Origin of the sequence: Blautia difficilis, assembly GCF_014297245.1 — a bacterium.
GTDB classification, from domain to species: domain Bacteria; phylum Bacillota; class Clostridia; order Lachnospirales; family Lachnospiraceae; genus Blautia_A; species Blautia_A difficilis.
In genome coordinates this window covers 1-57671 of record NZ_JACOQG010000006.1, presented here as the reverse complement: position 1 = coordinate 57671, position 57671 = coordinate 1, and the positions used below count along the sequence as shown (strand labels likewise).

Sequence of the window (57671 nt, the reverse complement as noted above, 5' to 3'; positions counted from 1 at the left end):
TTTCTTAACAAGTTCTTCTGCGTATTTTGTCGGATGCAGTTCAAGGAATGCCTGTCCGAAGCAAGCAGAGAATGTAGGTGTAGGCTCTGTGATTCCACGCTCTGTACCAGCAAGTTTAGCTGTGAATCCAGACAGGAAATAGTACTGAGTCTGAGCTTCTGTCAGGATAGATACTGGAGGAAGTACTCCGAAAGCATCTGCGGACAGGAAGATTACGTTCTTAGCTGCCGGTGCAGAAGAAATCGGGCGAACGATGTTTTTAATGTGGTTGATCGGATAAGATACACGAGTATTCTCTGTTACACTCTTATCTGCGAAATCAATCTTGCCTTCAGCATCAAGTGTTACGTTCTCAAGAAGAGCGTTACGTTTGATTGCATTGTAGATGTCCGGCTCAGATTCTTTGTCAAGGTTGATAACTTTAGCGTAGCATCCGCCTTCGAAGTTGAATACGCCGTTGTCATCCCAGCCATGCTCGTCATCACCGATCAGGAGACGTTTCGGGTCTGTGGAAAGAGTTGTTTTACCTGTTCCGGAAAGACCGAAGAAGATAGCTGTGTTTTCGCCATTCATATCTGTGTTTGCAGAGCAGTGCATGGAAGCCATGCCTTTCAGTGGAAGGAAGTAGTTCATCATAGAGAACATACCTTTCTTCATTTCTCCGCCGTACCATGTGTTTACGATAACCTGCTCTTTAGTTGTGATGTTGAACATTACAGCTGTTTCAGAGTTAAGGCCTAATTCTTTATAGTTTTCAACTTTAGCTTTGGAAGCGTTGTATACAACGAAATCTGGCTCGAAGTTTTCAAGTTCTTCAGCTGTTGGCTGGATGAACATATTTGTTACGAAATGTGCCTGCCAAGCAACTTCAACGATGAAACGGATAGCCATACGAGTATCTTTGTTAGCACCGCAGAATGCATCTACTACGAAAAGTCTCTTGTTGGAGAGCTCTTTTTTAGCGATTTCTTTTACTGCATTCCATGCTTCCTGAGTTGCAGGATGGTTATCGTTTTTGTATTCGTCAGTTGTCCACCATACTGTATCTTTGGAGTTCTCATCCATAACGATATATTTATCTTTAGGAGAACGTCCTGTGTAGATACCTGTCATAACGTTAACTGCACCAAGTTCGCTGACCTGACCTTTTTCAAAGCCTTCCAGTTCCGGTTTGGTTTCTTCTTCAAATAATACTTCATAAGAAGGGTTGTAGACAATTTCTGTAGTTCCGGTAATACCATACTTGCTTAAATCGATTTTTGCCATCTTACGTTTAACCTCTTTTCTTCGTTAATGAAAGCGCCTGTTTAAACAGGCTTAAGATACCTTACCATAAAAGCGAATGGGTATCGCTTCTCTTTTACTATTATACATATTTAACGCTTAAAATCAACAGGATTTTTGCGTTTTTTTGAAATTTGTTAAAGATTTATCAACTCAAATTTGATGAAAAAACCGTCATTTTTCACAAAAGGTATGTAAATTTATTATGGTGGCAATATGGGAATACTATTCGTAGATATGATAATATTCTGTCTGACTGGAACAGGCAGGAAAGACAACCAGGAAATACTAATCAGGAGAGCTGCCACTATGTGGTTGTGCTGATAAAAGATGCATGTTAAAATAAGAAAGAATTATTTGTCTGAAAAATGACAGAGCATTGTGCAGCAGAGAAAAATAAGGAAAGGGTGAAGATTATCAAAACTTATTATTTAATTGATTATGAAAATGTAGGAAGTGAAGGCTTTAAAGGATGTGGTAAATTAAGGGAAACAGATATTATCCATCTTTTTTATACAGATAACAGCAGAAAAATAGATCTTGATATTATCAATGATCACGGAGAAGCAAAGCTGGTCACACATAAAGTACCGACAGGAAATCAGTCAGCAGATATGCATCTGGGATCTTATCTGGGATATCTGATAGGAAAAGAATGCACAGGTCAGGATGAAGAATGCAAAATTGTTGTAATCAGCAAAGATACAGGCTTTGACCATATTATAGAGTTCTGGAAAACAGAAAAAGATGTGAAAGTCTCCAGAAACGAGAAGATTTCCGGAAAACAGGTGCATACAAGGAAACAGGTAAAAAAACAGACCGTCAAAGAAAAAGACGGACAGATGATCGAACAATCCGGTCAAAAAACAGAAAAACAGTTGAATGAACAACCTGAAAAGCAGTCTGCCAAACAATCAGAGAATCAGAATACAAAAAAGCCAAAACAAAAGATAATTGACATGAATGCCGGAACAAAGAAATTACAGCAGGAACTGGTATTGGTTCTCGACAAGGCAGGCATGCCAAAGGAAGTGGTAAATTATGTTTCAACAACTGTGGAAAAAAACGCAGAAGACAAAAACAGAAAACAGCAGATTTACAGATCTATCATTTCCAAATACGGACAGACAAAAGGACTGAATATCTATAACCATATCAAAAAGAAAATTTAATGGGATAAAAAATAGCGGAATAAAAGAAGGAGGCCGGGAATCTTATGGATTCCCGGCAAAAGTATGAAAAAGAAAAAGTTTTATTTGCAATTACTCTTTGCTCTGTACAAGTAATAATATAACCAGGAAATGTGAGAAATATGTGGTGAGAATTTGAAAAAACTGTGAAATAGATGGAAATTTAAAATGAACAGGAACAACAATTCTCTGGAAAGCAGGCGACAGTGGGATATCAGCCGGAGATATGGAAGAACTGGAAATAAAAAATGTGAATGTATTTATTATAAGAGATAAAAGGAAAAATAAAAAATGGTAAAGATCAGAATCATAAAGAAAAATAATGACTGTAGCATGGAATACGAAGTAGGTGATATTTGCGAGGTCACAGGCACCTGGTATGGCGGCGTCCACATCAATGGTCGCTCCGGAATCCCGGTTTCCCTTGATAAAGAAGAATATATGGAACTCAACACAGAACCAGAAGAACCTGACAGCGCAGAAAATGAAAACACATCGGAACCACCGGAACACGATATCCATGCAGGCGACATTGTGCAGCATTTCAAAAGAGAATGGGTATCTCCGGATACTTCCGAATATCTCTATAAAGTCCTGGCAGTAGCCCATCACACAGAAAATGGTGAAAAACTGATGATTTACCAGGCGCTCTACGCACCTTTCAAAATCTGCGCCAGACCCTATGATATGTTCATGAGTGAAGTAGACAGAGACAAATATCCGGACATTAAACAGAAGTACAGATTTGAAAAATATACTGAAAAATAGAGGATTGATATTTTATGGAATTGCTATAGTAAAAGGGCACTTTTGCCTGTACAAAAACACTTTGTCGTTGTATAGTAATAACAAATAATAACAGCACACGTTTCCAGAGATTTTATGGGATTATCTGAAAAAATGTGCAGAAAGAACGAAAGGGAAGGAAATATGCAGAAAGTATTAGTAGTCGTAGACATGCAGAATGATTTCATCGACGGAGCTCTTGGAACAAAAGAGGCAGTTGCCATTGTACCTGGTGTAAAAGAGAAAATCGAAAACTTTGATGGAGTTGTTCTTTTTACCAGAGACACTCATGAAACTTACTATCTCGACACCCAGGAAGGAAAGAAGCTTCCTGTACCGCACTGTATCCGTGACACCGAAGGATGGCAGATCAGAAGCGAATTAGATGCACTCAGAAAAACAGAACCCATTGACAAAGAAACCTTTGGTTCCACAGATCTTGCAGGAGAACTGGTGGCAATGAATGAGGATAATGAAATCGAAAGTATCACATTCGTAGGTTTATGCACAGACATCTGTGTTATTTCCAATGCACTTCTGGTTAAAGCATCACTCCCGGAAGTTCCGATTATTGTAGACGCTAAATGCTGCGCAGGCGTAACACCGGAAAGTCATGAGAATGCATTGAAAGCAATGGAAGTATGCCAGATTCAGATTGACAGATAAACTGCAGAGCAGTTATTCAGTTATAAACAAGCAGTAAAGCAGATGATTTTATCCGCCTGACAATTCAGATATGACGAACTTACAGGACTTATCTGGGCAGCAGCACTTATGAGACCATCCAAAAGCACAAAAGACATGGAACTCAAATCCCTCAAGAAGAAATATAAGAGCAAAGGCTTCGCAGCAGGATGCTCCAGAGAAGTTATTGAACGCGGCGCTGACCAGCTCGGCTGGGAATTACAGAAGCTGCTGACTATGACATTACAGGCAATGGCAGACTGCGAGGATGAGATTAAGGCGGAGATGGATGCGGAAGAGTAATTGAATGTCTGCTTTATTGACTTATTACCAGAAATGAATGATGGAATCAGAGAACCAGACTGTATGTAGGGGAAGAAACCTATGTGCAGTCTGGCTTTCTTTTTTATATGGAAGTTGTTGAAAGAGAAAAGATGTCAAAAAAGAAATATGCAACAGTTTTTGCGCATTATAGATAAGTGAATATAACAAAAAATGTCTGACGAAAATTGTTGCTGTTTATGTCGAAAAATTGTATAATATGTCACAAAGAAGTTAGATTTATCAGAAAAATTAAGGCATAAGAAACAAAACAGGTATTTTGCAGATAAAACAGGAGTGAAATCAGTGCCGGATGGCATTTGGTGAGTGAATATATGGCAGATATAGATAAAACATTAAAATATTACAACGAAAATGCGCAGTCTTTTGCCTCTGGGACTGTTTCGGTAAAGTTTACAGAAGTGCAAGATAAATTTCTGGAGAAACTTAACCCAGATGCGTATATTCTCGACTTTGGCTGCGGTGCAGGTAGAGATACAAAGTATTTTCTGAGTCGTGGATATCAAATAGATGCAATTGACGGTTCAGAACAATTATGCCGGATTGCAAGTGAATATACAGGAATCAAAGTTAGGCAGATACTGTTTCAAGAATTGGATGAAAAAGAAAAATATGATGGCATATGGGCTTGTGCATCTATTCTCCATTTGCCCAAAAAACAACTGCGTGAAGTTTTGAAAAATATGTATGCAGCATTGAAATTGGAAGGATGGATTTATACCTCTTTCAAATACGGAGAATTTGAAGGTGAACGAAACGGAAGATATTTTACCGATTTTACAACAGATACATTTAAAGATTTCATACATGACATGCATGGCCTTAAAATAGAAGAACATTGGATTACAGGAGATGTCCGACCGGGAAGAGGTGAGGAAAAATGGCTGAATTTACTTCTGCAGAAAAAGTAAACATCGGGTATGAAAACGAATATTCCACAGATGCAATGACCGGCGGACCGGATAAAAGAAGACAGCTATATTATCAGCTGATCCGGAGTATGAAAAAAGCGGAAAGCGTTGATATCATTGTTTCTTTTCTTATGGAATCCGGAGTGAGAATGCTGCTGAAAGAACTGGAACATACTTTGAAACGTGGAGCCAAAATCCGAATCCTGACAGGAAACTACCTTGGAATTACACAGCCATCAGCACTATATCTGATCAAAAGAAAACTTGGTGATAGAGTTGATCTTAGATTTTATTGTGAAAAAGGACGTTCTTTTCATCCAAAGTCTTACATTTTCCATTATACAGATTACAGTGAACTTTACATCGGCTCTTCCAATATTTCCAGAAGTGCGCTGACCTCAGGAATAGAATGGAATTATCGGTTCAGCAGTCAGAAAGACCCGGAAAACTACAAAGAGTTCTTTCGTACATTTGAAGATTTATTTGTGAATCATTCCATTATCATTGATGACAAAGAATTAAAACGTTACTCCCAGAACTGGCATCGTCCGGCGGTGGCAAAAGACCTTGACAGATATGACTTTACAGAGTCGGAAACAAATGATACGAAAATAAAATCTTTATATGAACCAAGAGGAGCACAGATCGAGGCATTGTGCGCGTTGGAGGATACAAGAGCAGAAGGAGCACAGAAAGCACTCATTCAGGCTGCAACGGGCATCGGGAAAACATTTTTGGCTGCCTTTGATTCAAAAAAATATGAGAAAGTGTTGTTTGTTGCACATAGGGAAGAGATTCTGAAACAGGCAGCAGTTTCTTTTCAGAACGTAAGAAATTCCAAAGACTATGGATTTTTTATGGGAGAAGAGAAATGTACAGATAAACCGCTTATATTTGCCTCGGTAGCAAGCCTTGGGAAACCGGAATATTTAAATGAAAAATATTTCGTTCCGGATTACTTCGATTACGTGGTGATTGATGAATTTCATCATGCAGTCAATGACCAATATCGAAGAATTGTAGAATATTTCAGACCGCAGTTTCTCCTTGGACTGACGGCAACGCCTGAGAGAATGGACGGCAAAAATATATATGAAATCTGCGATTATAATGTGCCGTATGAGATTTCACTGAAAGACGGAATCAATAAGGGAATGCTGGTTCCGTTTCATTACTATGGAATTTATGATGAGACTGACTACACAAAGCTACATATAGTTAAGGGAAAATATGCGGAAGAAGAACTGAACAGAACTTATATCGGGAATGCTTACAGGCATGAGTTGATTTACAAATATTACTGCAAATATGGTTCCAGTCAGGCATTAGGATTCTGCTGTTCCAGAAAACATGCAGAAGAAATGGCAAAAGAATTCGGTAAAAGAGGAATTCCGTCGGCAGCAGTTTATAGCAACGCAGATGGCGAGTTTTCTATGGACAGAGCAGAAGCGATTGCGAAACTGAAAAGCGGAGAAATTAAAGTTATCTTTTCAGTGGATATGTTCAACGAAGGCGTAGATATTCCATCAGTCGATATGGTAATGTTCCTGCGTCCGACAGAATCCCCGGTTGTATTTCTACAGCAGCTTGGAAGAGGATTGCGCAGAAATAAGGGAAAAGAATATCTCAATGTTCTGGACTTTATCGGCAATTATGAAAAAGCGGGAAGAGTCAGGTATTTGCTGACAGGGAAAAATAAAACAGGAAAAGAAACATATTATCCGGCAGACAAAACGGACTATCCAGATGAATGCATCGTTGATTTTGATATGAGATTGATTGATCTGTTTGCGGAAATGGATAAGAAACAGCTGACAATCAAAGAACAGATCAGAAACGAGTATTTCCGGATCAAAGAATTGCTTGGCAAACAACCAACCAGAATGGATTTGTTTACTTATATGGATGATGATGTTTATCAGATGGCGGTCACACATTCGAATGAGAATCCGTTTAAAAAGTATCTGAATTACCTGGAAGAATTGGATGAACTCACAGATGAGCAGAAAAGATTCAGCCAGGGAATCGGAAAAGACTTTATAAATCTGCTGGAAAACACCAACATGAGCAAGGTGTATAAAATGCCGGTACTGATGGCTTTTTATAACCATGGGAATGTGAGAATGGAGGTGTCAGAGGCGGAACTTCTGGCAAGCTGGAAAGACTTCTTCTCTACAGGAATAAACTGGAAGGATTTGGAGAAAGAGATTACATATGAAGAATATCGCAAGATTTCGGATAAGAACCATATCCAAAAGATAATGAAAATGCCGGTACACTTTCTGTTAAAATCTGGGGAAGAATTCTTTGTGAAAAAGGATGGCGCGGCGTTGGCATTGAGGAATGAAATGGAAGAGATTGTGAAGGAGCCAGTGCTGGCAGAGCAGATGAAGGATGTTATTGAGTATAGGGCGATGGACTATTATCGGAGACGGTATGAAGAGAAGATAAAAGCACTTTTATAGTGATGGAGAAGATGTGTATGGAATCAGAAAATTATGTGTTATGTACTGAGGGTCTGACCATCTAACTATTGCTATCATCTCATCCGAAAAGATGGATGCAAAGGATGCGATAAACCTTTACAAGAGCAGGGATGTATCGGAAAAAGTATTCTGGGCAGATAAATTTTATCTTGGAAACCATTGTCTGAGAGTGGCATCAGAAGAGGCGGCATCAAATAAGATATTCATTGGTTTTCTTGCACTGATCATCCGGTGCAGGATATATACAGCTTTAAAGGAGAAGGCAAAAGAACTGGCAAAAAAACCGAATTATCTTACAGTTCCGGCAGCAATCAGGGAACTGGAAAAGATCGAGATGACACGCCAACTGGATAAGGTGTACCGGCTTGATCATGCAGTAACCAAAACACAGAAAGTGATCTTAAGTGCTTTTGGCATGGATTGGAATCATGTGAAATACCGTGCAGAAAATATCAGCAAAATCTTGAAGGGAGTACAGTGATGGCAAGAAACATGAACAGGGAAACACTTGAACAGAAAATAGCAAAAACAGAGAAGGCAATCAGCCGGAACCGTGAACAGTATGACCGCCTGACAGCGGAACTGGAAGACCTGCATAAAAAGAAAAAAGCGATTTTGAATGAAGAAATTTTAAAAGCTATTGCAGGAAGCGAAAAAAGTTATGAGGAGATCCTCAGTTTTATACAAGGAAAAACGGATACCGACAGTAGAGAGGAAGAATGACATGGAAAAACAGGAGCAGGAAGAAAGGAAACATATAGAAGCTCTGGACAGAAAAATAGAAAGACTTCAGGAAAAAGTAATTAAAAAGCATAAGGAATACAGTGTTCTTGCTGAGGAGCTTTCCACACTGCTGGATGAACGACATCCGGAACGGAAAATCGAGAGGGCAAAACAGGCGTTGTATGATGCATACGTGGAAAGCGAGCGTTCATTGGATGAAATCATTGACTTGATTCGGAATGCCGATGAATGGATATAGGCTGGATTTAGTTGTAAAATTTCTGGAAGTTCACAAAGAGAGATGTTGACGATTACGATACCAAAAATGAAACGATTAAGAATGTTCATGTTGAAATGATAGAATAGATTGTTCTTTACGATGACAGGGTAACCCAAAATCCTATAAACTTTCTTAAAAAAGTATAAAGTTAAAAATGATTTATTCACCGCACAAGCTGTGCGGTAGTCATCCAAGTCAACAGCCTTGACATAAAAGGAGTCAGACTTCGATAAAATAAGTTCTGTACATAAATATTGTGAGAAGGGAGGTCGCGAGGTATTACTGCGCATTGCATATGTGTGCAAACGAAACTCGCAGAATAGTTTATGAAAATATCGGATTATCCCAAATTTGAAAGTGCTCTTTCTCAAGGGAGACCTATTACATTCCTTTGTGGTGCAGGTTTGTCTGTTTCACTTGGTGATCATGCAAAAGGGTGGGTTGGTTGGCTTAAGGAAGGCAAAGCTTATCTTTCTGATGTCGAAGCGGAGGAATTGGATAGAAGATTCGGTTCTTATAGTGCATCCGAACTGATTGACGCAGCAAGCTTTTTGATAGAAGCATTGAGAAAAAATGGAAACTATACGGCTTATATGGACTCTACAATTGGCAGTCTCAGAGTACAGAATAAAAAGTTGGCGAATGCCCTTGCTTTATTTGTGCGCTGCGGGGATTATTTTGCGACAACGAACTATGATAAGCTTCTGGAGGAAGTTACCGGTCTGGGTTATTATACATATAATATGCCGGGAAAAATAGTTCAGATGTTGAGCGGGCAGGCAGAAATGAGTGTAATTCACCTTCATGGTATTTATGATGCTGCCACAAATATGGACGATATAGTTGCTGATCAAAAACAGTACGAAGATGTCTTGGCGAATCAGGGCGCACAGTTTATCCAGAACCTTATCAGTACGTGCACATTGGTTATACTTGGCTGTGGAACAACCGTGGATGATCCAAATCTGAAGGAGTTTATGTCATTTGCTTCGAAGCAGCTTCACTTAAATATTCCATATTTTTATCTGCATAAAGCAGGAGATGATTTGTCAGATTTAGGACCTAATGTGATACCGGTTTGCTATGGAATGGAATACAGTGATTTATCTAATGCCGTTGAAGACATGGCAAATTATCGGATTCGCACACGGTATAGAGATTCAGGAATTATTAGAGTAAACCCATATGTAAAAACCAGAAAGTCATTTACAGCATCATATCGTCTGCATTATTTAAATGAGTTCTGCAAATTTGTAGGAAGAGAAAAAGAACTGGTTGAGTTAAATAATTTTTGTTCAGCAGATAAAGAAGTGCTGTGGTGGTCGCTAGTAGGAAAGGGAGGCATTGGGAAGAGTCGGTTAGTATATCAATGGCTCAAGCAGCTTTCCAATAATTGGTTTGGCTTTTTTGCCAAGACGGATGTTGACGTTGAAAGATACAGAGAATTTAAACCATTTTCTGATACGGTCATTGTAATTGATTATGTGTTAGGCAATGAAGATAAGTGTGCTACTATTGTGACTACGTTGTTCGAGCGCTTTGAATACAGTAGATTTAAACTCCGTCTTCTTTTTGTTGACAGAAGATATCAGAATAATGAAAACAACTGGTATGACCGAATTGTTGGAAAAATGGATATGCAAACGAGGCTTTGGTTTCAGGAGTGTTCGTATAACAATAAAACTACCCTTTCGCCTTTAGTCATTTCTGAACTTTCAGAAGAGGAAGAATTAGAATTTATAAATGTGTATCTTGAGGCATATTTAAATAATGTGGCAGATGATGACACAAAAGTAAAATACTCCTCTGTACTGCCGGATACTGCGGATCAAATATATAGCAATTTTAAGACTGCGTTGAAAGAAGAGTGTGATAGACCACTGTTTGTAGCTGTATACACTGAACTGTGGATTTATAAGGATGGATGCATCAGTGTCACCAGCCTTGATGAGATGTTGGCGGCTTTCTTAAAGAGAGAAGAGGACAGGTGGCTGTTGTGCCTCGATAATCATTCAAACTTGCTGATGGATTATGTTAAATTGCTTGCATTAGCTTCAGCATCGGTTTTAGTATGCCTGGATGATGACCAAGGAATTTATCAACAGGCGGCACAAAATCTTCAGCAGTATATCAATGCAAGTCAACGTCCCGGAAAGAAGCAGACGGATTTTTCGGATTTGTTTGTTTATCAGGAATATGCGCATGATTATGAAATGGATGAGGTTTCTACACTGGAGGAGATTCAGGAAGAAATACTAAGACGTGCTAATGATCCAAAATATTTAAGACTTGATGAAAAAGGATGCCCAAAGCTTCTTACTATAATCGACCCAGAGTACCCTGACATTATAAAAGAATTTCTTGTGGATTATTATATTCCGAAGTATGAGTGGATTGGATTTTCTCAAGCCGCAAGATTGGGAACAGTCACAGAGTTTGATATGTTCTTGCTGCACGCAATAGAAGATTTTCCAGACAAAAAATCATATATGGAAATGGAGTTCGCTCCGTTAGAGGATGAGCGTGACAGATTCGGACAATGGATTTTTGTTATTCTTGCAGCAAAGAACTTGAATAATTTTGAGCAAATTGCAGACAACCTGTGTGTATCTCAAGCGCCAGAGATTATTTGTGCCTATGAAATGGAGGTCTGGAAGGATATAGGCATCGTATTGACCGACAGAGGTGAACTGGATCGATTGTATACACTCGGATTGAGAAGTGCTGATTATATTACAGATAGACTGGACAATGATGTGGTATGTGAATGTATAGAAGAGGTGTGGGATGCATTTTTTATCGGTGTTCATAATGCAGAATTAACACAACAGACTGCCAATTTAATGGATAAGTATAATCAAATTGCTGATAAAATTGCAGAAAATGGTTATATTGCAACTTGGTGTACAGAAAATTATGCTAGGTTAATGCTGCTTTGGCTGCGTAGAAATGATTATCGTTCCGCAGCTAATTGTTGGAAACAGATGATGAAGTTTCAGCAGAGGTTTGCTAATGATGAAGATATTCTGAAAGCTATAGCAGGGGCAGCGGATGCCTTGTATGATATTTATAGAGAGAACCAAGTTCCGGGAAGAAGACGCAAATTACTGAAAGATATGGAGCGAATTTTTGACGAAACACATAATGCTGATGTGGCGAATGCACTTGCAATTCTTGAGGCAAATGAACACACTATTTATGATCCTCCTGCCGTATTTGATTCTAACAAATCAGAGATTCTTCTTTCGACGGAAAACAAACTGAAAGAGATTTATGAAGCTTTTCCGAACGAGGGGAAAGTTGTGCTTGGTTATTCGTATCTGGTTTCGTGGAATTATGTTACTTGGCTTGATTTTCCGAGACCGATCGATGAAGAATTAATCCCTTTGTTCAAAAAGTGGATAAGAAAGTTCCCGGAAAATAAACTTGAATTGATGGAGTATTACTCTTTCATATTGTTTGAGAAATGGCTTTATATGGACAGCCTTGATAATATAAGCGAGGCAAACAAAATATATTATGAGATAAAAGCAATTGCCGATGAATTGTCAAAAGATTATGCGGATAATCAGGTGACTCAAATGTTGTCCATGGGGATTGTGAGAAAATTGTAGTTTGAAGATCACAATGCCTGTGGAAATAAAGAAGATATAAAATTTATAAAAAAGTACAAACTATCGGGGTCTGACCACCTAATCAACGGATATGGGGCAGCATTAAATGCTTTTATTGCACAGAACTATGGTGCAGGCAAAAATGACCGTGTCAGAAAAGGCTATAAGGCATCATTATGGACTGTGGGAATATGGGGAGTATTGATTTCTGTTATATTTATATGTTTTCCAAAACCAATTGTGGAAATCTTTTTCCACGAACCGAAAGCAATTGCAACTGCAATGGGATATCTGGTTATCATTGGTTTCAGTGAAGCATTTATGTGTGTAGAGCTGACGACAGTAGGTGCTTTATCCGGACTTGGCAGGACCAGACTCTGCAGTATTATCAGTATTGCGTTTACCAGTGCAAGAATTCCACTGGCAATCCTTCTGGGAGGTATTATGGGGCTGAACGGAATCTGGTGGGCACTTTCTTCAACATCAATTGTGAAGGGGATTATTTTTACCAGCACATTTTTATGGATCACAAGAAAAAGAAAGTAAATAGCAATACGAATATTAAAAAAAACACAAGGAGCCCTGGCAGGTGTTCTTCTGATGAAAAGTTATTTATGTTATGATCAATTAATTGAAAGGAAGCAGGAATTTTATTTTTTGCATTTTCAAAAGGAAACATTGACAGAACAACAAAAAGGTTGTAATATACGGAGGACATTAGTCCTCATTACAAGGACAGGAGATAAATATATGAAAAATGGCGAAAAAAAGATACTGTCGGAGAAGGTTGCAGATATGCTGCGGACAAAAATCATAAACGGCGAGCTACAGGCAGACAGCAGGATTATTGAGAGTGATGTTGCAAAATGTATGGAGGTCAGCAGGGGACCGGTGCGGGAGGCATTGAAAATTCTGGAATTTGAGGGTCTGGTGACCTACGAATCCAATAAGGGTTGCCGCGTGACGAATCTGTCTATGGAGGATGCCTATGAGATATTCTTTCTGCGGGGCAATCTGGAAATCATGGCTCTTCGCCAGGCGGGGGGAAGGTTGCCGGATACCAGCCTTTTAACCATGAGAAGCTATCTGGAGGGGATGGAGCGCGCCCAGAAGGATAAGAATCTTCTGTATATGGTGCAGATGGATGAGCTGTTTCACAGAGAAATCGTCAGCGCGGGGAATATGAAGCGTCTGGTACGGATGTGGGAGAGCTTAAGCCCGTTAAATGGCGCCATGTTTTTGAAGGTCAATGATACCTTTGAGCTGCGTGAGGGAGAGACGGCGGAGGAAATCTTCGGCAATTACCGGCGCAGGGATAATTATGAGTCTCATAAGTTTCTGCTGGAGAAGCTCTGCGGCATTGATTTGGAGGGCGCGGTACTGTGCCTGAGAAATCACTATGTACAGACCGGAGAGCGGATATATAAAATCGAATCGAGAAGGAGACTTCTGAAGGAGACACTTTAAAAAAAGGACACGGCCACTTAAAAAAAGCGGCGGTGTCCTTTTTGAGTTAAATGCGGAAGATCAATATCCTGCGGTGTTAAAAGTCCTTAAGCACCCGGCAGATATATGCCATGTCCTCGGCGGTATATCTCTGGTCGCAGGGGATGGAGATCACATGGTCATAAATATAGGCACAGTCCGTATGTCCTTCCAGATTGATATAGGGACCCACCGGCCAGTAGGAGGTGGCGTGGATGCCGTTTTGGCTCAGGTATTCCTTAAATTTTCCGCGGTCTGCGGCGTAGAGGGTGAAGTGGCTTGGTACGGTGGCATCGTCCAGGTAAGGGAATACAATGGTGTAGGCATCGGATTTCGGACAGTGCTCCAGCATATAGCGATAGTTCTCCCGGCGCTGCCTTTTGAGAGCGTCAAAATCATAATATTCGATAATGTCCACTGATTCGGAATCGGAGCCGTAGATATCGTAAACCTTACGCAGAAGCAGCTCGGCATCCCAGAGAAGTCTGGAGGCGTCCTCGGATACGGAGGCAGCCACGGTGTCCGGATGACGGAAGGCATCGGTCTTTACCGCCAGGCCCTGACGGCGCATGTTCAGATGGACCTCGTGGGGAGGAAGAATCAACGGAGTGAAGCTGCCGGTTTTCTTGATGGCAAAGCCGCCGCAGGAAACGCCCAGCCACTTGCGCATGCTTCCCACAACGTAGGTGCATCCCTCGTAAATACCGTCCGCGGAGAAAATGGAGTGGGTAGTGTCCTCGAGGATACAGATGCCGCGCTCCTCACATTTCTTCAGAAATTCCCGGTCATAGCCGGAGAAGCCGTAATAACCGCAGATGGATATCAGATGAATCTTATCCAGCACCGATTCATCGAAAATCGGTATCATATCTTTGGTGAAATCATAGAAAATAAGCTCATAGCCTGCCTTGACGAAGGGGTCAATGACAGTTTCGCAGGTATAAAGGGGGACATACGCTACCGGATGGGGCTGTTGTTTTTTGAAATCCTCCAGTGCCAGATAGTTGGCACAGCGTCCGGACATCAGGAAACGCAGATCGCCTTCCGGCGGACAGAGCCCATCAAGATAGTGATTTTTGTTGTCTGGTTCTTCAATGTAAGGAAAATATCCGCCAATTTCTCTCATAAATGCCTCCTATGCAATTTGTTCAAAATGTGTATTTCTAGTAACCGCATTATAGCACAAATATGCCAAGGTGTAAACGGGATTGTTGACAATACAATTAAAATGAAAATAATTACATAAAAAGATTGACAAAATCCGGATATGTTACTATAATGATTTAAAGCAATGGCGCAGATAGGGTGAATGTGCCATTTTTTTTTAGAAAAATGTTTTCCAGGGCAGGACATATGTGTTTTGCCATTGGAACATTTTCACAAGAATTTACAAAATTTACAAGAGGAGGAACAAAAGATGTACAAATATATCTTGAAGAGACTACTGATGATGATCCCAGTGCTCCTGGGTGTTACATTCATCGTATTTTTCATCCTGAATTTGTCACCGGGTGATCCGGCTGCAATGATTCTCGGAGATCAGGCATCTGCGGAAGCCCTGGAGATGAAGAGAGAAGAGCTGGGACTCAATGACCCGCTGGTTGTCCGTTACGGCAGATACGTTGTCAACATGGTACAGGGAGACCTGGGAACATCCTATAAGAATGACTTAAGTGTATGGGATCAGGTTATGGAGCGTTTCCCAAATACGGCAGTACTGGCGGTGGCCGGTATTCTGGTGGCCCTGATAATCGGTATCCCCGCAGGCATCATTTCGGCGAAGAAGCAGTATTCCGCTGTGGATAATGTGTCGATGGTGCTCTCGCTGATCGGTGTTTCCATGCCGAACTTCTGGTTTGGTCTTCTGGTGGTTATTGTTTTTGCTCTGAATCTTGGCTGGCTGCCTTCTCAGGGTATGGGAGAGGGTGGAGTCGAACTGCTTAAGAGCCTGGTGCTTCCGGCACTGACCCTTGGAACCGGCTGTGCGGCAACCATTACCCGTATGACCCGTTCGTCCATGCTGGAGGTTATTCATCAGGATTACATAGATACGGCGAAAGCAAAGGGTGTATCCGAGCGTACCATCACCTTCCGTCATATGCTGAAAAACGCTCTGATTCCCATCGTTACGGCAGTCGGTCTGCAGTTTGGTACACTGCTTGGCGGCGCCATGCTGACAGAGACCGTATTCTCCTGGCCGGGACTGGGACGACTGATGGTCGATTCCATTAAGTCAAAGGATATTCCGATGGTTCTCGGCTCGGTTATCTTCATGGCGGTCATGTTCTCCATCGTCAACCTGGCGGTAGATATCATATACGCCTTCGTAGACCCGAGAATCAAATCACTGTATAAGAAGAAATAAGGAGGAGTATCCAGATGAGTAAAGCAAAAAAAGTCCAGTCATCCTCCCAACAGCGTACTTTATGGCAGGAGACCTGGAGACGTTTTAAGAAAAACAAGCTGGCGGTTGCGGGAATGATTTTCTTGATAGCACTGGTTGTCATTGCCATTGCCACCATTATCATTGATGCGGTGAATCCGTCTATTTATGAGACTTATGTTATTAAGCAGAACCTAAGAGAGCGTCTTGCACCGCCAAGTGCGGCGCATATTTTCGGACAGGATGAGTTCGGAAGAGATATGCTGATGCGTATTCTCTGGGCAATTCGCTCCTCTTTGTTTATGGGAGCTCTATCCATTGCACTCTCCTGTATCGTCGGAGGTCTGTTCGGAGCCATTGCCGGCTATTACGGCGGCAAATTAGATAACGTTATCATGCGTATCATGGACGTTTTTCTGGCAATTCCTTCCATGCTGCTGGCTATCGCCATCGTAGCGGCTTTCGGAACCAGTCTGGTGAACGTGCTGCTGGCCATCGGTATTTCCTATGTGCCGACCTTTGCCAGAACCGTCCGCGCGCCGATTCTCACCGTTAAGGGACAGGATTATATTGAAGCGGCAAAGGCTGTGGGTGCCAGTGATTTCCGTATTATTTTCAAATACATCCTTCCGAACTCCATGGCGCCGATTATAGTACAGGTAACCCTTGGCGTGGCAGGTGCGATTCTTTCCATCGCCGGTCTGTCATTCCTGGGACTTGGTATTCAGCCGCCGACACCGGAGTGGGGCGCGATGCTTTCCGGAGCAAGAAGCTATATCCGAAGCTCCTGGCACATCACCGTTATTCCGGGACTTGCAATTATGCTGACCATCCTTGCACTGAATGTCATGGGTGACGGTCTGCGTGATGCATTAGACCCGAGACTGAAGAATTAATCGGAAAGGTGGAAGAAGACATGTCAGATATTTTATTAGATGTAAAAGACCTGGTCATTCACTATGAGACCGATGACGGTCTGGTACAGGCATTAAACGGTGTCAGCCTGCAGATTCATACAGGCAAGACACTGGGACTGGTGGGAGAGACCGGCGCAGGCAAGACCACCCTTGCAAAGGGTATTATGCAGCTGGTGCCCAATCCTCCGGGAAAAATCAAGGGCGGAGAGGTTTTCTATGACGGAGAGGATCTGCTGAAAAAAAGTGTTCAGGAGATGCGCAAGGTCAGAGGAAAACAGATTTCCATGATTTTCCAGGATCCAATGACATCCCTGAATCCGGTTATGACCGTTCGAGACCAGATTATGGAGGTTATTTTGCAGCATAATAAGCTTTCCAAGGAAGAGGCTGTCAAAAAAGCGGATGAGATGCTGGAGCTGGTCGGTATCCCCGCAGCCCGCGGCAGAGAATATCCCCATCAGTTTTCCGGCGGTATGAAGCAGCGTGTAATCATCGCCATTGCTCTTGCATGCCAGCCGAAGCTTCTGATTGCCGATGAGCCGACCACAGCGCTGGATGTTACCATTCAGGCACAAGTGCTGGATCTGATTCAGAATCTGAAAAAGAGAGATAATACCTCTATGTTGCTGATTACCCATGACCTGGGTGTTGTGGCACAGACCTGTGATTATGTGGCGATTATGTATGCCGGGGAAATCGTGGAATACGGTACACTCCGCGAGGTTTACAAGGATATCCGCCATCCCTACACCAAGGGACTGATGGCATCCATCCCGAACCTGGTAGAGCAGGTAGAGCGTCTCCAGGCTATCGACGGACTGATGCCGGACCCGACCAATCTGGCCAAGGGCTGTAAGTTTGCAGACCGCTGTAAATATGCAACCGCTGCCTGTATGGAGAAGGTGCCTGAGATGAAGTCTGTGGGCGGAGAGCACATGGTACGCTGCATTTTGCCGGAAGCCACGGAAGTAAAGGAGCATTGATATGGAAAATCAGAACAAAGAACTGCTGAAGGTGGAACACCTGAAGAAATATTTTAATACTCCCGGAGGTGTCCTTCACGCGGTGGACGATGTATCCTTCAGTATCCGCGCGGGAGAGACATTAGGCGTGGTTGGAGAGTCCGGCTGCGGAAAATCCACCATGGGAAGAGCCATATTAAGACTGCATGAGCCGACCTCCGGTAAAGTATATTTTGATGGAAATGACATTCTTTCCTATGATAAGAATAAGATGAAGGAATTAAGAAGGGAAATGCAGATTATCTTTCAGGATCCCTTCGCATCCCTGAACCCGAGAATGACTGTCAGCGAGGCGATTATGGAGCCCCTGCTGATTCAGAAGATTTACGACAAGAAGGATAAGGAAGGACTTCAGAAAAGAGTCCATGAGCTGATGAATCTGGTGGGTCTGGCAGAGCGTCTGACCAACTCCTACCCCCATGAGCTGGACGGCGGAAGAAGACAGCGTATCGGAATTGCCCGTGCACTGGCATTGAAGCCCAAATTCATCGTATGCGATGAGCCGGTTTCCGCTCTGGACGTGTCCATTCAGGCACAGATTCTGAACCTGATGCAGGATTTGCAGGATGAGCTGGATCTGACCTATATGTTCATTACCCATGACCTATCGGTTGTAAAGCATTTTTCTAACCAGATTATGGTTATGTACCTGGGACAGATGGTGGAGATGGCACCCACAGAGATGCTCTTTAAGAATCCGGTACATCCCTACACAAAAGCACTTTTGTCAGCGATTCCCATTCCGGACCCGGATTATCCGATGGAACGAATTATGATGAAGGGTGAGATTACTTCCCCCATTGACCCGGAGCCGGGATGCCGTTTTGCAAAGCGCTGTCCTTATGCGACGGAGGTGTGCGGCAGTCCGGATATCCATCTGACAGAGGTGGAGCCGGGACATTTCGTATCCTGTATGCGAATCGGGGAGTTTGATAAATAAGTACACGAAAGTCAGAAAAATGGCTTTTATGTAAATAAAGAATGAAAAGGAGAGAGCTATGAAAAATCATGTGAGAAAAGCACTGGCGCTGTTACTGGCTGCTACTATGGCAGTTTCTATGACAGCATGCGGCGGCGGAAAAAAGGATGATGGCGCTGCAAAACCAAAGGAAGACGCTGTGGCAACAACGGAAGAAAGCACACAGGAGAGCGCAGGCGGCTACAAAGACACGATTGTCTGGGGACAGGGCGCTGACGTAACCTCCATGGACCCGCATCAGGGAAAAGAAACACCGGCAGTTCAGGTAACAAACAATATTTTTGATACTCTGACCATCGTTAACCCTGAGACCAATGAGGTTGAGCCGCAGATTGCAGAATCCTGGGAGCAGACCGATGATAAGACCTACGTATTCAAGATCAGACAGGGAATCAAGTTCCATGACGGTTCTGACCTGACAGCAGAGGACGTTAAATTCTCTCTGGAAAGAGCCATCAACTCTGCCGCAGTTTCTTACGTAGTCGACTTTATTGATACGGTAGAAGTAAATGATGACTACACTGTAACCGTAACAACCGATGCTCCATACGCACCGACTCTTAGAAACCTGGCAGTACCGTTTGCCGCCATCGTTCCGAAGGCAGTTGTGGAAGCTGACGAAGAAGGCTTCAAGACCCATCCGGTTGGTTCCGGCCCATACAAATTTGTTGAGTGGAAACAGGGTGACTCTGTGAAGCTGGAAGCATTTGACGATTACTATGCAGGCGCTCCGGCAACAAAGTACCTGCAGATGAAGGTTATCCCGGAAGCAGCTCAGAGAACCATCGCTCTGGAAACAGGCGAAATCGACCTGGCTTATGATATCATTGCAAATGACAAAGACAAAGTTGCAGACAATGCAGACTTACAGCTTCTGGAAGCTCCGTCACTGTCCTGCTATTATGTTACCATGAACATGAAACAGAAACCTTTTGATGATATCCGTGTTCGTGAAGCAATCAACCTGGCAATCGACCGTCAGTTACTGGTAGATACCATCATCAACGGTGCAGGTCAGGCGGCAGATGCTATCATCGCACCGGCAGTATTCGGCTACAGCAGCCCGGGAGCATACGAATATGATCCTGAAAAAGCAAAAGAGCTTCTTGCAGAGGCCGGCTATGCAGACGGATTTGACACAAGCATCTGTGTAAACGACAACCAGGAACGTACAGAGGCATGTCAGGCAATCCAGGCTATGCTTGCAGAGGTTGGAATTAACTGTGAAGTAGAGGTTATGGAATTCGGAAGCTTCATCGACAAGACATCTGCCGGAGACTTTGACATGGGATTCATGGGATGGGTAACATCTACCATCGATGCTGACTATACCTATTACTCTCTGGAGCACTCCTCTCAGCAGGGAGCTGCAGGAAACCGTTCCTTCCTTGCAGATCCGGATGTTGACAAATTAGTTGAGGAAGGACGTTCCAATACAGATTCTGCAGCCAGAGAAAAGATCTACGCAGATCTGGCAGTAAAATTAAAAGAAATCAACAACAACGCTCCTCTTTACTACAGCAGTATCTTAGTAGGCGCAAGCAACAAGGTAGAGAACTTCGTGGTCGACCCAATCGGATACCACAAGCTGGATCAGGTTAAAGTTGCCGAATAATTGAATTAAGAAATGAGTGGGGGTGTCTTATTTTAGGACATCCTCATTTAAAAAGTAAATAATTGCTTGGCAGAGTGCCAAACGATTATGAAATAAAAAAGCAAAGACAAAGGAGAACAAAGACATGAGATTAGCGAATATTACATGGCCAAAAGCACAGAAATATTTTGAAGAAAACGATATGGTGATCGTATCCATCGGAAGTATTGAATGCCACGGAAGACATATGCCGCTGGGAACCGATACCCTGATTCCGGATCGTCTTCTTGAATTAATTGAAGAGAAAAGTGACGTTCTGATTGCTCCGACAATTCCATACGGCGCCTGCGAGTGCCTGGAGCCATATCCGGGAACCATTAACCTGGGAACCGAGCTGTTATATAACCTGCTGTACAAGGTTGTTGAGAATCTTTACAACCATGGCGCACGTAAAATCCTGGTATTAAACGGCCACGGCGGAAACATTAAGACCATCGAGCGTGTGGGCCTGGATTTTGAGAAAAAGGGAGCATTGGTGGTTATGCTGAACTGGTGGCTGATGACCTGGGATATGAAACCGGAATGGAAGGGCGGCCATGGCGGCGCAGAAGAGACAGCCGGCATCATGGGCGTGAATCCTGACCTGATCGATTACAGCGAGCTCACAGAGGAGCCTCTGAAATTAAAGGACTTAAATGAAAATCTGGTGGCTACGGGCTTCCGTACCGTGAAATTCAAAGGTGTTGAAGTGGAAGTGCTTCGCAGCACACCAAACGTAACCGACAATGGCTGGATCGGACCGGACCATCCGAAGAAAGCAACCGTTGAATGGGGACAGGAAATGCTGCAGACCTGTGCGGATTATATTGTGGATTTTGCAGAAGAATTCAAGAAAGTGGATTTAGAAAAGGTAATTCATAATAACGTATTAAGAAAATAAGAGAGGCTCGATGAAAATGGATAAGAGACAGAATCTGGAATTGATTGCGGATATTTCCAATGCCAACGGCGCACCGGGATTTGAGGATGATGTGGTGGCGCAGATCCGCAGGCATGCAGAAGGACTGGGAGAACTCAGAGAAGACAGTCTTCGCAATTTTTATATTTACCGCAAAGAAAACAAAGGAAACCGTCCGGTGGTACAGCTGGACGGACACAGTGATGAGGTTGCTTTCATGGTACAGGCAATCCGTCCTGACGGAAACCTCCGCATTATCCCCCTGGGCGGCTGGGTGACCAGCAATGTACCTGCCCATAAGGTATGGGTAAGAAATGCGCTGGGCGAGTACATTCCCGGCATCGTTGCCAGCAAGCCTCCTCACTATATGACGGAGGCAGAGCGCAAGGCTCCGCTGGTATTCGAAAACATTACGGTAGATGTGGGCGCAGTGTCTAAGGAAGAAGCGGAAAATGAGTTCCATATCCGTATCGGCGAGCCGGTTGTGCCGGATGTAACCTTTACCTACGATGAAAAGCATGATTTGATGGTGGGAAAAAGCTTCGACTGCCGTCTCGGCTGTGCCTCCATTGTCAGCACTCTGCGTGAGCTGCAGGGAGAAGAGCTGGCTGTGGATGTGGTCGGTGCATGCTGTTCTCAGGAAGAGGTCGGCACCCGCGGTTCTCAAGTAACCTGTCGTACCGTGCATCCGGACATCGCCATTGTGTTTGAGGGTTGTCCTGCAGACGATACCTGTGTGGAAGCCTACATGGTTCAGACGGCCATCAAAAAAGGACCGATGCTTCGCCACGTGGATGCCCGCATGATCACCAATCCGCGGTATCAGCGCTATGCACTGGCGCTTGCCGGGGAACTTGGCATTCCGGTACAGGATGCGGTTCGCTCTGGCGGAAGCACCAACGGCGCCAACATTCACCTGTCAGGCCAGGGCGTTCCCACCATCGTTATCGGTGTTCCGGTTCGTTATGCACACACCCACTACGGAATCTCTGCCTACGCAGATTACGAAAACGGTGTGAAGCTGGCTGTGGAAATTATTAAGAGATTAAATGCCGATGTGATTGGAAGCTTCTAAGTGAAGTAATCAGATTGTGTAAGAGGAAAAGCTCTGCTGCTTTGGAATATCCGGGGCGGCAGTGCTTTTTTTACTGCTTATGGGATTCGGGAACCGATGGTGTGAAAAAGCAGCAAAGCATTGTAAGGATTTGTTAGATAGTTTTTTATTATGAGGTATCAAGAAAGTAAGTCATTGCCTGAAAGCTATATAAAACCTTCGGAATGTTGCTTTACGCTAAAATGGTTTCATGCTATCATTATTTTAGTTAAAAATTTTGATGGCATGAAGCTATTTTTGATTGGAGGCATGGAAGATTTGAACTTTAACTATTGTTATAAAATTACTTATGAATCAGGGGAAACTTATGACAGACGAAGAAATGAGCTGTCAGTAGAAATTTCAAAAGAAGACTATAAGAAAATTATAACAGGAGTATTACAGGAAAGACCGATTGATCAGATTGAAGGGATTTCGGATGTAATTGATAAGATGACGGAAAATGTTGAATTTGCGGATCGTTTTATGAATAAAAATGGTTCATTAAGAAAAACACCATTAAAGAAAAAAAGAGCTATTTCAAAACTTGAATTTTTTATTCCGGAATATGAGTATCGGCGATTAAAAAAGATGAAGGATCCAATAGAGACATTGGAACGCCCAGTGGAACATATGACTGTTTATCGGAATGATGATTCCAGTGTGACTTTGACAGCGGAGAATGGACGTGTGAGTATTGTTGACTCCAGGGAGAAGAATGTAAGGCATATTATTGAGGCAGATCATTTTATTTCGAAAATTTTGTAATGATTTATTACAAATATCATTGATAGTGTCCGTATGCATGCCAACAGATATTTAAAGATATTTGATGCGTTGGTACAGTATTTGCGTGGAGGAAGGTAGACGATATGTTAAAGATTTTCTTTGGTGATATGTCAGATGCTGTGTATAATACAGCTTCTTATTTTAAATATGATTATGAAGATGAATGGATTATAGATCCATTTGTAAAGGAAATGATTCAGGATGTAGATAAATCAACTGTACTGGATAGCGGTGTAATAGACAGCCCGGTGTTGGGAAAAATACCACCAACTGGGTTATCAGGCGGTGTAAAAACATTGATTCTAGTTAAATTTGATAAAGATAAAATTTTTAATGCGTCAACTTGTGGCGATAATTGTGCAAAGTGGCTGCTGAAAATTGCAGAATCAGAGGATAGAACAATTAATCTTTTGCATTTAATGGATTTTGGACCAGAATCCTTTAGTATTCATATTTTGAATACAGATCAAATTGTTCATTCTATGGAAGAACTTGTGTCGATAGCAGGAGAATTTGTTTAGGAGAGAGTGCGATGAAGGGAAAGCATAGAGTTGTTGTTTCAACTAAACGTTTAAAATATGATTTTGAATTGAGACGTAATTTGACAATTATTCGTGGCGACAGCGCGACAGGAAAAACCACTCTTATTGATATGATTCAGGATTATGTAAATAATCCATCAGGTACTCCGGTAGAATTGATTTGTGACAAGAAATGTTTTGTATTGGAAGGTGCTCTGTGGAAAGAGCAGTTGAGTGGAATATCTGACAGCATTATTTTTATTGATGAGGGAAATGAATTTATAAAAACAGAAGAATTTGCTGGCAAGATTCAGAAAACGGATAATTACTATGTGATTGCATCCAGAGAGTCATTGCCTTCTTTGCCATATAGTGTGGAAGAAATTTATGGAATAAAAACTTCTGGAAAATATGGAACTTTAAAGCAAAGTTACCATGAATTTTATAGAATATATGGCGCAGATACTTATAAGGGCAGTGTAAATCCTGAAATTGTTATTACTGAGGACAGTAATTCAGGATATCAGTTTTTTGAACACGTTTGCAAAGATAATGGATTAAAATGTGAAACATTAAATGGAAAATCTAACGTATTTCATTATTTAAATGTACATAAGAATGAAAAAATGCTTGTAATAGCAGATGGCGCGGCATTTGGTTCGGAAATCGATAAAGTATTGCGGCTGATAGAAAAAAGAGAAAACATTGCTTTATATTTGCCAGAGTCTTTTGAATGGTTGATTTTATCGGCTGGAATACTTAAAAATAGTTTTGTAGATAAAATTTTGGATGATCCATCTGAGTATGTGGAATGTAAAGAATATTTCAGCTGGGAAAGATTTTTTACAGCAGTTTTGATTGAGAGACCTATCGGGGTCTGACCATCTAATCATGTGCAGAGATCGCATATAAAAATATGAATACAGATTATACCGCAACCAGAATGCTGGGTTATTTGTATCGGTATACAAATCCTAAAATAGAAGATCTGGTAGATGAGATGCTGGCGATTTTAAGTGACAGGGCACAGATAATAGAGAAAAAAGAATCTGAACATGCGCAGGCAGTGATCAGTGAAATGTACCGGAAGGGATTATAAGTGACGAAGAACTTGGAGATAAGATAACAATGGAGCAATATTATTACAACCATATGAATAAGGCGCAACAGGCTGTATATCACAGCATTCTTAGCGGTGTGAAAAACCTGGAGGATGAATTTCAGATTCCGGTATTAGAGGGAGAAGAACTTTATAATGTATTTTTTCAGATGCGTCTGGATCATCCGGAGATATTTTGGGTGAGCAGTTATAAATACCGGTATTATAAAGACTCTCCGAATCTGATTTTTATTCCGGAGTATCTTTTTGATAAAAAGAAGATTTGCGAACATCAAAAGGCTATGACTGCCAGAGTTGAGAAGCTGATTCGCCCGGTTCAGAAGCTGTCTGAGTGGGAGAAAGAGAAGTATGTACATGATTTTATCTGTAAAAATATCCGCTATGACAAACTGAAAAAATCATATTCCCATGAAATTATCGGACCGTTGGGGCAAGGCGTTGGTGTATGTGAGGGAATTGCAAAAGCAGTAAAGGTTCTTTTGGATGCGCTGGGAGTATGGTGCGTGATTGCAATCTGTGGAAATAATCCTGAGAAGGGGATTAAGTATCGCCACACATGGAATATCGTAAAAATAGGAGGTACATATTATCATCTGGATGCGACCTTTGATAATACCCTGGGAAAAGATCGTGAGACTTCTGAAATCCGCTATGATTATTTCAATCTGGATGATTCACAGATTTTCAGGGATCATGAGCCTCTTATTGCGTCGGCGCCTCACTGCGGTGATCATGAACACTTTTATTATAAAGAGAAGAAGCTTTCTTTTACTAAGAAAGAGGATGTGTATAAACGTTCTTTGCAGGCGGCGAAGAAAGGCAGGGTACTTATTTTTCACTGGAGAGGCGGTTATCTGACAAAGGAAGTACTGAAGGAATTGTTGGAGCTTATTCGGAAAGCAGGAGATGAGAAAAACAAAACAGCAATGGTCAGCATAAACTGGCCGCAGGCAGTTATTCGTGTTCAGTATACGGATATGCAGGTACAGGAGAGTGTGACAATAGAGGAAGCGAATGAAGGGGAAAAATAGATGTAATAAACAGCCTCCAAGAGATTATGAAGATGCCAGAAATAATTTCAGGGAATAAGGGTGAAATAAATGAATCAAAATTGCATGATTACACGAGAAGCAGCGTTGGAATTCGGTTTATCATTTCAGAATACATATACGGAAAGACCTTTCCGTGACCAGAACTGGCAGGTGGTAAGAGCGAGGGAAAACAAAAAAATTTTTTTATGGATCTATGAACGAAACGGTTATGTTAATCTGAATGTAAAGGCAAACCCGGAGTGGCGTGATTTTTGGCGAAGTGCCTATGAATCTGTACAGGCTGGTTATCATCAGAATAAGGAACATTGGAATACCATTATTCTAAATGGGACGGTACCGGATAAAGATATTAAAAGAATGATATCCGAAAGCTATGATCTCGTAACATACAGCCCAACAAAGAAGATTTATGAGGCAGTGAAGCAAATTCCGAAAGGATGCGTTGCAACTTATGGTCAGGTTGCCGAAATGGCAGGGAATCCGAGAATGTCGAGAGCGGTAGGGAATGCCCTCCATAAGAATCCGGATCCGGAGCAGATTCCCTGTTATCGGGTAGTGAATTCCAGAGGAGAACTGTCAGGGGCCTTTGCCTTCGGCGGTAAAGATGCACAGAAAAAGCTACTGGAAGCAGATGGAATTGAGGTTGTCAATGGAACAGTGGATTAAAAAAAAAATGGATTAAAAATATTTCGGTAATCCGCACTTATTTCTTCACTGCGTTCCCGGATTCTTATTTATGGAAAACATTGTGTAAGGCCTGATTTTACAGCTGCAAAATCAGATAGTGATCCTAAACCAGTCTTTCTCCTCAAAATCTACTACAGTGCAGTCATTTGCATAGGTGCATTCCGGGAGAATGATCATGGCATGGAGTACTTCATTGTTTAAAGGAAGTGGACATAAATGCCAGATGGCGGCATTGATTTTTACCATAGTTCCCTTTGGAACTATAAATGCTCTGGTAAGTTCCGGAACAGGTGTGCCTGCAGAAGCCGGTGCTACATGTATAATCATGTCATCATCCAGTGCAACAATACCCTCCCAGGTAGTTGTGTGATATTCAGCTGCTTTAATGATGCGTTCATCCTTATGTACTGCAATTGGTGAAAATCCCATGGATCCTATACAGTTACCTGAAATACGGTCTGGATAAAACTTATGTATTTCGCCCTGTAAAGGATAGCCCTCCGGCTTTGTCATGCTGCAAAATGTACCGAAGGGTGCAAAATCAGCAGTGTTGATTTTGGTTGCTTTTAATTCTCTCATTGTATAATACCCCCTTGTATAGTATTTTATAAAAAAATTGAGAGCTTTGTTTGATATATTATGTATTATAGAGTAATTAGTATACAAAATCAATAAAATATGGTGTCTGTTTATGAAAAGAATATCAAAATAATATATAAATCCAATCAGCAAAATGATATAATTGAGATGTGTATAAAATATAGTCCAGTAGAGAGGCAAAATTTATGCAACAGAAAAATATGAAAAAGAATTCAAGAATGACAGAAGGAAGTATCTCCGGAAAAATCATCCTTTTTGCCATTCCGCTATTTCTCGGAAATCTGTTTCAGCAGTTGTATAATACAGCAGATTCCCTGATTGTAGGTAATTTCCTCGGAAGTAATGCGTTGGCAGCAGTTAGTTCTTCCGGAAATCTGATTTTTTTGATGGTGGGGTTTATCAATGGTATTGCCATAGGAGCAGGAGTTGTTATTGCCAAATATTACGGGGCAAAAATAAAGGACTGCCTGCAGAAAGCAATCCACACAACCGTAGCATTTGGACTTGTGGCCGGTGTAGTGCTGACGGTTATGGGAATGTTTCTGGCACCCAGGATCCTGGTATTGATGGGAACACCCGGCGATGTGCTGCCAGAATCAATCATGTATTTTAGAACATATTTTGCAGGATCCATAGGGGTTGTTATGTACAACATTTTTGTTGGAATTCTGCAATCTGTCGGAGATAGTCGTCATCCGCTGTTTTATCTGATCATCTCATCCTGTATCAATGTTGTGTTGGATATCTTTTTTATTGCAGGCCTTGGTATGGGGGTTGGGTCAGCAGCACTGGCTACGGCGATTTCTCAGTTTATCAGCGCCATTCTTTGTATGATCCATTTGATGCGTGTGGAAGAAGAATATCGTTTAGAGTTGAGAATGATCCGTTTTGACAGACATATGCTAAAACAGATCATTCAGAATGGCGTGCCGTCCGGGTTCCAGAATTCAGTGACCGCTATTGCAAATGTTTTTGTACAGTCAAATATCAATGCATTTGGGAAAATGGCAATGGCAGGCTGTGGTTCCTATTCAAAGGTAGAGGGATTTGCTTTTTTACCGGTAACATGTTTTACAATGGCTCTGACAACTTTTGTCAGCCAGAATCTTGGTGCCAGACAGTATGAACGTGCGAAAAAAGGTGCCAGATTTGGAGTCATTTGTTCGGTGACTATTGCAGAATTGATCGGCATTATCATATATGCGGCGGCACCGGTACTGATCGTCGCTTTTAACAGAGATCCCGGTGTAATACACTATGGTGTGATGCAGGCGAGGATTGTTGCGTTGTTTTATTGCCTTCTAGCCTTCTCGCATTGTATTGTGGCAGTGCTCCGCGGATCCGGGCATGCGGCAGTTCCCATGATCGTTATGCTTTGTGACTGGTGTCTGTTTCGTGTGAGCTATATTACGGTAGCAGTTCGCCTTGTCTCAGATATCCGGGTGATACTCTGGGCATATCCCCTGACCTGGAGCATCAGCTCTGTGATTTTTCTGTATCTGTTTTTGCGTGGAAAATGGGTATACGGATTTGAAAAACAGAAATAATAAGCAACGTTAAATGAGGAGAAAGCAATATGGATAGTAGAGCGTTTCTGGATTTTCTTAAAGTAGCGGAGAAATTAAAATGTAACACCAGACATTCTTACACCTCCTCCGGGAGACATGAGAGTGTTGCAGAGCATAGCTGGAGACTTGCTGTAATGGCTTATTTTGTGCGGGATGAATTTCCGGAAGCGGATATTGATAAGGTAATACAGATGTGCATATTCCATGATATGGGGGAGGCAATTACAGGAGATATTCCGGCATTTGATAAAACATCTGCTGATTCAGATCATGAAGCTTATGTGATGGATAAACTATTGGATGCTTTGCCGGAACCATACCGCAGGGATTTGAAAAAGCTATTTGCTGAAATGGAAGCTCTGGAGACATTGGAAGCAAAAATATATAAGGCACTGGACAAACTGGAAGCGCTTATTCAGCATAATGAGGCTGACCTTTCTACCTGGATTCCACTGGAATATGATCTCCAGATGACATACGGAAATAAAGAATGCAGCTTTTCGGAATATATGAAAGAACTGAGGGATACAGTAAGGGAAGATTCAAAAAAGAAAGTCCGGCAGGAAAAAATAAGTAATACAATGGATGGAGAATAATTCAAATGATAGTTAACAGGTGTTCGGAAAATTTACTTACAAAATCAAAAAAATTATATGAGAATTACAGAGATAACTGTACAGTGGTCCAGAGAATGCTGGAAAAATATAAAAAGATATATCCCAATATTTCTGATTATTCTATTATGCATTTTATAGATATTGCAGAATTTTGCGATTTAATCATGGATAGACAGAAACTGGAAGATTTGAATGAAGATGAGTGTTACTGCCTTTTGATGGCGGCTCTGTTTGCTCATACCGGATTTGGTTTAAATCAGAAAATTATGAATAAATATATAAGTAAACTGGGAATTCAAAAGCAGACTCAATCGCTTACATTCCTGCAGATCATGAGTAAATATCATGTTTTGTTCAGTGCGTGTCTGATAGAAGAATATGGAGATATATTTGAATTTCCGTCAGAGATACATAAGCATGCCATAATCAGTATGCTGCGTTTTATTGGAGATAATAGTGATGATATAAATCAACTGGAAGAAATTTTGACATTAGACAATAAAAAAACTGTCAGATTGAAGGGTCTGGCAGCAGTTCTTGTGGTTGGAAATCAGCTTGCAGAATTGAAAAACATAAATCCTGACCTGGATTATGAGGCTTTTGATAAATATAATTCGGAAGAGATTGTTGGATTTGTTGAAAGAAATGTGGTAAGAAGCATCACTGTTAAAGATGGTAAACTTGTGATAGAAGCAGGCGGCTCGGATTCCGCCTATGCATTGATTGAAAGAAAAGTAAATTTAATTACCAATAATTTTGAAAAGATTCTCAGAAGTCTGACTCATGGGTCGGGTGATAAAGCCAGTCTTTTTGGCATTGATTCCATAGAACTCAAATGTGTTCTGTCTGCTGAAAATTCAGAGAAAATCTATCTTAATAAAGAAATTGAAGAATCATGGACAGAAGAAGATATAGAACTTTTTCATAAACTCTCTTTTGAAGAAAGAGTGTTTTATGCGGATTATCTGTCTACAGAGTTTGAAATCACCAAGTTTCTTGTGGACTTTGCAAAGACAAATAACGCAATACTTGCGGGATTAGAGTATAGAGTAAAATCACCGAAATCCTTATATAATAAGCTCTATCAGAGAGTAGAGAAATCTTTTTTCGATTCAATAGCGGATGTTATTCGTTATACAGTGATACTGGAGCCGAAAAATTATGTTGAACAGATACGCTCTGTGACAGATGCTCTGTATGAGAAAAACTGGAAAATCTATTCATTGAAAAATTATTGGGTCAATGACAGCTTTCCATATAATGGTGTAAATGCCAAGTTTAAAAATTCACGTAACTATCGTATTGAAATCCAGTTCCATACTCAGGAAAGCTTTAATGTGAAGATGAGTGAAGAAGATCACAAATTGTATGAGCAAAGAAGGGTTTTGGAACCTGGCTGCGAGGAGTATAACAGAATATTACAGTTACAGCTGAAATTGTATTCAGACATGGAATATCCTGAAAACATTGCGGATTTAGAAAAAATTTAATGAGTCAATTTTGTGGGATTGTGTTGTGTTTTGTGAATTCTTGTGAGATTTCGGTGGAAAAAAGCTTGTAATTATAATGAAAACAAGGTATACTGGTATAAAAGAAAACAATCGGGAAAACCATGTTCCCGTCTTGTAAGGAGGATAAAATGGCAAAAAACTATGATGGTATGGCGGTTGGGGTGTTTGAACTGGATAACCTGGTAGCTTGCTTTGTCGCTCTTGATGCAGCATCTAAGGCTGCAAACGTAACAATTCAGAGTGTGGAACGAAACCGACTGAAAAGTGGGGCATGTGTCAAAATGCGTGGTAGTGTTTCCGATGTAAATGCTGCAATGGAAGTAGCTTTGGAGACAGCTAAACCACTGGGTAAGATTGTTTCCCACACTGTGATCGCAGCACCTACGGCAGATACTGAAGTGGCAATTAAGATGACCATTAACAAATAGAACATGTCAGGAGGATGTAGAAGATGTCATATGGAGCATTAGGATTAGTGGAGGTTCTGGGAAGCTGTAATGCAGTAGTTGTCCTTGACCAGATGCTGAAAACATCAGAAGTGGAATTCCGTACCTGGCATACCAAGTGCGGGGGCCATGCAACCGTATTCTTAAGCGGTGACGTAGCCGCAGTAAAAGCTGCAATAGATGCTGTAAAGGGAAATCCGCCCTGCGAAATTGTAGCAGCAGCTGTAATCTCAGCTCCGTCAGAAGAAACATCAAGGTTGGTGGAAGAAGAGGAAGCGAAACATCACAAATAACCATGAAAAGGACTTTCTGCAGATCAGTGAATAAAGTGCAGAGAGTCCTTTTGTATATATATCAAAATCCAGTAACATTGTTATTCGGTGTAGAGCTACGTAGCGAAGCGGATTGCGAATATCCGCTTGACCTGTAAGGAGTTTGAACTTTACGCTAAGATAGTTTCATGTTATCATTAGCGTAGCTAAAAAACATTTTACATTATCAGTATCTGAGTGAGATTGTGGAAGAAATGGGAGAGGAAGAAGAATTGCTTTCAGAAAGAAATCTGAATGATATAGTTTCCTTGCAAAAGCATACGGATCTTGAAAGAGTAAATGGTTTGTAAATATCAATAATAATTTGTGATGGGGAGTGATGGATCAATGAAAGATACACATACAATATTAAACGAAATCATTGTCGCTGCAAAAGAGTGTGGACAGGTTATGCTTCAGGCAGACAGAAATAATTTTGGGATTAAAGATAAAGCAGGAAAAGCAAATTTTGTTACAGCATATGACTGCAAAATCCAGGAAATGCTGCAAATCAAATTGGCGCAGATTCTTCCGGAAGCAGAATTTCTGGGTGAGGAAGAGGACTGTAGGATTAACAGGGAAGCAGAATATATTTTTGTAGTGGATCCGATCGATGGGACTACTAATTTTATCAAGGACTATCACATGAGCTGTGTATCCATTGGCCTGATTCGAAATGGGAAAAGGTATCTGGGCGTGGTACACAATCCTTATCTTGATGAAACCTTCAGTGCGATTTCCGGTGAAGGGGCATATATGAATGGAAATGCCATTCATGTATCATCAGATGATCTGGAAAACGGTGTTGTTTTGTTTGGGTCTTCTCCATATAATACGGAACTTGCGAAAGCTTCTTTTGAACTGGCTTATGAGTATTTCCAGAAATGTCTTGATATCAGAAGGAGCGGTTCAGCAGCTCTTGATCTGTGTTCTATAGCATCAGGAAGAGCGGAACTTTACTTTGAACTGATATTGTCCCCATGGGACTTTGCTGCCGGTGCGCTTATTGTTGAAGAAGCTGGTGGAATTGTAACAACTGTTGAAGGAGATACACTTTTATGTCTGGAGAAAAGCTCGGTTCTGGCGCGGAATAAGTGACAGTGGTAAATTACAGAAATCCGAGAAGAGAGAGTGTGTATTTTCTGACAGGAAAAAAGATCTGATTGACTAATATAGAAAGGTGAGTTTTCAGAAGATGAATTATAAGAATGTAAAGATATCAGAGGATGCCAGAATTGCAAAACAGTCAGTGGTAATCGGAGATGTGACGATTGGGCGTGATAGCTGCGTCCTGCATTATGCGGTGATACGTGGGGATGATGCCCCTGTTGTGATTGGTGAGGAGTCAAATATCCAGGAAAATTGTACAATCCATGTAAATCATAATATGCCAGTGCATATCGGAAATAATGTGACAGTAGGACATAATGCAGTGCTTCACGGATGTGTGATCGGAGATCGGACACTGATCGGAATGGGAGCTGTTGTCCTTGATGGTGCCAGGATTGGCAGAGACTGTATCATAGGAGCAGGAAGCCTTGTGACAAAAAATACAGTAATACCGGATGGTTCGCTGGTAATGGGCAGTCCTGCGAAGATTAAACGAAATCTTACCTGGGAAGAGAAACTGAGTATTATTGAGAATAGTAAGGAATATATCACAGTGTCTGCTGAAATGCAGAGACAGGGAGTGTTATAGAGTTGGAAAGCTTCCAATCATAAAAGCTTTGAAGGATAATTAAAAAGACAGAAGGTATCAGATCGGATTACCCTCTGTCTTTTTTTGAACTTATTCTTCCGGGATTTTCTGGATAACAGTTCTGTTTATGCTTATCAGGAAGAGCACAGATATGATCAGTGAAATGACTTCTGCAATGGGGAATGACCACCAGACTGCGTGAAGTCCACCGATGGACGCCAGAATATATGCGGCGGGAACCAGGACAAAAAGCTGTCTCATAATAGATACGATCATACTGAAAACAGCCTTTCCCAATGCCTGGAATACAGTTCCTGCAATGATGCAGAACCACGCGATCAGATAATGGATACCAATGATTCGAAGTGCAGGAATACCGATGGCAAGCATATCATCGGAGGCATTGAACATTCCCAGGAGAGCCTCTGGTATGAGCTCATACGCCAGAAAGCCAACAAAGGTAAAGCAGAAGGCAATGAACATGCTGACCTTGATCGTCTGGATCATACGTTTTTTGTGCCGGGCACCGTAATTATAGGCGATGATTGGTGTAATACCGTTATTAAGACCAAACACAGGCATAAAGAAGATGCTCTGCAGCTTAAAATAAACACCAAATACTGCAGTTGCAGTAACCGTAAACTGTACCAGGATCAGATTCATAGAATAAGTCATGATGGAGCTGATGGACTGCATAATGATGGAAGGAATACCTACTGCGTAAATATGACCGATAATTGTTTTATCCGGGCGGAAGCCTCTGAAATTAAGACGAACCTCAGGATTAAACTTATGGTTGCAGATCCCGGCAACAATGCAGGCTACAAATTGCCCGATCACTGTGGCAACAGCAGCTCCTGTAACTCCCATTCTCGGTGCACCCAGAAGACCAAAGATCAGGATAGGGTCCAGGATAATGTTGGTGAATGCACCACATAATTGAGAAATCATGCTGAAAATAGTTTTTCCGGTAGAAGCGAGAACACGTTCGTAGAAAAACTGGCCAAACATACCAAGGGAAAAAATCATAACTATGCTTAGATATTGAATTCCATATTGCATGATTTCCGAATCTGCCTGGCTGACCTGGCTGGCGTAAAATGGTTTTACTACCAGAAATCCCAAGACCAGGAATACCAGAAAACTCAGAAAATACAGAAAAGCAGCATTTTCAGCGGTCTGGTTGGCTTTTTTAAAATTCTTTTCTCCTAGGGATTTAGAAAGCAGTGCGTTCATACCTACACCGGTACCGGCACCTACAGCAATCAGAAGTGTCTGCAGGGGAAACGCCATGGAAACGGCCGTCAGGGCATTTTCGGAAAGCATAGAAACGAATACGCTGTCTACAATATTGTATAATGCCTGTACCAGCATGGAAATCATCATGGGTAGAGACATGTTCAGTACAAGTCTGCCTACAGGCATTGTACCCATTTTATTTTCTGCTATAGGAGCAGAGGTGTTTTGTTGATTCATAGTTCCTCCATTTTGTGAATTATAGCAATCCTTGTAAATAATACATCTTAAGCATTATCTACGAGGATTGCTATGGAATGAAAAAAAATATAACATGAATAGCAGAGGGTTTCAAGAGTTATGTAAAAACATCAGGAAAGTTCTCAGGATAACTTTATGACCAGCACAGGAATAGGAGGATGATTGGGGCGGTTAAAATATTCGCTTTTTATAACCAGATATTTATGAGAATCCAGTTGCTTAAGCCATGCCAGAATCTGATCCCTCTCCTCAAAACCGGAATCACCACCGCTGTAGATGCAGAGAGATATCATACCTCCTTTTTTCAGAAGGATTAAAGCCTGTGACAGTGCCTGTACGCTGGTTTCTCCTCTGGTGGCCAGCGCATGGTTTCCTCCCGGCAGATAACCAAAGTTAAAAACAATACAGTTTACACTGCCAGGTTCTGCATATTGAGCCATATTTGCGTGAGATTCCAGGAGAAGGGTGTAATTGTCTGGTGCATTGGCGGTATCCAGACGTTCTCTGGTTGCGTTCAATGCCTGCTCCTGAATGTCAAAAGCAAACACTTTACCGGTACTGCCACAGAGTCTGGAGAGGAGGAGGGTATCATTGCCATTTCCCATGGTTGCATCAATGCAAAGATCGCCTTCCTGTACCTGGTTTCGGATAAAACCGGAACACCACGCAGTGATTTGATAATTATTCATATAATTCCTCCGAAAATCAGAAATATTTGTCAGTTGATACGTTGTGATGTTTTCTATTTTGCCAGAATCTGTGGAAAAGTCAAGGAATTATAGGAGATAGTAATAAATAAAAAGTTTGCGGACTTATTTTGGATAACGTGTTATACTATATTGAAATTAACTGTGATCCGTGGATTATTGCGGATTGTTTATGGTAAGTAACCTGATGATTGATGTGCAAAAACAAAAAATGATTTTTCGGATAATGGAGGGATAGAAGAATGCAGACTTATACTTATGTTTCAAAAGGAAAATTTGAATTAATGGAAAAACCAAAACCGGTACTTATGGACGAGAGGGATGCTATTGTAAAAGTAACGCTTGCCAGTATTTGCTCAAGTGACTTACACATTAAACATGGAAGTGTTCCCCGTGCAGTTCCTGGTATAACTGTGGGACATGAGATGGTAGGTATTGTTGAATCAGTTGGAAGTGCTGCAACTCATGTAAAACCGGGGGATCGTGTGACTGTAAATGTAGAAACCTTTTGCGGTGAATGTTTTTTCTGCAAAAAAGGTTATGTAAATAACTGTACAGATGAGAATGGCGGATGGGCTCTTGGCTGTCGTATAGATGGTGGTCAGGCAGAATATGTAAGAGTTCCGTTTGCTGACCAGGGACTGAACAAAATTCCGGAAGGAGTTACTGACAGACAGGCTTTGCTGGTAGGAGATGTTCTTGCCACTGGCTATTGGGCTGCACGTATTTCTGAGATCACAGAGGAGGATACTGTGCTGATCATTGGAGCTGGTCCTACAGGGATTTGCACTTTGCTAAGTGTTATGCTGAAGAATCCAAAGTGTATTATTATGTGTGAAAAAGATGAAAACAGAATTCATTTTATTAATGAACATTATCCGGAGGTTCTTACTGTCTCGCCGGAGGAATGTTTTGATTTTGTCCAGGACCATAGTGATCACGGTGGAGCTGATGTAGTTCTTGAGGTTGCGGGAGCGGAATCTACATTTCGTCTGGCATGGGAATGTGCAAGACCAAATGCAACTGTGACAGTGGTTGCACTTTATGATAAGGCTCAGGTGCTGCCACTTCCGGATATGTATGGAAAAAATCTCACATTCAGAACAGGTGGAGTGGATGGATGTGATTGTGAGGAAACCCTGAAACTGATTGCAGAAGGTAAGATTAATACAGAACCACTTATTACACATACTTATCCGCTTAGCAGAATCGAAGAAGCATATGAACTTTTTGAAAATAAGAGAGATGGTGTGATCAAAGTAGCGGTAGAGTGTTAGAGCGTGTTTCGAAAACGATGTACTAGCAGGATTGCTGTAGATGAAATGAGAGAAATGAGCAGGTCTGTGAAAAAAATATCTGGAGCAGTTTCTTTTTTGATGTATCGGCTGAAAATAGTGCTGTGGCAGATACCTGCCTGAGCCAAATCTCATTTTTTAATGTATAAAAATACAGAAAAATGACAAAAATTGATAAAATATGTAAATTTTTAGTTATATTTTAAGGATTCTATGGTACACTAGTATAGTATATCAAAAATGGGAGGAAAACTCGAAAATGAGCAAAAAAGAAGGAAAAGGATTAAAGTCTTTCAACAAGGGATTTCAAGTGCCTGACACTTACATTATTATCTTTTTAGTAGTTGTTGTTGCAGCACTTCTGACTTTCCTTGTACCAAAGGGATTTTACGAAACACAGGATATTTCGTACATGATCAATGGTGTTGAGAAAACCCGTACAGTAATCAAAGACGGAAGTTTCAAGTATCTGACAGACGATGCAGGAAATGTAGTGACAGAGGGAGTAGCACTCTTTAGTGGAGATGGTGGAACAGGATTCTTCAACTATATGTATAACGGAATCGTAAGCAGTTCTGCAATTGAGATTATCGCATTCCTTATGGTAGTAGGTGGTGCATTCGGTATCATGATCCGTACAGGTGCGATTGAATCCGGATTGATCGGATTGATCCGTAAGGCAAAGGGAGCAGAAAAACTGCTGATTCCGATACTTTTCGTACTGTTTTCTCTTGGTGGAGCAGTTTTTGGAATGGGAGAAGAAGCACTTCCGTTTACTATGATTCTTTGTCCGTTGTTTGTAGCAGTTGGATATGATTCAGTTATTGCAGTTCTTGTTACTTATGTTGCAACACAGATTGGTTTCGGTTCATCCTGGATGAATCCATTCTCTGTAGGTATTGCACAGGGTATTGCAGGTATTGACGTATTCTCCGGAGCAGGATTTCGTATGGTAATGTGGGTAGTATTTACAGCACTTGGCTGTGGAATGACTATGTTCTATGCATCAAAGATCAAAAAGACTCCGACAATCTCAATCGCATATAAGACGGATTCATATTTCCGTGAGCAGAATGAAAAAACAGGAATTGACGAAGGACATACATTTGGTCTTGGACATATTTTAGTTCTTCTGACACTGGCTGCTACAGTAGTATGGGTAGTTTGGGGAGTTATGACTCAAGGATACTACATGCCAGAGATTGCTACACAGTTCTTTATTATGGGAATTGTTTCCGGTGTGATCGGAGTTATCTTTAAACTGAACGATATGAAACTGAATGATATCGCAACATCATTTAAAGATGGAGCAAAAGACCTGATCGGTGCAGCGCTTGTTGTTGCTATGGCACAGGGTATCATGCAGGTTCTTGGTGGATCTGATCCGACAACACCTACAGTTATCAATACAATTATGTATAATATTTCAAATGCACTGTCTGGAGTTTCCGGAGCAGTTGCAGCAGTACTTATGTATCTGTTCCAGTCCGTATTCAACTTCTTCGTTGTATCCGGAACAGGACAGGCTGCGATCACAATGCCGATCATGGCTCCACTGTCAGACCTGTTAGGTGTTTCACGACAGACAGCTGTAGTTGCATTCCAGCTTGGTGATGCATTTACAAACCTGATTGTTCCTACATCTGGATGTCTGATCGGATCTCTTGCAATTGCAAAGATTGAGTGGTCTAACTGGATTAAATTCATGTGGAAATTCCTTGGCGTCTTAATGATTGGTGCAATCATTACAGTTCTTATTGCAGTTGGAATTGGATTCTAAAACATGCATTGTATAATTTGGAGTGATTTATGATGAAATTAATTCAGAATATTGATGTTTATGCTCCACAGCATCTGGGGAAAAAAGACGTACTTATAATCAATGATAAGATTGTCAAGATTAAAGATGCAGGTTCTATATCTGCAGAGGGATTTCTTTCTGAGGCAGAAATGATCAATGGAGAGGGTTTACTTTTAACTCCGGGATTCATTGACAGTCATGTTCATGTACTCGGAGGCGGTGGCGAAGGTGGATTCGCCAATCGTACTCCGGAAGCAACTATGGAAGGACTTACGAAGTTTGGAGTAACAACAGTTGTTGGCTGCCTTGGAACAGATGGAATCGGTCGTGATATGTGTGCACTGGTTGCAAAGACAAAAGGATTGAATGAGCAGGGAATGTCTGCATACTGTTATACAGGCAGTTATCAGATTCCGGTTCACACGTTGACTGACAGTATTGTAAAAGATATTATGATGATTCAGGAAATCGTTGGAACCGGAGAAATCGCGATCTCTGATCATCGTTCTTCACAGCCGACTTTTGAGGAATTTGCACGTGTTGTTGCGGATACAAGACTTGGCGGTGTTCTTTCCGGGAAAGCTGGTATTGTAAATGTTCATCTTGGCGACAGTCCGAGATGCTTAGATCTTATTGAACGAGTGGTAGATGAGACAGAGATACCGGCTTCTCAAATACTGCCAACACATATCAATCGAAATGAGATGCTTTTTGGCAAGTCGATTGAGTATGCGCTGAAAGGCGGAGCAGTAGACTTTACAGGAAATGAAGATATTGACTATTGGGAAACTATCTGTGATGAGGTACGTGTATGTAATGGTATCAAACGGATGTTGGATGCAGGAGTAAATCCTGACCGTATGACAATTTCTTCTGATGGACAGGGAAGCCTTCCGATGTACAGTAGTGATGGCGAATTTCTTGGAATGGGCGTTGGACAGTCCAGCTGCCTTCTGAAGGAAGTAAAGGAATGTGTATTTAAAACAGAAATTCCTTTAGAAATAGCTATTTCTACAATTACATCTAATCCGGCAGATATTCTTCGTCTCAAAGGAAAAGGTAAGGTTGAAGAAGGCTATGATGCGGATCTTTGTATTCTTGACCAGGAACTTCAGCTTGTTGAAGTAATTGCAAAAGGGAATACAGTTTATACAAAATAAAGTATCTTGATGTTAGAAGCATCAGTCATTCAGTTGGCTGGTGCTTTTTCCCTTCAAGCAAAAAATGCAGCGATCAATATCCGTGAAGAGGCAAGAAGCCTCCATTTCAAAATCTGGGATTTAAGTGGTGGGAGCATGTCACATTGATTGTTTGTAATTAAACAGATTTACAAGCTGACAAATGATGGTACAATAGAATCAGTCGACAAGCTAAAAAAATTCAAGTAAAAGAAAGGATGGAAAGATCATGAAAAATTATTCAGAAGATGAAAGCAGACAGTATCATATTCAGGTAGCAAAAGGTGAAGTAGGACGTTACGTGCTGCTGCCGGGAGATCCTAAGAGATGCGCAAAGATCGCACAGTATTTTGATGATCCGGTCCTGGTTGCAGACAACAGAGAATATGTTACATATACAGGAACCCTTGATGGGGTAAAAGTCAGTGTAACATCAACAGGAATTGGCGGTCCGTCAGCATCTATCGCAATGGAAGAACTGTATCGCTGCGGTGCAGATACATTTGTGAGGATCGGTACCTGTGGAGGAATGCAGACAGAAGTAAAGAGTGGTGATGTGGTAATCGCCACAGGTGCGATCCGTATGGAGGGAACCAGTAAAGAATATGCGCCGATAGAATATCCTGCAGTAGCTGATCTTGATGTGACAAATGCGCTTGTATATGCTGCAAAGGAAAAAGGATTTTCCTGTCATACAGGGGTTGTACAGTGTAAGGATGCATTTTACGGACAGCATGAACCGGAAGCAATGCCTGTAGGCTATGAACTGATCAATAAATGGGAAGCATGGAAAAAGATGGGATGTCTTGCATCAGAAATGGAATCCGCTGCTCTCTTTATAGTAGCAGGTAAACTTCGTGTAAGAGCAGGATCCTGTTTCCTGGTAGTCGCAAATCAGGAAAGAGAAAAACTTGGCCTGGAGAATCCGGTAGTTCATGATACAGATATGGCTATTCAGATTGCAGTGGAAGCCATCAGAAAAATGATCAGAGAAGATAAGGAAAAATAAACATAATGACTGCCATACATCTGACAGTATATAAAAATCAGAAAAGAGGACAAGCAAAAATGGAAATCAAAGAAATTTTAAAACATGTGGATCATACACTTCTTCTTCAGCCATCCACATGGGAGGAAATCAAACAGATCTGTGATGATGCAATGAAATATGGAACAGCATCTGTATGTATTCCGCCATGCTATGTGAAACAGGCTGCAGAATATATGGGAGAAAAGATGGCAGTATGTACAGTTATCGGTTTTCCAAACGGAAATATGACCACAGCTGTAAAAGAATTCGAGACAAAAGATGCGATCGCAAACGGCGCATCAGAGATTGATATGGTAATCAATATCGGATGGTTAAAAGATAAGAAATATGAGCTGATTGAGAATGAGATCAGAACTCTGAAAGCTGCATGTGGCGAAAAAATCCTTAAGGTTATCATTGAAACCTGTTTCCTTACAACGGAAGAGAAGATTAAAATGTGTGAGATCGTGACAGCAACAGGTGCAGATTATATAAAAACATCCACTGGATTTGGTGGCAGCGGAGCAACATTTGAAGATATTGAACTGTTCTCTAAGCATATTGGACCAAATGTAAAAATGAAAGCAGCCGGTGGTATTTCTTCCCTTGATGATGCTGAAAAATTCCTTTCTCTGGGAGCAGACAGACTTGGCACAAGCAGAATTGTTAAGATGGTAAAGAATGAGGAAGCAACAGGTTATTGATATTCAAGCGGAGAGACTGCACAGGGTATGAAGAGTGTAGTTATGGAGGTAAGGGATTATGCAGAATTTGGACAGATCAATCATTGATAAACTGATAAGGACGGCAATTGAGCAGCTGAAGTTCTCGTATGCACCATATTCCGGTTTTAAGGTTGGTGCAGCACTGCTTGCAAAGAATGGAGAGACCTACACGGGGTGTAATATTGAGAATGCGGCATATACACCTACTAACTGTGCTGAGAGAACTGCTTTTTTTAAGGCTGTAAGCGAAGGAACAAAAGAGTTTGATGCAATCTGTATTGTAGGAGGAAAGGATGGAGTCCTGACCGAATACGCAGCACCCTGTGGTGTATGTCGTCAGGTAATGATGGAATTCTGTGATCCGGAGACATTCAAAATCATTCTGGCTTTGGATTCAGAGCATTATGATGTCTATACACTGAAAGAACTGCTTCCGTTAGGATTCGGACCGCAAAATCTTGCATAAAGAACAGTATGCGGGTGGAGCATCGTACAAAATGGGAAATGGAGAAAGCATTATGACACAGGAACAGATCATACCAGAGAACATGTACCATTTATTGCTTACTCCAGAAGGATGGAAAATATTGATGAGCTTGGAGCAAGATTTGCTGATATGAGTGAAGTATACAGTCAGTGTTTGCAGGACGTGATCAGGAAGTGCAGACAAATCTGTGGGATTTCCTGTATCACCAATATGGCAGCGGGAATTTCAAAACAGGAACTTAACCACCAATCCACCACAGCATGGAACTTCCATTCTTACAATTGTCACACTTTGAATGTTGTTATTTTGAATAATCGCGGTCAGTTTTTCGCTATAATCCACCTGATCTAATTTTGGACAACCAATTAAAGCTGCCTTATTTCGAATAAAATCCTGATGAAAGCTGGCATAAGCATAAGCAGCACAATCGGCTGCGATCAGAAGTTTGGCGCCGTTAAAATATGGGGCATTAACAGGTGCCAGCTTAATCTGTACCGGCCAGTTCTGAAGCTTTGATACTGAATCAGCGGTTGAAGATGGTTTTACAGGCTCAGGCGTTTCTGTTCGCTGAATCTGCATGATTTTAGATCCCGGACAGCCAGAGTGAGAGGACATTGCCTGGTTTTTGGCAAATGTTTTTTTCTGTGCTTCTTTCACGGCTTCTTCATCATATTCAGGGGCTTCTCTTTCTTCAAAAGAAATGGCACCTGTGGGACATTCCGGGAGACAATCACCTAGTCCGTCACAGAAATGTGCTCTCATCAATTCCGCTTTTCCGTTAATGATATCAATAGCACCTTCGTGGCAGGCATCTGCACAGGCGCCGCAGCCGTTGCATTTGTCTTTATTAATCCTGATAATCTTTCTTATCATTTTTACCCTCCGTCAATAGAATTTAACTTTTGTTTCTGCTAGAACATATAGTATGGTAAATACAACTTGTATGTTTGATTTCCAACAGGAGGAAGGATTTTGGCAGATTATCTTTGTATGGATCGTGCAGCAATGTTTACAGAGATATTTAAGTTACAAAAGAAGGTTTTATAAAAACGAATAGAAATCATTTTGAATTGATTACTTGCAATGAAACAGATTTACAAGCTGACAAATGATGGTATAATTAATTCTATTGTTGAGCTGATAGAAAGGGTATAGGTATGAGAAAAGCAATCGTATATGCATCGGTACATCATGGAAATACAGAAAAAATAGTAAAGAGCATAGCAGAAGAGTGTCAGGTCGATTTGATTGATGCAGTAAAACAGTCAGATGCAGATCTGAGTAGTTATGATATGATCGGGTTTGCGTCAGGAATCTATTTTTCAAAGTTTCATCAGTCGATATTGAAATTTGCGGAAAAGAATTTACCAGATGACAAAAAGGTCTTCTTGATCTGTACTTATGGTGGAAGTGCGAATTATAAATCCATAGAGCAGATTTTGGATAAAAAACATGCCAGTGTAGATGGTAAATTTGGATGCAAAGGATACGATACATTTGGGCCGTTCAAACTGGTTGGAGGTATTGCAAAAGGACATCCGGATGATAAAGATATCCAAAATGCAGTGGAATTTGTAAAAAACTTATAAAAATATAAAGAAGAAATAAAAACAATGGAAAGTTATCGTTTTTTGAAAAGAAATATTGACGGTAACTTCAAAAGCTGTATAATAAGCTTAACAGAACCCACCACGCCTCTGATTTTCATGCGCAACCCGGTGGGTTTTTCTTATTCATAGGATATTTTATTTACCAGCAAGTCCCCACCCACTGCTTATTGCTTTTCGCAATTGAAGCAGGGGACTTACTTGATTCGGTTAAATACGGCAAAATAAAAGTGAGATATTCCATAATAAAATAGATTTATTGCCGATATTATGGTATACTTATAAAGATAGATTTGTGACTGGAAAAGTAATCGCATGAAGAATATGAGGTAAACCATGCTTGAAAATAAATTAGGTATTACAGATTCTACAGAATTAGCAAGAATGGAAGAAAAAATCAGTAAGCAAAAAGCGCTTGAAATGTTTGAAAGTGGCTTTTTTGAGACATTAGAACCGGGGACTTATAAAAGTCTTGCGATGATCCATCAATATCTTTTTGATGAGATTTATAATTTTGCCGGTAAATTACGAAAGGTTAATATTTCAAAAGGAAATTTTAGATTTGCTCCGTTAATGTATTTGGAAACAGCGTTACAGAGTATAGACAAAATGCCACAGTCAACTTTTGATGAAATTGTCGAAAAATATGTTGAAATGAACGTGGCTCATCCGTTCCGAGAGGGAAATGGGAGAAGTACGAGAATATGGCTTGACTTGATGTTGAAAAAAGAAATCGGCTATGTGGTTGACTGGAGCAAGGTGGATAAAGAGGATTATCTGCTTGCCATGGAGCGAAGTCCTATCAAAGATATCGAAATAAAGTTTCTTCTGAAAAATGCTCTTACGGATAATGTAAATGATCGAGAAATTTATATGAAGGGTATCGATCACAGTTATTACTATGAAGGTTATTATGTGTTTAAGATGGAAAATTTGACGGACACAAAGGATTAACTTGATTTAGCATTAGAAAAGTGGAGGAATATGGATGCAATATCGTTCAGTTAATGAAATAGCGAAAAAATGGAATGTGTCGGAAAGAAGTGTTCGAAATTACTGCGCTCAGGGACGGGTAGACGGTGCGTTTCTTACCGGCAAGACCTGGAATATTCCCGAAAATGCAGAGAAACCGGAGCGTTCCAATAAAAAGAAAGAGCAGCCGATTACCTTACTGGATATTCTGCAGAAGCAGAAAGCAAGTAAGTATTCCGGAGGCATTTACCATAAGACACAGATTGATTTGACATACAATTCCAATCATATTGAAGGCAGCCGTCTGACCCATGATCAGACCAGATATATTTTTGAAACCAACACCATCGGTGTAGAAAAAGAAGTGCTGAATGTGGATGATGTGATTGAAACAGTAAATCACTTCCGTTGCATTGATATGATTATTGATAATGTAAAAGTGGCTTTAACAGAAAAGTTTATTAAAGAACTACATCTGATTCTGAAGAATGGAACAAGTGATTACAGAAAAGATTGTTTTGTTGTCGGTGATTACAAAAAATTACCAAATGAAGTTGGCGGCATGGGAACCGCACTTCCGGAAGAAGTTGCCGATAAAATGAAAGTGCTGCTGACAGAGTACAATGGAAAAGAAGAAAAGATTCTTGAAGATATTCTGGATTTTCATGTGAAGTTTGAACGAATCCACCCGTTCCAGGACGGCAGTGGCCGTGTAGGCAGATTGATTATGTTCAAGGAATGCCTGAAATATAATATCGTGCCGTTCATCATCGAGGACAATCTGAAGATGTTCTATTATCGTGGATTGAAAGAATGGAACAACAAAAAAGGCTATCTGACAGATACCTGCCTGATAGCACAGGACAAATATAAGGCATATTTGGATTATTTTAGGATAATAAGCGGGAATCCTCGGCAATTCAATTACCGAGATGAAAGCGCAAACTGTGCATATCTGCACTCATAATAAATAAAAATAACAAAACGGTTTTCATTCAATTTCTCCCTATAAAAAGCTGTATCCAGCATTATAAAAAGAAAATATGTTCGATATTTTATTGTGGAATTTTTGATATCATGGTATTATATATGTATGAAAGAAAATCTTATACATTACCGTACTTGTGTGTGTAATATTAATTATCATATGGTATGGTCAGTGAAATACCTGAAGGGGATCTCCGGCAGGAAACTTTTCGAACGTTTTCCGGAAATAAGAAACCAGCTTTGGAAAGGGGAGCTGTGGAACCATTCCTATTATGTGGAAACAGTCGGATCTGTATCGGAAGAAAATATCCGCAGGTATATCGAACATCAGAGCAAAGCTTACTGATACTATGGAGGAGAGGAAATGCTGCTGTCAAAGAAAACATCCATAAAGGTCAGCCGGGAATATGCGAATCTCATCGGACATATGTGCTATGCAGCATCAAAACTCTGGAATGTCTGTAATTACGAGCGTCAGCATTACAAAGAAACAGGGATGGAGCAGTATCCGGACTGGTACTATCAGAAAAAAGCCCATAAAGAGAATCTGTGGTATAAACAGCTCCCGTCCCAGACCGCCCAGGAAGTCTGTAAGCTGCTGGACAAGGCATGGAAGTCTTTTTACGCCCTGAAAAGATCTGGAGGGATTGAGACTCCCAGACCGCCGCGGTTTAAGCAGGAAAGTATCCCCATTACCTATATGCAGATGGGGATCGTGCATGAGCGGGATACGGACAGAGTCCGCCTGTCCCTTCCAAAGGCATTAAGAAAATATATGGAAGAAACGTATCAGATCCATGAAAACTTTCTTTACCTTGAAAATAAGATTTTCAGGGGCATGGATCAGATCAAACAGCTGCGGATCTACCCGCCGGAGAAGGGAAACTGTAAAATTATTGTTGTTTATGAGGTCCCTGACCAGGAAGAACTTCCACAGAACGGACATGAACTGTCTATTGATCTGGGGCTTCATAACCTTATGACGTGTTATGATTCTGAAAATGGGAAGACGTTTATCCTGGGCAGGAAGTACCTTGAATTGGAAAGATATTTTCATAAAGAGATCGCAAGGGTACAGGCCCAGTGGTATGGACAGCAGTCAGGAAAGGGAGTCAAACATCCGGTCACATCAAAACATATCAGGAAGTTATATAAGAGAAAACAAGACTCAGTAACGGACTATCTGCACAAGATTACAAGATATGTTGCAGAATACTGCCGAGAACAGGGGATCACCTGTGTCGTTACAGGGGATATCCGGAACATCCGGAGAGAAAAAGATCTGGGACACAGGATAAACCAGAAGTTCCACAGCCTGCCGTATAACAGGATCTACATCATGCTGGAATATAAGCTGAAAAGGTATGGAATCCGTTTTATAAAACAGGAAGAAAGTTATACCAGCCAGTGCAGCCCATTGTCACCGGAAGTGGGGAAAAGATATGCAGAACCGTCCAACCGGAAAGAGAGAGGATCATATAGGGATGGAAACAGAGTCTATAATGCAGATGCAGTAGGCGCATATAATATCCTGAGAAAATATCACTCCGTATCCGGAGTAAAAAAAGAACTGTCCGTAACCGGACTGAAAACACCGGAAATAATAAAAGTAGCTGTATAGCTCTAAAGAGCAAACAGTAGTGGTGTCATGGATGCACCCTGAAAAAAGGCGGTATCCCGCCTTAATTCAGATGCTCTGGTAACTTAGTTGCCGAGTAATTCACGATTATGTATTGAAATTGAAGCTAGGATATTTTATTGATTAGGAAGAAGATTGCAGACTCCGTTGAGTGTGGTGTTGTCACTGACAGGAGAAGGCTAAGAATTCTGGATTTTCTTGTAAAACAGGGCATTCCGAGACAAATCAAGGAGAAACAAAACAATGATAAAAGTGCTTTTTATTTGCCACGGCATTCTTTGAAAGCTTCGCCAAAAAGCCAGTAAAATCACGGTCCGTAGGGCATAGGTGGTTAGAAAATAACCCGAAAATAACCCACGGTATTTTGTGCAGATATTACATGTAAATATAGATGATGCTTGGGATGCAATATGATAGAATGGTTACAAGAAAAATTTGTAGGAATATAAAGATATGGAATTAAGATTATTACGCTATTTTTTAACAGTAGCAAAAGAACAGAGCTTTACAAAAGCAGCAGAACAATTGCATATTACCCAGCCAACGCTATCCAGACAAATGGCGGCATTTGAAGAGGACCTGGGAATAACATTATTTATTCGAAACGGGAAGAAAATATCGCTCACTGATGAAGGAATTTTATTAAAAAGGCGTGCCTTGGAGATTCTTAATCTTGAGGAAAGGACGCTTGAGGAACTGAAAGGAAAAGAAGAGGTTGTAGAGAGCACGATAACCATTGGATGCGGTGAATTTGCAGCAGTGGAGACATTGGCGAAGATATGTAAAACATATAAAGAAAAATATCCGCTGGTTCAGATTGTATTGCATACTGCAACAGCAGATGTAGTGTATGAGATGATGAACAAAGGACTTGTAGATATTGCATTATTCATGGAGCCGGTGGACACCGAAGGGCTGGATTATATCCGGATCACAGATTGCGATCACTGGTGTGTCGGAATGCGGCCGGATGATCCGCTGGCAGAAAAAGAGTTTATAAAAAAAGAAGATCTTATTGGAAAGCCCTTGATCCTGCCGGAAAGAATGAACGTTCAAAGTGAACTTGCCAACTGGTTTGGGAAAGACTTTTCAAAATTACAGATTGCTTTTACGAGTAATCTTGGAACGAATGCCGGAGTTATGGCGGCAAATGGACTGGGGTATCCAATTTCAATTGAGGGTGCTGCAAAGTATTGGCGAGAGGATATTCTTGTACAGCGAAGAATTTCTCCTGAAATCACGACCAGTACGGTGATTGCCTGGCGACGGAATATCCCATATTCTTTGGCAGTCCGTAAAATGATCGAGGAGATTAATGCTTTTCAGGCATAAAACAAAATTCAATATAAGCATTAGACATAATGAAGCGATAGAGCTTAAAATAGATGTGTAAGATGAATGTAAATCTTATACATCTATTTTTTGTGAAAAATACATATAGAAAGGGGCTTTTTATTATGAGTAAAAAATTAGTGGCATTTTTCAGTGCAAGCGGAACAACAAAAAAAGTAGCACAGATGATCGCAGAGGAAGCAAAAGCGGATTTGTTTGAGATTGAGCCGAAAGTTCCATATACAAAGCTTGATCTTGACTGGATGAATAAAAAATCCAGAAGCAGTGTGGAAATGAGTGATAAAAAATATAGACCGGCGATTATGAAAAAAGAGATGGATATGAGTTCTTATGACGAGATCCTTCTGGGATTCCCAATCTGGTGGTATGTGGCTCCGACAATCATCAATACATTTTTAGAAACTTACGATTTCAGTGGTAAAAAGATTGTGCTTTTTGCAACATCCGGAGGAAGTGGATTTGGGAACACTGTGAAAGAATTGCAGTCATCTGCATCAGACGCAGTTATTACAGAAGGCAGACTGTTAAATTGTGGAACGAAACAGGAAATCACTGAATGGGTAAACTCTTTATAAATAACAGCGTTATGGAGGTATACAGAATATTGGAAAAATAGTACAGACAGCAGGAAGAAATACACTTGGTGAATTCGCACCGGAATTTGCACATTTTAACGATGATGTACTTTTCGGCGAAAACTGGAATAACCAGGACATCGATGTAAAAACAAGAAGCATTATTACAGTGGTTGCTCTGATGGCTTCCGGCATTACGGATTCTTCTTTAAGATATCATCTTCAAAATGCAAAAAATCATGGTGTGACACAAAAAGAGATTGCTGCAGTGATCACACATGCCGCATTCTATGCAGGTTGGCCAAAAGCATGGGCTGTTTTCAATCTTGCAAAGGAAGTGTGGGAAACAGGCGAAGGAGATTTGCCATACGAAGAGGAAACGATGCGGGCGTATGCAAAAGAGATGGTATTTCCAATTGGTGCACCAAACGATGGCTTTGCACAGTATTTTTCGGGCAGGAGTTTTCTTGCACCGATTTCTACTTCTCAGGTTGGAATTTTCAATGTGACATTCGAACCAGGATGCAGAAATAACTGGCATATCCATCATGCAAAAAGTGGGGGAGGACAGATCCTGGTATGTGTTGCCGGAAGAGGATATTATCAGGAAGAAGGGAAAGATACTGTAGAAATGAAGCCAGGCGACTGCATCAATATTCCGGCAGAAGTGAAACACTGGCATGGCGCCGCACCGAATGAATGGTTTTCACATCTGGCAATAGAAGTTCCGGGCGAAAATAGTTCCAATGAATGGCTTGAACCGGTAAGTGATGAAGAATATAGAAAACTAAAATAGGAAGGTTGAAAAAACTATATTTATAAGACAATTTGAAAGTTGTAAAGTGGTGTAAAGATTAATGATCTTTGTATTGGCACCGAAAATATATTTATTTCTCCGCGGCTTTTCTTCCAGGATGGGAGAGTGCCGCGGAGAATTTTTTGCGAAGAAAGAATTGCTATAGCTTTTGTAATTCCGGGAAAACCTTTATCTAAGAAAAAAATACAATATTAACATGAATATCATGAATATAATATTGGAGGCTGTGAATATTCCCAAATACTTCCCTCTCAGATTCCTGTTTTCTTTTGCAATATATTTGAAACTTATCAGGCTTGCCATGGATGCAATCAGAGTGCCGAGACCTCCAATATTGGTTCCGACAATTAAAGCCCGGTAATTATCTGTAAAGCCGGATAAAAGAAGCGCAGCGGGAACATTGCTCATAATCTGACTGGCAAGAACAGCAGTAAGTGTTTCCCTTCCTGCCATGATTCTTTCCAGAAAACTGCTGAATTGCGGAATCCTTCCAAGGTTGCCGATAAAAATAAATAATGCGATAAAGGTGGCAAGCAGGGAGTAATCCACCCTGCTTATATTTTCCCTGTTTCTTAGCAGCATATATATAAGAACCAATACAAGAGGAATCTGGTATGGAATGATACGTGCAACAGTGAGCAGGCAGATTGTAAATAAGATCAGGTAGGCGGCCAGGTATTCCATGTTAAGTTCTTTTCTGTCAGAGAATCCCAAAAGAGTTTTATCTTTTTCGGAACCGCATACGTGAGGTGCTTTGGCAGCGGCTACCTGTATCCATATCAGAAGAAAGATAAGTGCTGTGGCGGAATAGGGAAGCATCAGGGTTATTAATTCTGCCGCGGACATCCCTGCTCTGGCATATAGATAAAGGTTCTGCGGATTTCCGATTGGTGTGAGCATGCTTCCGAGATTAGCAGCGATTGTCTGCATGGCTACTATTTTAAGAAGCCAGTAATTGCCCAGTTCCTTTGGCAGTTTATGCACAATGATCAGTGCAAGAGGAACAAAAGTAATCAATGCCACATCATTGGTGATCACCATTGACAGGAAGAAACATAAGAGTACCAACAGCCTGATCACACCCACAGTTCCCGATGTTCCCATCAGCAATTTTTGGGCAAGTATATCAAAAACACCAACAGCCTTCAAACCAGCTACAATTGCCATCAAACAGAAGAGGAGCCCGAGAGTCCTGAAATCGATATAAGTAAAATAAGCCTTATCCGGTCTGACCCAGAACATAGAAAGAAGCGCCAGGATCACTGCAATTGACAAAACGGTTTCTTTCCTGAAAAAAACATATAATTTTTGTAACATAATATTTCCTTTCCGGTCTGATACGACCGCGTAAAAGTATATCACAGAAACATCCAGAAGAAAAGAACATCATTTTGTATTGAGGATTGTGTTTGCGATTACCGCCTCATTCCTGCATAATAAAAATGTTATCAATGGCGACATCATTTCAAAAGTTCAGAATATGAAAGGAAAACGTTTTGGAAGAACTATACAGAAAATATCAGGGAAAAACAATAAAAGATGACTATGGGAAAAATTCCAAGGAATTTATAGATTTTGCAAATGATTTGAGAGGAGAAAAAACAATGATTCGAGTACTTTTCGTATGCCACGGCACTACATTAGCAAAATTCTGAAAAACCTTGATTTTACAGTATATTTTTGAACCAGTAGGGATGTTTTACTAAGTTTTTACTAAAGAGGAATCCCTAGCACGAATTTAGAAAAGTAACATATAGTATGACCTTATTAATTGGTAGAACAATTGGTAAGGTCCTTTTTTATTTCAAGGAGGTTCAAAATGAAAAGTACAGCGTTAGGAGCAGAAAACATTATTTTTATCAGTGATGCACATGAAAAATTCTACTATGAAAAATTACAAGAAGTACGGTATCAGGATGTGTACCATAAGGCATTGTGTTATTGTCTGGGTATTAATGGAGATACCAGAAAAAATGCTGACAGAATTTATAATTTTAAAACGGGGTCTGTTAAAACGAAATGTTTACATGAAGGATGGCAGACAAGCGGTAGCTTAAAAGTGGTAAGGATGGCATTTAATCTGTACTGTAACAGCACGCCAAGCGTTTGGGATTATGAAGATGCAGAGGAACAGGTAAACGAGTGCAGACAGTATACAGTAGAGGATATCTTCTGCTGTGTATATGCACCATATTTTTGGCAGGCAATACAGATCCGTTATCCGGAATATGTAGTGTACAATCAAAAGTTACATGCCATGCTTGGAGGAATAGATTAATGCTGAAAGTGAGACTGATGGGAACAAAAAATGATATTGCATGGTTTCAGAAAATCCTGCAGCGTCATCCTAAAATTGAAGTTATGGAATTATCGGAACTTTATTCCAATAAAGGGACGAGCAAATATTATAGAGCTTATGCTGAAATTGAAAAAAGTAATGTAAATAAAAAATAGTAGAAAAACAGGAGAATTATATCATGTGCAAAATAATCGCAATCGCAAATCAAAAAGGTGGAGTAGCAAAGACTACAACCACTATTAATCTTGGAGTAGGACTGTCTAAGGTTGGAAAACGTGTAATGCTGATAGATGCTGATCCACAGGGACATTTGACAATGGGACTTGGTTTTCCAAAGAACTTAAGGGTAACATTGAAAACAATGATGGAAAATATCATTATGGGATTAGAATTTGATCCCAGGGAAGCAATTTTACACCATGAGGAAGGAATAGATGTAATTCCATCTAATAAACTTCTTTCGGGAATGGACATGTCATTATTTACGGTAGAGGACAGAGAAAAAGTCTTAAAAGAATATCTGGAACTTTTGGAAAATGATTATGACTATATCCTGATTGATTGTATGCCCTCGTTGGGAATGATGACAATTAATGCGTTAAGTGCAGCTGATAGCGTTTTGATTCCGGTGCAGCCTCAATACTATGCGGCAGATGGCCTCATGGAATTACTGAAAGTTGTGAAAGGCATTCATCAGAGATTTAATCCTGATTTACAGATTGAAGGGATTCTGTTTACAATGGACAGCAGTCATTATAATAATTCAAAGAGAAATAAGCAGGCAGTACGAGATGCTTATGGAGCAGAGATTATAATTTTTGATCAGACAATTCCAAGAACAGAAGCTCTTGCCGAAACTGCATCAGAAGGTGTCAGTATTTTTTCTTACGATGCAAAAGGAAAAGGTGCGTACAGTTATCAAGCACTTGTCCAGGAGGTGCTGAATCATGCGTAAACCTAAGAAAGAAATTCAGCTTACTTCTTATGATGAATTGCTTGGAATCAATGAAGCCGAACAGAATACTCTTAATCAGATTGTTGAAGTGCCATTAAATGAGTTACATCCTTTTAGAAATCATCCATTTCATGTAAATGATGATGAAAAAATGGCTGAAACAGTAGAAAGTATCAAGAATTATGGCATCTTAAATCCTGCATTGGTACGTCCTCGCGCAGAGGGAGGATATGAACTGATTGCTGGTCACAGGAGAAAACGTGGTTGCGAACTGGCTGGAAAAAGTAAAATGCCAGTACTCATACGGAACTATACCGATGATGAAGCCGTAATCGTTATGGTGGATTCTAATATACAGAGAGAAAATTTGCTTCCAAGCGAAAAGGCATATGCTTATAAGATGAAGATGGATGCAGTAAAACATCAGGGCATAAAAGACGAAAACGCAGCTTCTGTTGACAGTGCAGATCTGGTTGGACAGGCTGCCGGTGACAGTGGAAGAACCGTTCAGCGTTACATACGCTTGACCTGTCTTATTCCGGAATTGCTGAAATTGTTGGATGAAGGAAAGATTAATTTTACAGTAGGTGTTTCATTAACCTATTTATCAGAAACGGAGCAGATTTGGGTGAAAGACTGCATAGTGTCTGGAGCAAGCTCTGTTACAGGTTCAATGGCAACAAAACTGAAGCAATACAGCGATGAAGGTAATCTGACAGAATTAGCGGTACAGCTTATTCTGAATGAAAAGAAAACAGAGACAGGAAAAGTTACTTTAACTGAAAAGAAAATACGAAAGTATTTTCCAAAGGAATATAACAGAGAACAGATTGAACAGGTTATCTATGAACTGCTTGATAACTGGAAGAAAAGCCAATAACGAGGGAAGGAGGGAAAGCAAAATGGCAAAATCCGAAAGCACAAAAATAGAGTTTGGTTATTTTCACGATTATGAATCGGAACAGTTTGCTTTTTACCGTATTCCCAAAGTATTATTCACAGATGAATATTTCCGTAATCTGTCCAGCGATGCAAAGGTTCTTTATGGGCTGATGCTGGACAGAATGGCTTTATCTATAAGACATCAGTGGTTTGATGAAGAGGGTAAGGTTTATATTATTTTTACTGTTGAACAGGTTATTCAGTATATGAATTGTGGAAGAGATAAAGCAATGAAAACGCTTGCAGAACTGGATACCAAAAAGGGAATCGGATTAATTGAAAGAGTCAAACAAGGATTTGGTAAACCGGATATTATTTATGTAAAGAACTTTATTTTAAGAACATCAAAAGATGTTAAAAACAATGATGAATCCGAAGAGAGTATTCAACAAAATCGAGAGGTCGAAGAAGTCGACTTATCGGAGTCGGAAAAATCGACTTATCGTGGTCGGAAAAATCGACTTCAAGGGGTCGGAAAAACCGACTTCAAGAGGTCGGAAAATACGACTTATCGTGGTCGAAAAATCAGAACTACAGAAGTCGGAAAAACCGACCCTAATAATACTAATTATAATTATACTGATATTAGTAATACTGACAGAAGTAATACTGATCTTATCAATCTTTCAGATTCTTCCGAACAACAGTCAATGGATTTGATGGAAGAGATGGAGCTATTCCAGATGAATACTGCGCTTGTAAAAAGAAATATTGAATATGACTGTCTTGTACAACGATGCAGATTAGGGGAACAGCAACAGTTGGATGAAATTGTGGCACTAATTGTGGAAACAATTAGCATAGAACGGGAGAATATTACGATCAGTGGAGTGAAATATCCATATCAGTTCGTAAAAAGCAGATTATTGTTGCTGGAAGAAAGCCACATAGAGTATGTACTTGACTGTCTGCATGAGAATACCAGGGAAGTAAAGAACATAAAGGCATACTTGCTTACCTGTCTTATGAATTCAATAACGACAATAGGCAATTATTACCAGGCAAAAGTAAATCATGATATGTACGGAGGTGGCATATGAGAGGAAAAGAAATTATAACAAAATTGATAATTCCTGGTGTAATAGCTATGATTATCTGCTTAATTGTTCACCCTATGTGCATGAATGGTGAAATATTAGACTGGAGAAAATTATTGCTTTTTGTGGGAATACCTTTTGGAATCCAGAAAATGTTTTTGTTGGTCGTTCCAAGAAATGTGGGGACAGGGGAAATGCTTGGTTTGTTGGTACTTAAACTGATGGTAGGAAGTTTGATTGGAATAGGGGTTCTTGCCTGGAGATTATTAGCTGTAGCAGGCATTTTTCTAAAAAACGGCATTTCTGGAATTATATGGATCATAAAAAGACTGAAAGAAATGGTGATCAAAAATGAGCGAAAAGCAACTGGAAAAATTGTATTATAGCATTTATCCAATGAATCAATGTGAAACACAAAGTAAAAGTTATGAAGAGACAAAGGAACTGTGTGAAACATTAGAAAAGGAAATGATAAGTCTAATGAGTCCGGATCTGCAGGCAATGTTTGAGGATTACAAGGAATATACTTTAAATCTTAAACAAACAGAACAGAGAGACGCTTATATAGATGGATTAGCATTTGGGGTTCGCACAATTTCGGAAGCCTTTTTACATGAGAACAAAAATAAAATATGGTGATTGAAAAAGCAGTCTGTCAAGGCTGCTTTTTCTGTACCGCTTACATAGGAGAATGAGATGTGATTGATTTGATAATTATTATTATGGCAGGAATAGTGCTTTTGTTTTTGCTGTCTTGTTGCTTTATGGTTGCAAGGCTGTTGGATGAGGAAATATCTATGTATGGATATGAAGGAAAAGAAAACTGGGAAAGGGAACAACTTCCCGACAAATTGTCGAGAAGTTCAACAGATGAAAGACATGGAGATAAATGAAAAGATTCGTTATTTTCGGAAACAGAGAGGGCTATCGCAGGAGCTGCTTGCAGAACGAACAGGAATTAATGTGAATACAATTCGGAAGTATGAAATAGGCATACGAAAGCCGAAAGTAGAACAATTAAAGAAAATTGCGGATGGACTTGAAATTAGTGTAATAGAATTTTTGGATATTGAAATAGAAAATGAAGCGGACTTGATTGCTATGCTGAAAAAAATCAGTCCGTTTTTTAAGTGGGACGGATTGCTTCATGTATTGGAGGGGGAAAAGTTTTTATGATTGGTGTTGGAAGTGCATTGGTATCACTGTTTCTGATTTTTGTTTGTTATTCACTGACACTGACAGCGAAAAGAGCAGATGAAAATTTATTGATGATCTGTGAAAAGAATCAGAAAAATGAAGAAGAGAGAGGAAAACGAGAAATGGAATCACAGAGAGACATTTTAAGAGTAATTGAAAAAGAAATCAAAAAAGGAAGTGCGCCAGTTGCATTTACGGGTTTGGGGTTTTCCGAGGAATGTTATCATTTGGTAGATAGTCAGGCTAAGATGAACCAACTTTTAGATTATTTTTTTCGCAATGAAGAATACGCAGCTTTGGCAGATCGGCAGGTGAAAAGTAATATCTATGCAGAAATGGGCAAAAGGCTGAATTTCCGTAGTGCCAGATCTGATCGAGACAGAAAGAATATGGAGGTAGCGGCGAAACGATGGATTAAGAAAAAGCATCCAACATTTGATGGTGATGTATATGTCGAAAATATCCGGTGTTTTCTGGATATTTCCCAGGAAGAGTTAGAAAAACGTAAATGTACTGTTAATGAACAGGATATCACAGCACTTATTTTCAGTCAGAAACATCTGGAAGCATTATATCTGCAATGCCTTATGCACAGGCGAAACGCAATGCAAGAGGTTCTGGAATTAAAAGGTTTGTCAGAAACGTGCAATCGGATTTATAAATTGCAGGATGTAGATGTATTATTCCAGTGCCTGCTGATGGATCAGATGGATTGGGAAGAAGGAAAGTTGTATGTGCAGTTTAGCACCTTATATTTGCTAAAGGGAAAATAATAAATGTTTAGGAGTGACAATTGTAGTATAATAATTTTATTATTATACTAGGGGGAACGTAATGAATCTAAATAATATTTATAATTTTAAAAATCCAGTAAAGCATTTTATTAATATTGATGAATTAGCTTTTCCGCAGGATATAC

61 protein-coding genes and 4 pseudogenes (1 of these 65 running past the window's edge) are annotated in these 57671 nt (G+C 40.6%); 58 read left to right on the top strand and 7 right to left on the bottom strand.

All coding sequences use genetic code 11. From position 1 onward, the window contains the following. On the bottom strand, positions 1-1266 hold the 5' portion of the coding sequence (pckA, locus tag H8Z82_RS05590; protein WP_186994528.1) for a phosphoenolpyruvate carboxykinase (ATP). The gene continues 339 nt to the left of window position 1, outside the view; 1266 of the gene's 1605 nt are visible here — the first part of the coding sequence; the start codon lies at positions 1264-1266; its stop codon lies beyond the left edge, outside the window. A 386-nt stretch (positions 1267-1652) separates the two neighbouring features. On the opposite strand from pckA, the gene H8Z82_RS05585 reads away from it, so the two are divergent. From H8Z82_RS05585 to H8Z82_RS05530, 12 genes and pseudogenes are all read left to right on the top strand, one after another. After that, positions 1653-2456 (top strand): PIN domain-containing protein, encoded by an 804-nt coding sequence (locus H8Z82_RS05585; protein ID WP_207724627.1) that lies wholly within the window; start codon positions 1653-1655, stop codon positions 2454-2456. A 309-nt stretch (positions 2457-2765) separates the two neighbouring features. Continuing rightward, positions 2766-3242: a DUF1653 domain-containing protein gene (locus H8Z82_RS05580; RefSeq protein ID WP_019162273.1), complete on the top strand. Its 477-nt coding sequence runs from the start codon at positions 2766-2768 to the stop codon at positions 3240-3242. Positions 3243-3404: 162 nt separating this feature from the next. Further along, a complete protein-coding gene (locus H8Z82_RS05575) occupies positions 3405-3926 on the top strand; it encodes a cysteine hydrolase family protein (protein WP_186994526.1) in 522 nt (173 codons plus the stop codon). 63 nt (positions 3927-3989) lie between these two features. Further along, positions 3990-4247, top strand: a pseudogene (locus H8Z82_RS05570) (hydrolase); the annotation flags it as partial. A 353-nt stretch (positions 4248-4600) separates the two neighbouring features. After that, complete coding sequence (locus H8Z82_RS05565) at positions 4601-5197, top strand: class I SAM-dependent methyltransferase (protein ID WP_186994525.1); 597 nt, start codon at positions 4601-4603, stop codon at positions 5195-5197. Beyond that, positions 5167-7662: a DEAD/DEAH box helicase family protein gene (locus tag H8Z82_RS05560; RefSeq protein WP_186994524.1), complete on the top strand. Its 2496-nt coding sequence runs from the start codon at positions 5167-5169 to the stop codon at positions 7660-7662. The genes H8Z82_RS05565 and H8Z82_RS05560 overlap by 31 nt, the downstream gene beginning before the upstream one ends. A gap of 73 nt (positions 7663-7735) precedes the next feature. Then, a pseudogene (locus H8Z82_RS05555) lies at positions 7736-8164 on the top strand (IS1634 family transposase); the annotation flags it as partial. Beyond that, a complete protein-coding gene (locus tag H8Z82_RS05550) occupies positions 8164-8406 on the top strand; it encodes a hypothetical protein (RefSeq protein ID WP_186994522.1) in 243 nt (80 codons plus the stop codon). The pseudogene H8Z82_RS05555 and the gene H8Z82_RS05550, both read left to right, overlap by 1 nt. Before the next feature lies 1 nt (position 8407). Beyond that, positions 8408-8665 carry a hypothetical protein gene (locus tag H8Z82_RS05545; RefSeq protein WP_186994521.1) on the top strand — a complete coding sequence of 86 codons (258 nt, stop codon included), beginning with the start codon at positions 8408-8410 and terminating at the stop codon, positions 8663-8665. A 347-nt stretch (positions 8666-9012) separates the two neighbouring features. Continuing rightward, the gene (locus H8Z82_RS05540; protein ID WP_186994520.1) at positions 9013-12300 is read left to right on the top strand and encodes an SIR2 family protein; all 3288 of its coding nucleotides are present in this window, start codon (positions 9013-9015) and stop codon (positions 12298-12300) included. 36 nt (positions 12301-12336) lie between these two features. Next, the gene (locus H8Z82_RS05535; protein ID WP_330607868.1) at positions 12337-12846 is read left to right on the top strand and encodes an MATE family efflux transporter; all 510 of its coding nucleotides are present in this window, start codon (positions 12337-12339) and stop codon (positions 12844-12846) included. Positions 12847-13050: 204 nt separating this feature from the next. Then, positions 13051-13767, top strand: coding sequence for a GntR family transcriptional regulator (locus H8Z82_RS05530; RefSeq protein ID WP_186994519.1), 717 nt, complete (start codon positions 13051-13053; stop codon positions 13765-13767). Positions 13768-13843: 76 nt separating this feature from the next. Here H8Z82_RS05530 and H8Z82_RS05525 read toward each other — a convergent pair whose 3' ends face one another. Further along, a complete protein-coding gene (locus H8Z82_RS05525; protein WP_186994518.1) occupies positions 13844-14911 on the bottom strand; it encodes a PLP-dependent aminotransferase family protein in 1068 nt (355 codons plus the stop codon). 291 nt (positions 14912-15202) lie between these two features. Here H8Z82_RS05525 and nikB point away from each other — a divergent pair, with 291 nt between their 5' ends. The 13 genes and pseudogenes from nikB (at position 15203) to H8Z82_RS05460 (ending at position 26879) form a co-directional block, all read left to right on the top strand. Then, positions 15203-16150: a nickel ABC transporter permease gene (gene nikB, locus H8Z82_RS05520; protein ID WP_186994517.1), complete on the top strand. Its 948-nt coding sequence runs from the start codon at positions 15203-15205 to the stop codon at positions 16148-16150. 14 nt (positions 16151-16164) lie between these two features. Beyond that, positions 16165-17064, top strand: coding sequence for an ABC transporter permease (locus H8Z82_RS05515; protein ID WP_186994516.1), 900 nt, complete (start codon positions 16165-16167; stop codon positions 17062-17064). A gap of 20 nt (positions 17065-17084) precedes the next feature. Next, entirely contained in the window at positions 17085-18068 is a 984-nt protein-coding gene (locus H8Z82_RS05510; protein ID WP_186994515.1) for an ABC transporter ATP-binding protein, read from the top strand. Between the two features lies 1 nt (position 18069). Then, on the top strand, positions 18070-19047 hold the full coding sequence (locus H8Z82_RS05505; RefSeq protein WP_186994514.1) for an ABC transporter ATP-binding protein: 978 nt from the start codon (positions 18070-18072) through the stop codon (positions 19045-19047). Positions 19048-19105: 58 nt separating this feature from the next. Continuing rightward, positions 19106-20701: an ABC transporter substrate-binding protein gene (locus H8Z82_RS05500; RefSeq protein WP_186994513.1), complete on the top strand. Its 1596-nt coding sequence runs from the start codon at positions 19106-19108 to the stop codon at positions 20699-20701. A 124-nt stretch (positions 20702-20825) separates the two neighbouring features. Further along, the gene (locus H8Z82_RS05495) at positions 20826-21620 is read left to right on the top strand and encodes a creatininase family protein (RefSeq protein ID WP_186994512.1); all 795 of its coding nucleotides are present in this window, start codon (positions 20826-20828) and stop codon (positions 21618-21620) included. Positions 21621-21636: 16 nt separating this feature from the next. Then, positions 21637-22713, top strand: a complete 1077-nt coding sequence (locus tag H8Z82_RS05490) for a M42 family metallopeptidase (RefSeq protein ID WP_186994511.1) — start codon at positions 21637-21639, stop codon at positions 22711-22713. Positions 22714-22863: 150 nt separating this feature from the next. After that, complete coding sequence (locus H8Z82_RS05485; RefSeq protein ID WP_186994510.1) at positions 22864-23499, top strand: hypothetical protein; 636 nt, start codon at positions 22864-22866, stop codon at positions 23497-23499. Between the two features lie 104 nt (positions 23500-23603). Next, on the top strand, positions 23604-24041 hold the full coding sequence (locus H8Z82_RS05480) for a DUF4869 domain-containing protein (RefSeq protein WP_118248118.1): 438 nt from the start codon (positions 23604-23606) through the stop codon (positions 24039-24041). Positions 24042-24052: 11 nt separating this feature from the next. Further along, positions 24053-24922, top strand: a complete 870-nt coding sequence (locus H8Z82_RS05475; protein ID WP_243176399.1) for a translation initiation factor 2 — start codon at positions 24053-24055, stop codon at positions 24920-24922. An 11-nt stretch (positions 24923-24933) separates the two neighbouring features. Next, positions 24934-25140, top strand: a pseudogene (locus H8Z82_RS05470) (hypothetical protein); the annotation flags it as partial. A gap of 29 nt (positions 25141-25169) precedes the next feature. Then, positions 25170-26192, top strand: coding sequence for a transglutaminase domain-containing protein (locus H8Z82_RS05465; RefSeq protein WP_186994509.1), 1023 nt, complete (start codon positions 25170-25172; stop codon positions 26190-26192). Between the two features lie 84 nt (positions 26193-26276). Next, positions 26277-26879 (top strand): methylated-DNA--[protein]-cysteine S-methyltransferase, encoded by a 603-nt coding sequence (locus H8Z82_RS05460; protein WP_186994579.1) that lies wholly within the window; start codon positions 26277-26279, stop codon positions 26877-26879. A gap of 111 nt (positions 26880-26990) precedes the next feature. Here H8Z82_RS05460 and H8Z82_RS05455 read toward each other — a convergent pair whose 3' ends face one another. After that, a complete protein-coding gene (locus H8Z82_RS05455; RefSeq protein ID WP_186994508.1) occupies positions 26991-27479 on the bottom strand; it encodes an ureidoglycolate lyase in 489 nt (162 codons plus the stop codon). A 221-nt stretch (positions 27480-27700) separates the two neighbouring features. On the opposite strand from H8Z82_RS05455, the gene H8Z82_RS05450 reads away from it, so the two are divergent. The 7 genes from H8Z82_RS05450 (at position 27701) to H8Z82_RS05420 (ending at position 33652) form a co-directional block, all read left to right on the top strand. Continuing rightward, entirely contained in the window at positions 27701-29047 is a 1347-nt protein-coding gene (locus tag H8Z82_RS05450; RefSeq protein ID WP_173744204.1) for an MATE family efflux transporter, read from the top strand. A 29-nt stretch (positions 29048-29076) separates the two neighbouring features. After that, complete coding sequence (locus H8Z82_RS05445; protein WP_186994507.1) at positions 29077-29664, top strand: HD domain-containing protein; 588 nt, start codon at positions 29077-29079, stop codon at positions 29662-29664. Between the two features lie 185 nt (positions 29665-29849). Continuing rightward, positions 29850-31175, top strand: coding sequence for a hypothetical protein (locus tag H8Z82_RS05440; RefSeq protein WP_207724626.1), 1326 nt, complete (start codon positions 29850-29852; stop codon positions 31173-31175). Positions 31176-31324: 149 nt separating this feature from the next. Beyond that, positions 31325-31624 (top strand): BMC domain-containing protein, encoded by a 300-nt coding sequence (locus tag H8Z82_RS05435; protein WP_019162238.1) that lies wholly within the window; start codon positions 31325-31327, stop codon positions 31622-31624. Positions 31625-31647: 23 nt separating this feature from the next. Next, complete coding sequence (locus H8Z82_RS05430) at positions 31648-31935, top strand: BMC domain-containing protein (RefSeq protein WP_019162237.1); 288 nt, start codon at positions 31648-31650, stop codon at positions 31933-31935. A gap of 366 nt (positions 31936-32301) precedes the next feature. Then, entirely contained in the window at positions 32302-33051 is a 750-nt protein-coding gene (locus tag H8Z82_RS05425) for an inositol monophosphatase family protein (protein WP_186994505.1), read from the top strand. A gap of 97 nt (positions 33052-33148) precedes the next feature. Beyond that, a complete protein-coding gene (locus H8Z82_RS05420; RefSeq protein ID WP_019162234.1) occupies positions 33149-33652 on the top strand; it encodes a gamma carbonic anhydrase family protein in 504 nt (167 codons plus the stop codon). A gap of 90 nt (positions 33653-33742) precedes the next feature. Here H8Z82_RS05420 and H8Z82_RS05415 read toward each other — a convergent pair whose 3' ends face one another. Both H8Z82_RS05415 and H8Z82_RS05410 read right to left on the bottom strand, forming a co-directional pair. Further along, positions 33743-35128, bottom strand: coding sequence for an MATE family efflux transporter (locus H8Z82_RS05415; protein WP_186994504.1), 1386 nt, complete (start codon positions 35126-35128; stop codon positions 33743-33745). 143 nt (positions 35129-35271) lie between these two features. Further along, entirely contained in the window at positions 35272-35838 is a 567-nt protein-coding gene (locus tag H8Z82_RS05410) for a class I SAM-dependent methyltransferase (RefSeq protein WP_019162232.1), read from the bottom strand. 260 nt (positions 35839-36098) lie between these two features. Between H8Z82_RS05410 and H8Z82_RS05405 the strand changes: the two genes are divergently transcribed. From H8Z82_RS05405 to cdd, 7 genes are all read left to right on the top strand, one after another. Next, positions 36099-37133, top strand: a complete 1035-nt coding sequence (locus H8Z82_RS05405; RefSeq protein ID WP_186994503.1) for an alcohol dehydrogenase — start codon at positions 36099-36101, stop codon at positions 37131-37133. A gap of 277 nt (positions 37134-37410) precedes the next feature. Continuing rightward, positions 37411-38931: a putative basic amino acid antiporter YfcC gene (yfcC, locus tag H8Z82_RS05400; RefSeq protein WP_186994502.1), complete on the top strand. Its 1521-nt coding sequence runs from the start codon at positions 37411-37413 to the stop codon at positions 38929-38931. A 32-nt stretch (positions 38932-38963) separates the two neighbouring features. Continuing rightward, entirely contained in the window at positions 38964-40112 is a 1149-nt protein-coding gene (gene iadA, locus H8Z82_RS05395) for a beta-aspartyl-peptidase (RefSeq protein WP_186994578.1), read from the top strand. 9 nt (positions 40113-40121) lie between these two features. Next, positions 40122-40259, top strand: a complete 138-nt coding sequence (locus tag H8Z82_RS17100; RefSeq protein WP_207724625.1) for a hypothetical protein — start codon at positions 40122-40124, stop codon at positions 40257-40259. Between the two features lie 100 nt (positions 40260-40359). Beyond that, positions 40360-41139: a uridine phosphorylase gene (gene udp, locus H8Z82_RS05390; protein WP_019162229.1), complete on the top strand. Its 780-nt coding sequence runs from the start codon at positions 40360-40362 to the stop codon at positions 41137-41139. Between the two features lie 59 nt (positions 41140-41198). Next, positions 41199-41864, top strand: a complete 666-nt coding sequence (deoC, locus tag H8Z82_RS05385) for a deoxyribose-phosphate aldolase (protein ID WP_186994501.1) — start codon at positions 41199-41201, stop codon at positions 41862-41864. A gap of 58 nt (positions 41865-41922) precedes the next feature. Then, a complete protein-coding gene (gene cdd / locus H8Z82_RS05380) occupies positions 41923-42351 on the top strand; it encodes a cytidine deaminase (protein ID WP_019162227.1) in 429 nt (142 codons plus the stop codon). 267 nt (positions 42352-42618) lie between these two features. Here cdd and H8Z82_RS05375 read toward each other — a convergent pair. Beyond that, positions 42619-43245, bottom strand: a pseudogene (locus H8Z82_RS05375) (4Fe-4S dicluster domain-containing protein); the annotation flags it as partial. A 284-nt stretch (positions 43246-43529) separates the two neighbouring features. Between H8Z82_RS05375 and H8Z82_RS05370 the strand changes: the two are divergent. From H8Z82_RS05370 to H8Z82_RS05335, 8 genes are all read left to right on the top strand, one after another. Next, positions 43530-43961 (top strand): flavodoxin family protein, encoded by a 432-nt coding sequence (locus H8Z82_RS05370; protein WP_019162224.1) that lies wholly within the window; start codon positions 43530-43532, stop codon positions 43959-43961. 354 nt (positions 43962-44315) lie between these two features. After that, complete coding sequence (fic, locus tag H8Z82_RS05365) at positions 44316-44933, top strand: protein adenylyltransferase Fic (protein WP_062807820.1); 618 nt, start codon at positions 44316-44318, stop codon at positions 44931-44933. 34 nt (positions 44934-44967) lie between these two features. Beyond that, on the top strand, positions 44968-45918 hold the full coding sequence (locus H8Z82_RS05360; RefSeq protein ID WP_243176398.1) for a Fic family protein: 951 nt from the start codon (positions 44968-44970) through the stop codon (positions 45916-45918). A gap of 105 nt (positions 45919-46023) precedes the next feature. Continuing rightward, positions 46024-46284, top strand: a complete 261-nt coding sequence (tnpA, locus tag H8Z82_RS05355) for an IS200/IS605 family transposase (protein WP_330607867.1) — start codon at positions 46024-46026, stop codon at positions 46282-46284. A gap of 18 nt (positions 46285-46302) precedes the next feature. Then, on the top strand, positions 46303-47559 hold the full coding sequence (locus H8Z82_RS05350; protein ID WP_243176397.1) for an RNA-guided endonuclease InsQ/TnpB family protein: 1257 nt from the start codon (positions 46303-46305) through the stop codon (positions 47557-47559). 471 nt (positions 47560-48030) lie between these two features. Beyond that, positions 48031-48909, top strand: coding sequence for a LysR family transcriptional regulator (locus H8Z82_RS05345; RefSeq protein ID WP_119234895.1), 879 nt, complete (start codon positions 48031-48033; stop codon positions 48907-48909). A 125-nt stretch (positions 48910-49034) separates the two neighbouring features. Then, positions 49035-49505 (top strand): flavodoxin, encoded by a 471-nt coding sequence (locus H8Z82_RS05340; RefSeq protein WP_055297687.1) that lies wholly within the window; start codon positions 49035-49037, stop codon positions 49503-49505. Between the two features lie 28 nt (positions 49506-49533). Continuing rightward, complete coding sequence (locus tag H8Z82_RS05335; RefSeq protein WP_186994575.1) at positions 49534-50301, top strand: carboxymuconolactone decarboxylase family protein; 768 nt, start codon at positions 49534-49536, stop codon at positions 50299-50301. Between the two features lie 189 nt (positions 50302-50490). Here the strand turns inward: H8Z82_RS05335 and H8Z82_RS05330 are convergent, their stop codons facing one another. Beyond that, positions 50491-51639 (bottom strand): SLC13 family permease, encoded by a 1149-nt coding sequence (locus tag H8Z82_RS05330; RefSeq protein WP_186994499.1) that lies wholly within the window; start codon positions 51637-51639, stop codon positions 50491-50493. 179 nt (positions 51640-51818) lie between these two features. Between H8Z82_RS05330 and H8Z82_RS05325 the strand changes: the two genes are divergently transcribed. The 11 genes from H8Z82_RS05325 (at position 51819) to H8Z82_RS05280 (ending at position 57525) form a co-directional block, all read left to right on the top strand. Next, positions 51819-51977, top strand: coding sequence for a hypothetical protein (locus H8Z82_RS05325; protein WP_186994498.1), 159 nt, complete (start codon positions 51819-51821; stop codon positions 51975-51977). Between the two features lie 164 nt (positions 51978-52141). Then, positions 52142-52600: a DUF6075 family protein gene (locus H8Z82_RS05320; protein WP_005426619.1), complete on the top strand. Its 459-nt coding sequence runs from the start codon at positions 52142-52144 to the stop codon at positions 52598-52600. Continuing rightward, a complete protein-coding gene (locus tag H8Z82_RS05315) occupies positions 52600-52776 on the top strand; it encodes a hypothetical protein (protein WP_005426617.1) in 177 nt (58 codons plus the stop codon). The genes H8Z82_RS05320 and H8Z82_RS05315 overlap by 1 nt, the downstream gene beginning before the upstream one ends. 23 nt (positions 52777-52799) lie before the next feature. After that, complete coding sequence (locus H8Z82_RS05310) at positions 52800-53576, top strand: ParA family protein (protein WP_005426615.1); 777 nt, start codon at positions 52800-52802, stop codon at positions 53574-53576. Beyond that, a complete protein-coding gene (locus H8Z82_RS05305; RefSeq protein ID WP_059085507.1) occupies positions 53569-54456 on the top strand; it encodes a ParB/RepB/Spo0J family partition protein in 888 nt (295 codons plus the stop codon). The genes H8Z82_RS05310 and H8Z82_RS05305 overlap by 8 nt, the downstream gene beginning before the upstream one ends. A 22-nt stretch (positions 54457-54478) precedes the next feature. Continuing rightward, positions 54479-55558, top strand: a complete 1080-nt coding sequence (locus H8Z82_RS05300; protein WP_044925930.1) for a DUF6017 domain-containing protein — start codon at positions 54479-54481, stop codon at positions 55556-55558. Next, the gene (locus H8Z82_RS05295; protein WP_173753185.1) at positions 55555-55941 is read left to right on the top strand and encodes a DUF6050 family protein; all 387 of its coding nucleotides are present in this window, start codon (positions 55555-55557) and stop codon (positions 55939-55941) included. Before H8Z82_RS05300 ends, H8Z82_RS05295 begins: the two co-directional genes overlap by 4 nt. Beyond that, complete coding sequence (locus H8Z82_RS05290) at positions 55907-56194, top strand: DUF6809 family protein (RefSeq protein ID WP_119200954.1); 288 nt, start codon at positions 55907-55909, stop codon at positions 56192-56194. Before H8Z82_RS05295 ends, H8Z82_RS05290 begins: the two co-directional genes overlap by 35 nt. A gap of 59 nt (positions 56195-56253) precedes the next feature. Further along, positions 56254-56448 (top strand): hypothetical protein, encoded by a 195-nt coding sequence (locus H8Z82_RS17095; RefSeq protein WP_005426607.1) that lies wholly within the window; start codon positions 56254-56256, stop codon positions 56446-56448. Next, positions 56435-56731 (top strand): helix-turn-helix domain-containing protein, encoded by a 297-nt coding sequence (locus H8Z82_RS05285; RefSeq protein ID WP_243176396.1) that lies wholly within the window; start codon positions 56435-56437, stop codon positions 56729-56731. The genes H8Z82_RS17095 and H8Z82_RS05285 overlap by 14 nt, the downstream gene beginning before the upstream one ends. After that, complete coding sequence (locus H8Z82_RS05280; protein ID WP_186994497.1) at positions 56728-57525, top strand: hypothetical protein; 798 nt, start codon at positions 56728-56730, stop codon at positions 57523-57525. The genes H8Z82_RS05285 and H8Z82_RS05280 overlap by 4 nt, the downstream gene beginning before the upstream one ends. The last annotated feature ends 146 nt before the right edge of the window (positions 57526-57671 follow it).

Bases quoted from the DNA above. Each gene is read 5' to 3' on its own strand.
- H8Z82_RS05410 (WP_019162232.1), bottom strand. From the start codon at position 35,838: ATGAATAATTATCAAATCACTGCGTGGTGTTCCGGTTTTATCCGAAAC.
- H8Z82_RS05560 (WP_186994524.1), top strand. From the start codon at position 5,167: ATGGCTGAATTTACTTCTGCAGAAAAAGTAAACATCGGGTATGAAAAC.
- H8Z82_RS05465 (WP_186994509.1), top strand. From the start codon at position 25,170: ATGGAGCAATATTATTACAACCATATGAATAAGGCGCAACAGGCTGTA.
- cdd (WP_019162227.1), top strand. From the start codon at position 41,923: ATGCAGAATTTGGACAGATCAATCATTGATAAACTGATAAGGACGGCA.
- H8Z82_RS05435 (WP_019162238.1), top strand. From the start codon at position 31,325: ATGGCAAAAAACTATGATGGTATGGCGGTTGGGGTGTTTGAACTGGAT.
- udp (WP_019162229.1), top strand. From the start codon at position 40,360: ATGAAAAATTATTCAGAAGATGAAAGCAGACAGTATCATATTCAGGTA.
- iadA (WP_186994578.1), top strand. From the start codon at position 38,964: ATGAAATTAATTCAGAATATTGATGTTTATGCTCCACAGCATCTGGGG.
- H8Z82_RS05550 (WP_186994522.1), top strand. From the start codon at position 8,164: ATGGCAAGAAACATGAACAGGGAAACACTTGAACAGAAAATAGCAAAA.
- H8Z82_RS05345 (WP_119234895.1), top strand. From the start codon at position 48,031: ATGGAATTAAGATTATTACGCTATTTTTTAACAGTAGCAAAAGAACAG.
- H8Z82_RS05515 (WP_186994516.1), top strand. From the start codon at position 16,165: ATGAGTAAAGCAAAAAAAGTCCAGTCATCCTCCCAACAGCGTACTTTA.
- H8Z82_RS05585 (WP_207724627.1), top strand. From the start codon at position 1,653: ATGACAGAGCATTGTGCAGCAGAGAAAAATAAGGAAAGGGTGAAGATT.
- H8Z82_RS05510 (WP_186994515.1), top strand. From the start codon at position 17,085: ATGTCAGATATTTTATTAGATGTAAAAGACCTGGTCATTCACTATGAG.
- H8Z82_RS05330 (WP_186994499.1), bottom strand. From the start codon at position 51,639: ATGTTACAAAAATTATATGTTTTTTTCAGGAAAGAAACCGTTTTGTCA.
- H8Z82_RS05565 (WP_186994525.1), top strand. From the start codon at position 4,601: ATGGCAGATATAGATAAAACATTAAAATATTACAACGAAAATGCGCAG.
- H8Z82_RS05485 (WP_186994510.1), top strand. From the start codon at position 22,864: ATGAGGTATCAAGAAAGTAAGTCATTGCCTGAAAGCTATATAAAACCT.
- H8Z82_RS05445 (WP_186994507.1), top strand. From the start codon at position 29,077: ATGGATAGTAGAGCGTTTCTGGATTTTCTTAAAGTAGCGGAGAAATTA.
- H8Z82_RS05320 (WP_005426619.1), top strand. From the start codon at position 52,142: ATGAAAAGTACAGCGTTAGGAGCAGAAAACATTATTTTTATCAGTGAT.
- H8Z82_RS05420 (WP_019162234.1), top strand. From the start codon at position 33,149: ATGAATTATAAGAATGTAAAGATATCAGAGGATGCCAGAATTGCAAAA.
- deoC (WP_186994501.1), top strand. From the start codon at position 41,199: ATGGAAATCAAAGAAATTTTAAAACATGTGGATCATACACTTCTTCTT.
- H8Z82_RS05430 (WP_019162237.1), top strand. From the start codon at position 31,648: ATGTCATATGGAGCATTAGGATTAGTGGAGGTTCTGGGAAGCTGTAAT.
- H8Z82_RS05540 (WP_186994520.1), top strand. From the start codon at position 9,013: ATGAAAATATCGGATTATCCCAAATTTGAAAGTGCTCTTTCTCAAGGG.
- H8Z82_RS05360 (WP_243176398.1), top strand. From the start codon at position 44,968: ATGCAATATCGTTCAGTTAATGAAATAGCGAAAAAATGGAATGTGTCG.
- H8Z82_RS17100 (WP_207724625.1), top strand. From the start codon at position 40,122: ATGTTAGAAGCATCAGTCATTCAGTTGGCTGGTGCTTTTTCCCTTCAA.
- H8Z82_RS05575 (WP_186994526.1), top strand. From the start codon at position 3,405: ATGCAGAAAGTATTAGTAGTCGTAGACATGCAGAATGATTTCATCGAC.
- fic (WP_062807820.1), top strand. From the start codon at position 44,316: ATGCTTGAAAATAAATTAGGTATTACAGATTCTACAGAATTAGCAAGA.
- H8Z82_RS05370 (WP_019162224.1), top strand. From the start codon at position 43,530: ATGAGAAAAGCAATCGTATATGCATCGGTACATCATGGAAATACAGAA.
- H8Z82_RS05405 (WP_186994503.1), top strand. From the start codon at position 36,099: ATGCAGACTTATACTTATGTTTCAAAAGGAAAATTTGAATTAATGGAA.
- H8Z82_RS05340 (WP_055297687.1), top strand. From the start codon at position 49,035: ATGAGTAAAAAATTAGTGGCATTTTTCAGTGCAAGCGGAACAACAAAA.
- H8Z82_RS05495 (WP_186994512.1), top strand. From the start codon at position 20,826: ATGAGATTAGCGAATATTACATGGCCAAAAGCACAGAAATATTTTGAA.
- H8Z82_RS05580 (WP_019162273.1), top strand. From the start codon at position 2,766: ATGGTAAAGATCAGAATCATAAAGAAAAATAATGACTGTAGCATGGAA.
- H8Z82_RS05505 (WP_186994514.1), top strand. From the start codon at position 18,070: ATGGAAAATCAGAACAAAGAACTGCTGAAGGTGGAACACCTGAAGAAA.
- H8Z82_RS05295 (WP_173753185.1), top strand. From the start codon at position 55,555: ATGAGAGGAAAAGAAATTATAACAAAATTGATAATTCCTGGTGTAATA.
- H8Z82_RS05525 (WP_186994518.1), bottom strand. From the start codon at position 14,911: ATGAGAGAAATTGGCGGATATTTTCCTTACATTGAAGAACCAGACAAC.
- H8Z82_RS05315 (WP_005426617.1), top strand. From the start codon at position 52,600: ATGCTGAAAGTGAGACTGATGGGAACAAAAAATGATATTGCATGGTTT.
- nikB (WP_186994517.1), top strand. From the start codon at position 15,203: ATGTACAAATATATCTTGAAGAGACTACTGATGATGATCCCAGTGCTC.
- H8Z82_RS05305 (WP_059085507.1), top strand. From the start codon at position 53,569: ATGCGTAAACCTAAGAAAGAAATTCAGCTTACTTCTTATGATGAATTG.
- H8Z82_RS05425 (WP_186994505.1), top strand. From the start codon at position 32,302: ATGAAAGATACACATACAATATTAAACGAAATCATTGTCGCTGCAAAA.
- H8Z82_RS05415 (WP_186994504.1), bottom strand. From the start codon at position 35,128: ATGAATCAACAAAACACCTCTGCTCCTATAGCAGAAAATAAAATGGGT.
- H8Z82_RS05285 (WP_243176396.1), top strand. From the start codon at position 56,435: ATGGAGATAAATGAAAAGATTCGTTATTTTCGGAAACAGAGAGGGCTA.
- H8Z82_RS05530 (WP_186994519.1), top strand. From the start codon at position 13,051: ATGAAAAATGGCGAAAAAAAGATACTGTCGGAGAAGGTTGCAGATATG.
- H8Z82_RS05350 (WP_243176397.1), top strand. From the start codon at position 46,303: ATGCTGCTGTCAAAGAAAACATCCATAAAGGTCAGCCGGGAATATGCG.
- H8Z82_RS05300 (WP_044925930.1), top strand. From the start codon at position 54,479: ATGGCAAAATCCGAAAGCACAAAAATAGAGTTTGGTTATTTTCACGAT.
- H8Z82_RS05480 (WP_118248118.1), top strand. From the start codon at position 23,604: ATGTTAAAGATTTTCTTTGGTGATATGTCAGATGCTGTGTATAATACA.
- H8Z82_RS05455 (WP_186994508.1), bottom strand. From the start codon at position 27,479: ATGAGAGAATTAAAAGCAACCAAAATCAACACTGCTGATTTTGCACCC.
- H8Z82_RS05310 (WP_005426615.1), top strand. From the start codon at position 52,800: ATGTGCAAAATAATCGCAATCGCAAATCAAAAAGGTGGAGTAGCAAAG.
- H8Z82_RS05490 (WP_186994511.1), top strand. From the start codon at position 21,637: ATGGATAAGAGACAGAATCTGGAATTGATTGCGGATATTTCCAATGCC.
- H8Z82_RS05460 (WP_186994579.1), top strand. From the start codon at position 26,277: ATGATTACACGAGAAGCAGCGTTGGAATTCGGTTTATCATTTCAGAAT.
- H8Z82_RS05280 (WP_186994497.1), top strand. From the start codon at position 56,728: ATGATTGGTGTTGGAAGTGCATTGGTATCACTGTTTCTGATTTTTGTT.
- H8Z82_RS05475 (WP_243176399.1), top strand. From the start codon at position 24,053: ATGAAGGGAAAGCATAGAGTTGTTGTTTCAACTAAACGTTTAAAATAT.
- H8Z82_RS05545 (WP_186994521.1), top strand. From the start codon at position 8,408: ATGGAAAAACAGGAGCAGGAAGAAAGGAAACATATAGAAGCTCTGGAC.
- H8Z82_RS05290 (WP_119200954.1), top strand. From the start codon at position 55,907: ATGAGCGAAAAGCAACTGGAAAAATTGTATTATAGCATTTATCCAATG.
- H8Z82_RS05440 (WP_207724626.1), top strand. From the start codon at position 29,850: ATGGATAGACAGAAACTGGAAGATTTGAATGAAGATGAGTGTTACTGC.
- yfcC (WP_186994502.1), top strand. From the start codon at position 37,411: ATGAGCAAAAAAGAAGGAAAAGGATTAAAGTCTTTCAACAAGGGATTT.
- H8Z82_RS05450 (WP_173744204.1), top strand. From the start codon at position 27,701: ATGAAAAAGAATTCAAGAATGACAGAAGGAAGTATCTCCGGAAAAATC.
- H8Z82_RS05500 (WP_186994513.1), top strand. From the start codon at position 19,106: ATGAAAAATCATGTGAGAAAAGCACTGGCGCTGTTACTGGCTGCTACT.